The organism is Bartonella sp. SD1336NMGDW (assembly GCF_042193565.1).
GTDB classification, from domain to species: domain Bacteria; phylum Pseudomonadota; class Alphaproteobacteria; order Rhizobiales; family Rhizobiaceae; genus Bartonella; species Bartonella grahamii.
The window spans coordinates 1-56,781 of record NZ_JBHILW010000001.1 but is presented as its reverse complement, the minus strand read 5'-3'; the positions used below and the strand labels follow the sequence as shown (position 1 = coordinate 56,781).

Annotated in this window: 60 protein-coding genes and 2 pseudogenes (1 of these 62 only partly in view); 28 read left to right on the top strand and 34 right to left on the bottom strand. The window is 39.0% G+C overall.

The window, feature by feature from the left end:
- Positions 1 to 1,075: the 3' portion of a hypothetical protein gene (locus tag ACFIKH_RS00310; protein WP_375670696.1), read on the top strand. Its footprint begins 374 nt before the window's first position; 1,075 of the gene's 1,449 nt are visible here — the last part of the coding sequence; its start codon lies off the left edge, out of view; it ends in the stop codon at positions 1,073 to 1,075.
- Between the two features lie 502 nt (positions 1,076 to 1,577).
- Here ACFIKH_RS00310 and ACFIKH_RS00305 read toward each other — a convergent pair.
- The 10 genes and pseudogenes from ACFIKH_RS00305 to ACFIKH_RS00260 form a co-directional block, all read right to left on the bottom strand.
- Entirely contained in the window at positions 1,578 to 1,811 is a 234-nt protein-coding gene (locus ACFIKH_RS00305) for an inositol monophosphatase family protein (RefSeq protein WP_375670694.1), read from the bottom strand.
- A 112-nt stretch (positions 1,812 to 1,923) separates the two neighbouring features.
- Positions 1,924 to 2,715 (bottom strand): inositol monophosphatase family protein, encoded by a 792-nt coding sequence (locus ACFIKH_RS00300; RefSeq protein WP_015856959.1) that lies wholly within the window; start codon positions 2,713 to 2,715, stop codon positions 1,924 to 1,926.
- Positions 2,716 to 2,726: 11 nt separating this feature from the next.
- Positions 2,727 to 3,302 carry an elongation factor P gene (gene efp / locus ACFIKH_RS00295; protein WP_015856958.1) on the bottom strand — a complete coding sequence of 192 codons (576 nt, stop codon included), beginning with the start codon at positions 3,300 to 3,302 and terminating at the stop codon, positions 2,727 to 2,729.
- Between the two features lie 598 nt (positions 3,303 to 3,900).
- Positions 3,901 to 4,202 (bottom strand): annotated as a pseudogene (locus tag ACFIKH_RS00290) (helix-turn-helix domain-containing protein).
- A gap of 386 nt (positions 4,203 to 4,588) precedes the next feature.
- Positions 4,589 to 4,987: a hypothetical protein gene (locus ACFIKH_RS00285; protein ID WP_375637572.1), complete on the bottom strand. Its 399-nt coding sequence runs from the start codon at positions 4,985 to 4,987 to the stop codon at positions 4,589 to 4,591.
- A gap of 178 nt (positions 4,988 to 5,165) precedes the next feature.
- Positions 5,166 to 5,396, bottom strand: a complete 231-nt coding sequence (locus ACFIKH_RS00280; RefSeq protein ID WP_375670692.1) for a hypothetical protein — start codon at positions 5,394 to 5,396, stop codon at positions 5,166 to 5,168.
- 221 nt (positions 5,397 to 5,617) lie between these two features.
- Positions 5,618 to 5,986, bottom strand: coding sequence for a helix-turn-helix domain-containing protein (locus tag ACFIKH_RS00275; RefSeq protein WP_375670690.1), 369 nt, complete (start codon positions 5,984 to 5,986; stop codon positions 5,618 to 5,620).
- A 603-nt stretch (positions 5,987 to 6,589) separates the two neighbouring features.
- Positions 6,590 to 7,633, bottom strand: a complete 1,044-nt coding sequence (locus ACFIKH_RS00270; RefSeq protein WP_375625253.1) for a tetratricopeptide repeat protein — start codon at positions 7,631 to 7,633, stop codon at positions 6,590 to 6,592.
- Between the two features lie 328 nt (positions 7,634 to 7,961).
- Positions 7,962 to 8,354 (bottom strand): helix-turn-helix domain-containing protein, encoded by a 393-nt coding sequence (locus ACFIKH_RS00265; protein WP_375670688.1) that lies wholly within the window; start codon positions 8,352 to 8,354, stop codon positions 7,962 to 7,964.
- 371 nt (positions 8,355 to 8,725) lie between these two features.
- Positions 8,726 to 9,091: a helix-turn-helix domain-containing protein gene (locus tag ACFIKH_RS00260; RefSeq protein ID WP_375625255.1), complete on the bottom strand. Its 366-nt coding sequence runs from the start codon at positions 9,089 to 9,091 to the stop codon at positions 8,726 to 8,728.
- 497 nt (positions 9,092 to 9,588) lie between these two features.
- On the opposite strand from ACFIKH_RS00260, the gene ACFIKH_RS00255 reads away from it, so the two are divergent.
- Positions 9,589 to 9,777 (top strand): antitoxin, encoded by a 189-nt coding sequence (locus ACFIKH_RS00255; RefSeq protein ID WP_375645638.1) that lies wholly within the window; start codon positions 9,589 to 9,591, stop codon positions 9,775 to 9,777.
- Positions 9,777 to 9,998, top strand: coding sequence for a type II toxin-antitoxin system RelE/ParE family toxin (locus ACFIKH_RS00250; protein ID WP_375670686.1), 222 nt, complete (start codon positions 9,777 to 9,779; stop codon positions 9,996 to 9,998). The genes ACFIKH_RS00255 and ACFIKH_RS00250 overlap by 1 nt, the downstream gene beginning before the upstream one ends.
- Before the next feature lie 341 nt (positions 9,999 to 10,339).
- Here ACFIKH_RS00250 and ACFIKH_RS00245 read toward each other — a convergent pair whose 3' ends face one another.
- On the bottom strand, positions 10,340 to 11,071 hold the full coding sequence (locus tag ACFIKH_RS00245) for a TIR domain-containing protein (protein ID WP_375670684.1): 732 nt from the start codon (positions 11,069 to 11,071) through the stop codon (positions 10,340 to 10,342).
- A gap of 310 nt (positions 11,072 to 11,381) precedes the next feature.
- Positions 11,382 to 12,044, bottom strand: coding sequence for a thiamine phosphate synthase (locus ACFIKH_RS00240; protein WP_375670682.1), 663 nt, complete (start codon positions 12,042 to 12,044; stop codon positions 11,382 to 11,384).
- A gap of 348 nt (positions 12,045 to 12,392) precedes the next feature.
- On the opposite strand from ACFIKH_RS00240, the gene ACFIKH_RS00235 reads away from it, so the two are divergent.
- The 7 genes and pseudogenes from ACFIKH_RS00235 to ybgC all read left to right on the top strand — a co-directional run bounded on the left by ACFIKH_RS00235 (position 12,393) and on the right by ybgC (position 18,711).
- Positions 12,393 to 13,535, top strand: a complete 1,143-nt coding sequence (locus ACFIKH_RS00235; RefSeq protein ID WP_375670680.1) for an OpgC family protein — start codon at positions 12,393 to 12,395, stop codon at positions 13,533 to 13,535.
- A 181-nt stretch (positions 13,536 to 13,716) separates the two neighbouring features.
- A complete protein-coding gene (locus tag ACFIKH_RS00230; protein WP_015856950.1) occupies positions 13,717 to 14,235 on the top strand; it encodes a DUF1465 family protein in 519 nt (172 codons plus the stop codon).
- Positions 14,236 to 14,247: 12 nt separating this feature from the next.
- A pseudogene (locus ACFIKH_RS00225) lies at positions 14,248 to 14,570 on the top strand (DUF1465 family protein); the annotation flags it as partial.
- 1,236 nt (positions 14,571 to 15,806) lie between these two features.
- Positions 15,807 to 16,322: a crossover junction endodeoxyribonuclease RuvC gene (gene ruvC / locus ACFIKH_RS00220; protein WP_375670678.1), complete on the top strand. Its 516-nt coding sequence runs from the start codon at positions 15,807 to 15,809 to the stop codon at positions 16,320 to 16,322.
- Between the two features lie 13 nt (positions 16,323 to 16,335).
- On the top strand, positions 16,336 to 16,950 hold the full coding sequence (gene ruvA, locus ACFIKH_RS00215; protein WP_375670676.1) for a Holliday junction branch migration protein RuvA: 615 nt from the start codon (positions 16,336 to 16,338) through the stop codon (positions 16,948 to 16,950).
- A 13-nt stretch (positions 16,951 to 16,963) separates the two neighbouring features.
- Positions 16,964 to 18,058 (top strand): Holliday junction branch migration DNA helicase RuvB, encoded by a 1,095-nt coding sequence (gene ruvB, locus ACFIKH_RS00210; protein ID WP_375648417.1) that lies wholly within the window; start codon positions 16,964 to 16,966, stop codon positions 18,056 to 18,058.
- Positions 18,059 to 18,270: 212 nt separating this feature from the next.
- On the top strand, positions 18,271 to 18,711 hold the full coding sequence (gene ybgC, locus ACFIKH_RS00205) for a tol-pal system-associated acyl-CoA thioesterase (protein ID WP_375635534.1): 441 nt from the start codon (positions 18,271 to 18,273) through the stop codon (positions 18,709 to 18,711).
- Between the two features lie 62 nt (positions 18,712 to 18,773).
- On the opposite strand, the gene ACFIKH_RS00200 is transcribed toward ybgC, so the two are convergent.
- On the bottom strand, positions 18,774 to 18,896 hold the full coding sequence (locus ACFIKH_RS00200; RefSeq protein ID WP_375648418.1) for a hypothetical protein: 123 nt from the start codon (positions 18,894 to 18,896) through the stop codon (positions 18,774 to 18,776).
- A gap of 1,559 nt (positions 18,897 to 20,455) precedes the next feature.
- Here ACFIKH_RS00200 and tolQ point away from each other — a divergent pair.
- From tolQ to tolB, 4 genes are all read left to right on the top strand, one after another.
- Entirely contained in the window at positions 20,456 to 21,169 is a 714-nt protein-coding gene (gene tolQ / locus ACFIKH_RS00195; protein ID WP_375606538.1) for a protein TolQ, read from the top strand.
- Between the two features lie 15 nt (positions 21,170 to 21,184).
- Positions 21,185 to 21,637: a protein TolR gene (tolR, locus tag ACFIKH_RS00190; protein ID WP_375625263.1), complete on the top strand. Its 453-nt coding sequence runs from the start codon at positions 21,185 to 21,187 to the stop codon at positions 21,635 to 21,637.
- A 107-nt stretch (positions 21,638 to 21,744) separates the two neighbouring features.
- Positions 21,745 to 23,205: a cell envelope biogenesis protein TolA gene (locus ACFIKH_RS00185; RefSeq protein WP_375670674.1), complete on the top strand. Its 1,461-nt coding sequence runs from the start codon at positions 21,745 to 21,747 to the stop codon at positions 23,203 to 23,205.
- 43 nt (positions 23,206 to 23,248) lie between these two features.
- Positions 23,249 to 24,574 carry a Tol-Pal system beta propeller repeat protein TolB gene (gene tolB, locus ACFIKH_RS00180; protein WP_375626543.1) on the top strand — a complete coding sequence of 442 codons (1,326 nt, stop codon included), beginning with the start codon at positions 23,249 to 23,251 and terminating at the stop codon, positions 24,572 to 24,574.
- Positions 24,575 to 25,666: 1,092 nt separating this feature from the next.
- On the opposite strand, the gene ACFIKH_RS00175 is transcribed toward tolB, so the two are convergent.
- Positions 25,667 to 26,413, bottom strand: coding sequence for a YebC/PmpR family DNA-binding transcriptional regulator (locus ACFIKH_RS00175; protein ID WP_005774608.1), 747 nt, complete (start codon positions 26,411 to 26,413; stop codon positions 25,667 to 25,669).
- 367 nt (positions 26,414 to 26,780) lie between these two features.
- Between ACFIKH_RS00175 and ACFIKH_RS00170 the strand changes: the two genes are divergently transcribed.
- The 13 genes from ACFIKH_RS00170 to ACFIKH_RS00110 all read left to right on the top strand — a co-directional run bounded on the left by ACFIKH_RS00170 (position 26,781) and on the right by ACFIKH_RS00110 (position 39,221).
- Complete coding sequence (locus ACFIKH_RS00170) at positions 26,781 to 27,476, top strand: DUF1013 domain-containing protein (RefSeq protein ID WP_375625266.1); 696 nt, start codon at positions 26,781 to 26,783, stop codon at positions 27,474 to 27,476.
- Between the two features lie 201 nt (positions 27,477 to 27,677).
- Positions 27,678 to 28,199: a peptidoglycan-associated lipoprotein Pal gene (pal, locus tag ACFIKH_RS00165; protein WP_375626541.1), complete on the top strand. Its 522-nt coding sequence runs from the start codon at positions 27,678 to 27,680 to the stop codon at positions 28,197 to 28,199.
- A gap of 52 nt (positions 28,200 to 28,251) precedes the next feature.
- Positions 28,252 to 30,198, top strand: a complete 1,947-nt coding sequence (locus ACFIKH_RS00160; protein WP_375670672.1) for a tol-pal system protein — start codon at positions 28,252 to 28,254, stop codon at positions 30,196 to 30,198.
- Positions 30,199 to 30,216: 18 nt separating this feature from the next.
- The gene (gene tilS / locus ACFIKH_RS00155) at positions 30,217 to 31,704 is read left to right on the top strand and encodes a tRNA lysidine(34) synthetase TilS (RefSeq protein WP_375648421.1); all 1,488 of its coding nucleotides are present in this window, start codon (positions 30,217 to 30,219) and stop codon (positions 31,702 to 31,704) included.
- A gap of 114 nt (positions 31,705 to 31,818) precedes the next feature.
- The gene (ftsH, locus tag ACFIKH_RS00150) at positions 31,819 to 33,969 is read left to right on the top strand and encodes an ATP-dependent zinc metalloprotease FtsH (RefSeq protein WP_375670670.1); all 2,151 of its coding nucleotides are present in this window, start codon (positions 31,819 to 31,821) and stop codon (positions 33,967 to 33,969) included.
- Positions 33,970 to 34,514: 545 nt separating this feature from the next.
- Positions 34,515 to 35,888 carry a phosphoglucosamine mutase gene (glmM, locus tag ACFIKH_RS00145; protein WP_375670668.1) on the top strand — a complete coding sequence of 458 codons (1,374 nt, stop codon included), beginning with the start codon at positions 34,515 to 34,517 and terminating at the stop codon, positions 35,886 to 35,888.
- A gap of 773 nt (positions 35,889 to 36,661) precedes the next feature.
- Positions 36,662 to 36,823, top strand: a complete 162-nt coding sequence (locus ACFIKH_RS00140; RefSeq protein ID WP_375626656.1) for a type II toxin-antitoxin system RelE/ParE family toxin — start codon at positions 36,662 to 36,664, stop codon at positions 36,821 to 36,823.
- Positions 36,795 to 37,040, top strand: a complete 246-nt coding sequence (locus ACFIKH_RS00135) for a HigA family addiction module antitoxin (RefSeq protein ID WP_375625273.1) — start codon at positions 36,795 to 36,797, stop codon at positions 37,038 to 37,040. Before ACFIKH_RS00140 ends, ACFIKH_RS00135 begins: the two co-directional genes overlap by 29 nt.
- Before the next feature lie 197 nt (positions 37,041 to 37,237).
- Positions 37,238 to 37,426, top strand: a complete 189-nt coding sequence (locus tag ACFIKH_RS00130) for an antitoxin VbhA family protein (protein WP_375670666.1) — start codon at positions 37,238 to 37,240, stop codon at positions 37,424 to 37,426.
- Complete coding sequence (locus tag ACFIKH_RS00125; protein WP_375670223.1) at positions 37,413 to 37,676, top strand: hypothetical protein; 264 nt, start codon at positions 37,413 to 37,415, stop codon at positions 37,674 to 37,676. Before ACFIKH_RS00130 ends, ACFIKH_RS00125 begins: the two co-directional genes overlap by 14 nt.
- Positions 37,627 to 38,202 (top strand): Fic/DOC family protein, encoded by a 576-nt coding sequence (locus tag ACFIKH_RS00120; RefSeq protein ID WP_375670664.1) that lies wholly within the window; start codon positions 37,627 to 37,629, stop codon positions 38,200 to 38,202. Before ACFIKH_RS00125 ends, ACFIKH_RS00120 begins: the two co-directional genes overlap by 50 nt.
- Positions 38,103 to 38,936, top strand: a complete 834-nt coding sequence (locus ACFIKH_RS00115) for a BID domain-containing protein (RefSeq protein WP_375670852.1) — start codon at positions 38,103 to 38,105, stop codon at positions 38,934 to 38,936. The genes ACFIKH_RS00120 and ACFIKH_RS00115 overlap by 100 nt, the downstream gene beginning before the upstream one ends.
- Positions 38,937 to 39,020: 84 nt before the next feature.
- Positions 39,021 to 39,221 carry a type II toxin-antitoxin system RelB/DinJ family antitoxin gene (locus ACFIKH_RS00110; RefSeq protein ID WP_375670662.1) on the top strand — a complete coding sequence of 67 codons (201 nt, stop codon included), beginning with the start codon at positions 39,021 to 39,023 and terminating at the stop codon, positions 39,219 to 39,221.
- An 836-nt stretch (positions 39,222 to 40,057) separates the two neighbouring features.
- On the opposite strand, the gene virB11 is transcribed toward ACFIKH_RS00110, so the two are convergent.
- From virB11 to ACFIKH_RS00015, 19 genes are all read right to left on the bottom strand, one after another.
- Positions 40,058 to 41,110, bottom strand: a complete 1,053-nt coding sequence (gene virB11 / locus ACFIKH_RS00105) for a P-type DNA transfer ATPase VirB11 (RefSeq protein WP_375625278.1) — start codon at positions 41,108 to 41,110, stop codon at positions 40,058 to 40,060.
- A 17-nt stretch (positions 41,111 to 41,127) separates the two neighbouring features.
- A complete protein-coding gene (virB10, locus tag ACFIKH_RS00100) occupies positions 41,128 to 42,297 on the bottom strand; it encodes a type IV secretion system protein VirB10 (protein WP_375625279.1) in 1,170 nt (389 codons plus the stop codon).
- 27 nt (positions 42,298 to 42,324) lie between these two features.
- A complete protein-coding gene (gene virB9 / locus ACFIKH_RS00095; RefSeq protein WP_375620970.1) occupies positions 42,325 to 43,176 on the bottom strand; it encodes a P-type conjugative transfer protein VirB9 in 852 nt (283 codons plus the stop codon).
- A 2-nt stretch (positions 43,177 to 43,178) separates the two neighbouring features.
- Entirely contained in the window at positions 43,179 to 43,850 is a 672-nt protein-coding gene (locus ACFIKH_RS00090) for a virB8 family protein (protein WP_375626519.1), read from the bottom strand.
- Positions 43,847 to 44,134 (bottom strand): type IV secretion protein VblB7, encoded by a 288-nt coding sequence (locus ACFIKH_RS00085; RefSeq protein ID WP_375632018.1) that lies wholly within the window; start codon positions 44,132 to 44,134, stop codon positions 43,847 to 43,849. The genes ACFIKH_RS00090 and ACFIKH_RS00085 overlap by 4 nt, the downstream gene beginning before the upstream one ends.
- 6 nt (positions 44,135 to 44,140) lie before the next feature.
- On the bottom strand, positions 44,141 to 45,091 hold the full coding sequence (locus ACFIKH_RS00080) for a type IV secretion system protein (protein WP_375670659.1): 951 nt from the start codon (positions 45,089 to 45,091) through the stop codon (positions 44,141 to 44,143).
- Between the two features lie 63 nt (positions 45,092 to 45,154).
- Positions 45,155 to 45,454, bottom strand: a complete 300-nt coding sequence (locus ACFIKH_RS00075; protein ID WP_375635551.1) for an EexN family lipoprotein — start codon at positions 45,452 to 45,454, stop codon at positions 45,155 to 45,157.
- A gap of 27 nt (positions 45,455 to 45,481) precedes the next feature.
- On the bottom strand, positions 45,482 to 45,724 hold the full coding sequence (locus ACFIKH_RS00070; RefSeq protein ID WP_375670656.1) for a hypothetical protein: 243 nt from the start codon (positions 45,722 to 45,724) through the stop codon (positions 45,482 to 45,484).
- A 35-nt stretch (positions 45,725 to 45,759) separates the two neighbouring features.
- Positions 45,760 to 46,176, bottom strand: a complete 417-nt coding sequence (locus tag ACFIKH_RS00065; RefSeq protein ID WP_375670654.1) for an EexN family lipoprotein — start codon at positions 46,174 to 46,176, stop codon at positions 45,760 to 45,762.
- A gap of 49 nt (positions 46,177 to 46,225) precedes the next feature.
- On the bottom strand, positions 46,226 to 46,444 hold the full coding sequence (locus ACFIKH_RS00060) for a hypothetical protein (protein WP_375670652.1): 219 nt from the start codon (positions 46,442 to 46,444) through the stop codon (positions 46,226 to 46,228).
- 26 nt (positions 46,445 to 46,470) lie between these two features.
- A complete protein-coding gene (locus ACFIKH_RS00055; RefSeq protein ID WP_375670650.1) occupies positions 46,471 to 46,875 on the bottom strand; it encodes an EexN family lipoprotein in 405 nt (134 codons plus the stop codon).
- A 2-nt stretch (positions 46,876 to 46,877) separates the two neighbouring features.
- A complete protein-coding gene (locus tag ACFIKH_RS00050) occupies positions 46,878 to 47,255 on the bottom strand; it encodes an EexN family lipoprotein (RefSeq protein WP_375670648.1) in 378 nt (125 codons plus the stop codon).
- Between the two features lie 2 nt (positions 47,256 to 47,257).
- A complete protein-coding gene (locus ACFIKH_RS00045) occupies positions 47,258 to 47,692 on the bottom strand; it encodes an EexN family lipoprotein (RefSeq protein ID WP_375626500.1) in 435 nt (144 codons plus the stop codon).
- Positions 47,689 to 47,958 (bottom strand): EexN family lipoprotein, encoded by a 270-nt coding sequence (locus ACFIKH_RS00040; protein WP_375626498.1) that lies wholly within the window; start codon positions 47,956 to 47,958, stop codon positions 47,689 to 47,691. The genes ACFIKH_RS00045 and ACFIKH_RS00040 overlap by 4 nt, the downstream gene beginning before the upstream one ends.
- Positions 47,955 to 48,230 carry an EexN family lipoprotein gene (locus ACFIKH_RS00035; RefSeq protein ID WP_375653622.1) on the bottom strand — a complete coding sequence of 92 codons (276 nt, stop codon included), beginning with the start codon at positions 48,228 to 48,230 and terminating at the stop codon, positions 47,955 to 47,957. The genes ACFIKH_RS00040 and ACFIKH_RS00035 overlap by 4 nt, the downstream gene beginning before the upstream one ends.
- A gap of 24 nt (positions 48,231 to 48,254) precedes the next feature.
- Entirely contained in the window at positions 48,255 to 49,052 is a 798-nt protein-coding gene (locus ACFIKH_RS00030) for a type IV secretion system protein (RefSeq protein WP_375670646.1), read from the bottom strand.
- Positions 49,049 to 51,409 (bottom strand): VirB4 family type IV secretion/conjugal transfer ATPase, encoded by a 2,361-nt coding sequence (locus ACFIKH_RS00025; RefSeq protein ID WP_375625292.1) that lies wholly within the window; start codon positions 51,407 to 51,409, stop codon positions 49,049 to 49,051. Before ACFIKH_RS00025 ends, ACFIKH_RS00030 begins: the two co-directional genes overlap by 4 nt.
- Positions 51,409 to 51,732 (bottom strand): type IV secretion system protein VirB3, encoded by a 324-nt coding sequence (locus ACFIKH_RS00020; RefSeq protein ID WP_015856920.1) that lies wholly within the window; start codon positions 51,730 to 51,732, stop codon positions 51,409 to 51,411. The genes ACFIKH_RS00025 and ACFIKH_RS00020 overlap by 1 nt, the downstream gene beginning before the upstream one ends.
- A gap of 27 nt (positions 51,733 to 51,759) precedes the next feature.
- Complete coding sequence (locus ACFIKH_RS00015; RefSeq protein WP_375626490.1) at positions 51,760 to 52,110, bottom strand: TrbC/VirB2 family protein; 351 nt, start codon at positions 52,108 to 52,110, stop codon at positions 51,760 to 51,762.
- A gap of 158 nt (positions 52,111 to 52,268) precedes the next feature.
- Between ACFIKH_RS00015 and ACFIKH_RS00010 the strand changes: the two genes are divergently transcribed.
- On the top strand, positions 52,269 to 53,012 hold the full coding sequence (locus tag ACFIKH_RS00010; protein ID WP_375648720.1) for a nuclease: 744 nt from the start codon (positions 52,269 to 52,271) through the stop codon (positions 53,010 to 53,012).
- Positions 53,013 to 53,461: 449 nt separating this feature from the next.
- Here the strand turns inward: ACFIKH_RS00010 and ACFIKH_RS00005 are convergent, their stop codons facing one another.
- Positions 53,462 to 55,246 carry an MFS transporter gene (locus ACFIKH_RS00005; RefSeq protein WP_375670644.1) on the bottom strand — a complete coding sequence of 595 codons (1,785 nt, stop codon included), beginning with the start codon at positions 55,244 to 55,246 and terminating at the stop codon, positions 53,462 to 53,464.
- Between the last annotated feature and the right edge of the window lie 1,535 nt (positions 55,247 to 56,781).

The following is a 56,781-nucleotide window of genomic DNA, read 5'->3' as shown; positions in this document are numbered from 1 at the left end:
GGAATGGTTGAAACAATGGGATGAGGGAGTGAAACAATGGGAAAGGAGTGTACTGGAAATAAAAAATCTTGAGTATATTTCTGAACCCAGCGGACAGCAACATCCGATGGTTAAGGATATCTGTGCTCAAGGATATACAGATATACTTCTTCTTTATGAGAAGGCGCTGAAGAAGGAATTTACTTCTGAACAGCATGAAAAAATTAATGATGTAGTAAACACTTTAATGGGCATTGAGACTTTTAAGCAAAATTATCTGAAAACAGTACAGTTAATGAAAGAGAGTGGGATAATTGATGAAGAGTTTGGAGATCCTCTTGCGGTAGATCCCCATACGAAAGAAACAAAATATAAACCTGCGATGTTGGTTTTTCATTGGTGGTTGTATGTGATTGATGAGATGATCATAGATTTGAAAAGACAAAAAAAAGAAGAAAAATCTAAGAGCATGTGTGAAAAGCAAGAAGCTATCGGTAGTTATCAGGACGACATATTTACAAATACAGAATATGAAAAGATAAAAAAAATCGTAGATCGTCTGCCCAGTGAATATGAATGGCTATTGCTGAATAAAAAGGATATCTTGTCGTTATTGCGAAATATTTCCGATGGTTATAACGCGGCAAGAGAAACTTTTCTTTATTATAAGGAGCTTATTGAGACGGTGAAAGAAGGCTATATTGCCTTTGATAAGGATTGTTGTCATTCTACGGTTAAAAGCAAAATTGATGCCTGTAGAGAGCAAGACAAAAACAGGGAAAAAGGTTGTCTCATTGCTGGAAGAACTCTAACATTTGAAGAAGCTTACAAACTAGGTGTCAGAGAGTGGATGAAGGTATCAAATGAAAAATTTGGTAATCAGTTGGTTTTTTGGAAGATGCTTATCGAAATAGAAAATTCAAGAGAAAAGCTACGATACATCATCGGTGATGAGAAAGTAAAGGAACTGGAAGAGACTATTGATACAGAAAAAAACCATTTTGACATCAAATTGCGAGAGGCGATTTTCGAAGATAAAGATTTCTATTACAATAAGTCCTATGCGCATTTCATAGGTTTTCTTCAATCATTATAATATGTGTAACGATCATATTAATCTGTGAGTTTATTGCAATCACGCTAATTGCACGTTTTTGTAAAAAACCTGAGGAGTATTGGGAGTAATATGTAAGCTGTATGGCAAGGTGAAAAGCGGGGGCTATAATAAGATATGGAATGTGCAGTATAAAAATGAAGTTGTCTATGCGTTGTGCTTTTTTATTACCCTTTGTGCGGCTTGATCATAATTGATTATTTTTTGAATCCATTGTTTGAAATTGTTTTTATCTGAATTTAGAGAAACATTCTTATAAACAGTGGGTGGCAAGCTGTTTTTTAAGATTGCTTTTGAAATTATGATATCTTTTTGAGCTTTTTTTCTAAGTTGATGCGAATGTGTTTATTGCTAAGGGTGAGGTTTTGTAGAATATCAAGTATATGTATTATCCTTACTTTATTATCACTATTTTATGGAAGGCGTTAAAGAAGCACTTTGAGAGTGCCTTTCTTTTTCGAATTTCTCTCTTTTGAGGTTTTTTCTAGTTTGATGCGAATGTGTTCATTGCCAGCAATGATATTTTTTTGCAGAATATATCGCTGCCGCCTTCTTTATCGGTGACAAAACCACCGGCTTTGCGAACTATTAGTATGCCGGTAGTTCTATCAAAAAATTGTAGATTGTCTTCCCAAAAGCCATCGGTTTTTTCTGCGGTGACATAAGCTAAATCAAGAGTAGCAGTGCTAAGAAGGCGAAGTCCAGAAACTTCCATCATTACTTGCGCAATTCAATAAGAGATAAGGTTGCGTGATGAGGAATATCCCTATGGGGATGTTGCAAAGTTGAACTTTTAGCATTGCCTTTTAAAATGACACTACTTCTGAGGTCTAAATGCCTTTTTTGAGGGTTTTTTCTAGTTTGATGCGAATGTGTTCATTGCCAGCAATGATATTTTTTTTGCGAAATATATCGCTGCCGCCTTCTTTATCGGTGACAAAACCACCGGCTTCGCGAACCATCAATATTCCAGCAGCCATATCCCAAATTTGCAGATTATCTTCCCAAAAGCCATCGGTTCGGCCAGAAGCAACATAAGCTAAATCAAGAGCAGCAGCGCCAAAACGGCGAAGTCCGGCAACTTCCGCCATCACATTGCGTAATTCAATAAGATAGGTTCCATGATTTGGGCGACCAAAATGAGGCATACCTGTGGCAATGACACAATCTTCTAGTCTGCGTCGAGCAGAAACGCGACAGCGTCGGTCATTGAAAAAAGCACCACACCCGCGTTCTGCGGTAAAGAGTTCATCACTTACGGGATTGTAAATGACACCAGCAACGATTTTCCCTTGACTTTCTAAGGCAATGGAAACAGCAAAAAAAGGAATGCCATGGAGAAAATTTGTGGTGCCATCTAGAGGGTCAATAATGAAACGATGTTGGGAATCTTCGCCAATGATTTCTTCAGACTCTTCCATCAGAAAACCAAATTTGGGGCGCGCTTTGCTTAATTCATTGAAAATAATTTTTTCCGCTTTGCGATCTGCTTGGCTGACATAATCCGCTGGTCCTTTCAAAGATACTTGCAAATTTTGCACTTCACCGTAATCACGCACCAACGAGCGTCCTGCTTTCATTGCAGCTTGCACCATGACATTCATGACTGCAGAATGGGCCATTTTTTATTCCTTTATTTATCTTTTTCATTTGCGCGACGCAAATAAATCAACTCATTGGTGTCTACAATGATACGTTCACCAGCATTCATAAAGGGGGGAACAAGAATACGAATCCCGTTTTCAAGAATGGCGGGTTTATAAGAGGAGGTAACCGTTTGTCCTTTGATGGCAGGATCGGCTTCCGCAATCGTGACAGCAACTTGATCAGGAAGTGAGATGCCAATAGGCTTTTCTTGATAAAGTTCAACTGTGACAGTCATCCCATCTTGGAGAAAAGCAGCACGTTCACCAACAAAATCCTTTTGAAGTTCAAGTTGTTCATAAGATTCTGAATCCATAAAGACCAAAGCATCCCCTTGTTGATAAAGAAATGTGAAATCCTTTTGTTCAAGGCGCACGCGTTCAACCGTCTCAGCAGCACGAAAGCGTTCGTTAAGTTTTGTACCATCAATTAAATTTTTCATTTCAACTTGGTTAAATGCACCACCTTTTCCTGGTTTTACAGCGTTGCATTTAACAGCAACCCATAAGCTTCCTTGATGTTCGATCACATTACCAGGGCGAATTTCATTGCCATTAATTTTCATCGTTTCTATCCAATTCTATTCTTGCAAAAAGAGCTCTCTTGTTGTCGTTATGGCGCTTTTCTTTGCTGCCTTTAACAGTCAAGCTCTTTTGTTATTTTCGGGCTCAAATTCCTTTGATTAGCCTTGCGGCTCTCTCATGGTCCTGTGTGCTCCATAGGTTTTCTCATGTTTTTTGCAAAGAGAAAAGCTTGAGTAAAAAAAGGACCTTGATGTATTTTTGCTTTTCAGTTCTTTGCAAGACCATAAAAAGCGCTCAGACGCAAGCTTTTTAAAAATTTGCACAAAAAATTTTTAGAATTTTTGGGGATTTTATCCCTTTGTGTCGTAAAATATCATCATTAATGGCAATGATATAATTGATGGCAATGATATAAGTTCCGTAAAACCATGAGGTGTTTTTAATTGAGAATATGCGGTGAATATTTGAGGGTGGCTTGTCCGGATAATCTTGTGAAATGAACCGCATAAAATGGGAAGTTAAAAGAGTTCTGTTCTGAGAAGATGGATTGTTTACCAACTGGATAGGGAAAGGACTTCTGTCCTTTGAGGTGTGGGAGGCAAGTTAAGAACAGAGAGTGTAGCGCCCTATATCATAATGTTAAAAGTTTTCATTCTCATCAGAGATGCGCTGTAAAATGGCTCTCTTTTTTACAGTGGTAAGAGTTCTAAATCTTTTTAAAAGCAGGTATTCTTCTGTGCTCGATGCGATTTCATCATGGTGGTATGTGGGCTGTTTTTTTGTTAAGCGGCATAAAAAAAGGAAACCGGAACATTCAATATATCGGAAATTTCTTTTAAACGCCCTGCGCTGACACGATTTAAGCCGTTTTCATATTTCTGGATTTGTTGGAAAGTAACACCCAAATGTTGACCTAATGTTTTTTGAGACATCTTCAACATTTTTCGTCTAAAACGAATTTTTTTGCCAATGAATTTGTCACTGAAAATGTCGTTATAAGGATTTTACCGATACCCTAGAAAATGCTACACGGGATATAGAAAGCTATTCAGCTGCTTCAATCACAGATAAACCAAGTTTTGCATTTACATCTTCGCGTAACAATTCACTAGGGTGTGGGGCATTTTCATTATTTTTAGTATTCTTCTTTTCTTAAATCTCAAAGCTATAATTTACGCTATTTTGTATTGTCACAATCTATAATAAAATTTATCCACTCTGGCTAAAAATGAGGTTTTTTATTGAGGTGCAAATCTCTTTGCCTTTCGCAAGAGCTTTTAAGTCTTTATGTGTAAAATATAGAGAAAATTCACATTAAATAGCGGGTTCATCTGGGCTGAGTACTTATATGAGCACGTGGTTCTCCGTTCACATTATACTGAAGAAGAGACACTATAACTCTACTATTTAATTGTATTCTATAACTCAAATTCACACCCATGTTTTGCTGCTTTTGAGGTTGATCTGTATAGATCACATTATATCCATTCCGTCGCAACAGATTGATAAATAAAGGAGTAAAGCTGTCTGCTGTATTATTTTTCTTTATAAGAAGTGTGGTTGTAGCGGGTGGTAGAGATCTCTTGATATCGCTAATAAATTTGTTAGCGACTAATTGTGCCTGACGCTTTGTAAGACTTTGATCAACATAATTTGATGAATAATTGCCTACAGATGCGCAACCTGCCACCAACACAACCGGTGACAGCAATAAATATTTTAACATCGTTAATTCCCCTTACTTATTGTTGCTCTTTTTTGCGAAGCTCCTATTCCAGAAATAAGAGCAACTTTACTCATCGTTACATTAACAACATATCGGCATCTAATCAATCGGTTAATTAATCAATGAATAATGGTTTCAGCTGTAAAGGCTGCTTGAAGTGCTTCTGGTGGCGTATATTTTAATAAACAGCTGTTTTTGGTAATTGTGATAAAAAAGCAATTTTTTGCGTTTGCATGTTAAGATCATATCCTCTATCACCATTATAAAATGAGGCGTTAGGTGCTGTTCCAGATCGACCAAAAAAATTTTCAAGCATTGCTTTTTGAAGGCTATCTTTTTTAAATACGTATGAATGCTTATTCTGTTTGCTGTAAAATGTTATCGTTTGAGGTGTGGTGCTATAAGACATCAAACTTTGCACATGTGATATTTTTATGAGAATGTGTGGTGAATATATGAGGGGGGCTTGTCCGGATAATCTTGTGAAATGAACCACATGAAATCGGAAGCTAAAAGAGTTCTGTTCTGAGAAGACGGATTGTTTCCCAACTGGATAGGGAAGGGACTTCTGTCCTTTGAGGTGTGGGAGGCAAGTTAAGAACAAAGAGTGTAGCGCCCTATATTATAATGTTAAAAGTTTTCATTCTGATCAGCGATGAGCTGTAAAATGGCTCTCTTTTTTACAGTGGTTAGAACTCTAAATCTTTTGAGCAGCAGGTATTCTTCTGTGCTTGATGCGATTTCATCATGGTGGTATGGGGGCTGTTGTTTTGTTAAGATATCGGCATAGAAAAAGGAAACCGGAACATTCAAGATATCGGAAATCTCTTTTAAACGCCCTGCACTGACACGATTTAAGCCGTTTTCATATTTCTGGATTTGTTGGAAAGTAACACCTAAATGTTGACCTAATGTTTTTTGAGACATCTTCAACATTTTTCGTCTAAAACGAACTTTTTTGCCTACAAAAAGATCAATATTAAGATTTTTACTTTGCATTTTAAAGCCCCCCGCCGGGTGCGAGCGCCCTCGCGTTGGTATTCCGGGAGTCTAAAAACACTGACCTCGAATCAGCATTTTGCTTTTAGTGCTTAAAGCACCTGGACATAGCAAAATCTCCCGGAATTCCGGGACACCCGCAAAGCGGGGTAAATTTATGTACGAGGTTTCGGGTTTTTAGAGCCCTATTGGTCGTTGCGTATGCGACCAAAACATCTTTTAATTCATAAAGTAATTTTAGGAAATTTACAATAAAAAATAGCTTTTTACTGAGAGTCGGCGTGTTTTTCGTCCAAGAAAAAAGAATGAAAAAATAGAGCTTTCGGAATTTTCGCGATAGCCTAGTTCTTTTGCTTATTGGATATTGTTTGTTAAGTAAATGATACCAGTGCGTTTTCTTTACCAATGAAAATGTCGTTATAAAGATCTTTGGTTTGCATTTCCCTCCGACGGGGTGCGAGCGCCCTCGCGTTGGTATTCCGGGAGCTTGAAAATACTGAACTCAAATCAGCCTTTTTGCTTTTAGTGCTTATCGCCCCTGGACAGAGCAAAATCTCCCGGAATTTCTATAAATTTTATCTCTTTGAAGCAGAGAGGAGTATTTTAAAAAACAGGAAGGAGCTTTATTGCTTCTTTGTGCGCTTTTTCTAGTTGTGTTTTGTCCATGCCTTGGAGCATTATTTCAAGATCAGGAGCTTGCATTTTTGCCTCTTTTGCGAGCATATACCATGCCGCTGCCATTATTATATCGCCTTTTGTTCCTGTGCCATCTCGATAAAGCCTTGCAAGGGAAATCTGTGCTGGTGCTATCATGTTGATAGCATTTCTTTGAAGTAAATGAAAAGCACGGGGAAAATCTGTTTCTCCTCCACGCCCCTGTATAAGCCATTGTGCTAAATGAAGTTGAGCTTTTAAGTGGTTGTTTTGAGCCGCTACCTCCATGAGTTTGCGAGCATTGCGATCATCCTTTGGTCGTTTTAACGTGCCTAAGGAAAGAATTTTTGCAGCAGAAAAAGCAGCTTCAGCATCTCCAAGAGCAGCACCTTTTAAGTACAATTTTAAGGCTTGCTCGATTGCTTCATTTTCACGGCTTTGAGAAGAAACACCAGGGAGAGCTTGTTTTTCCTGTGCGGCTTTATAAAGAAGCAGTTGTCCATAATAAAAATAGGCTTCCTTGACGCCTGCATTGACAGATTTTTGAATGAACTGTTCACCAAGTTCTTGATTTTGTTTTATAAAGTTACCATCAAACAACATAAGCCCATAGCGTAGTTGTGCTTGGGGTTCCCCCTGTTTTGCGGCGCGTTCAAACCATAAAGCAGCACGCGCACCGTCAATAGGGACAGCACATCCCTCCATATAAATTCGGGCAAGAAGAGTTTGTGCAAAAGGATCATTTTTTTCAGCACGTCGGAGTGCTTCACGAAAAGCTTTTAAATAATAACCTTGGATGTAATAGTCATAGGCTTGATCATAGTCTCCAGCTTTTAAGGGCTGAAAAGGTTCTTGAGTGTTTGAAGCTTCTTGAATCGTATTGAAAGAGTCTTCAGAACTTGAGAATTCTTCAGTGTTTCCAGCTGAATTGACAGCAGAACTTGCAAGGCCAAGCACGCCTAAGATAAGCAGCTTCACGCTTCTCTTGATCATGGTGTTTTCTCCTCATTACCGATCAGAACTTTCACATTTTTTTTTCATCATTACAAGCCGTATAAGAATTTCATTTCTATATTACTTTTTATCTCTCAGTTTTTCGTCTTAGTTAAGGTAGGGTTGGGGAAGCTAAAAAAATAGCATAAATTTCGACGAGAGCCAGACTGTTAAAAATAGTCCTGTTAAAAATAGTCCTGTTAAAAATAATAATGATAAAGGGTTATTGTGTGTAAAAATGCTTATCGTCTATTATATTAAGGGCATCTCCTCCTAAAATGAAAAAATGCTTACAATGGGGGCTGCTTTTTAAAATACTTATGAATGCTTATGAATAGCGCGCTATCCGTGTGATATTGTTTGCACTCTCATCAGAGATCAGCTGTAAAAAGGCTTTCTTTTTAACCGTTGTTAGAGTTCTAAATCTTTTGAGCAGCAGGTATTCCTCTGTGTTCGATGCGATCTCATCATGATGATATGGGGACTGTTGTTTTGTTAAGATATCCGCGTAAAAAAAGGAAAGTGGAACATTTAAAATATCAGAAATTTCCATTAAACGCCCTGCGCTGACACGATTTAAGCCTTTTTCATATTTCTGGATTTGTTGGAAAGTGACGCCTAGATGTTGACCTAATGTTTTTTGAGACATTTTTAGCATTTTTCGTTTTAAGCGAATTTTTTTGCCAATAAAAAGATCAATATTAAGATTTTGAGATTGCATTTTTCCCCGCCGGTTGCGAGCGCCCTCGCATGAGTATTCCGGGAGCTTGAAAACACTGAATCCGAGTCAGCCTTTTTGCTTTTAGTGCTTAAAGCACCTGGACATAGCAAAAACTCCCGGAATTCCGGGATACCCACAAAGTGGGTTCATTTTTACGCTCGGATCTAGGGTTTTCAAGGCCCCTTTTGGTCGTTGCGTATGCGACCAAAACATCTTTTAATTCATAAAGTAATTTTAGGAAATTTACAATAAAAATTAAAATAGTGTCTCTTAACGTGTCGTTTTTTAAAATAGAGGGGTGGTATGTTTTGCATTCAAGCAATAAAGTGTTACAAAGGGGACTTTGAATAGTGCGTGCTATCCGTGTGATGTTAGTTTGCATTCTCTTCAGAGATCAGTTGTAAAAAGGCTTTCTTTTTTACCGTTGTGAGAGTTCTAAATCTTTTGAGCAGCAGATATTCCTCTGTGCTTGATGCGATTTCATCATGGTGGTATGGGGGCTGTTGTTTTGTAATGATATTGGCATAGAAAAAGGAAAGTGGAACATTCAAAATATCAGAAATTTCCATTAAACGCCCTGCGCTGACACGATTTAAGCCTTTTTCATATTTTTGAATTTGTTGGAAAGTAACACCTAAATGTTGACCTAATGTTTTTTGAGACATTTTTAGCATTTTTCGTTTTAAGCGAATTTTTTTGCCAATAAAAAGATCAATATTAAGATTTTGAGATTGCATGTTTCCCCGCCGGTTGCGAGCGCCCTCGCATGAGTATTCCGGGAGCTTGAAAGTACTGAAATCTAATCAGCTTTTTTTGCTTTTAGTGCTGAGAGCACCTGGACATAGCAAAAACTCCCGGAATTCCGGGATACCCACAAAGTGGGATAAATTCATGTTTAGATTTTCGGGCTTTCAAGACCCTCTTGGTCGTTGCGTATGCGACCAAAACATCTTTTAATTCATAAAGTAATTTTAAGAAATTTACAATAAAAATAGTTTTTTACTTACAAAATTTGTTTTTTAATGAGAGGCTATCCGCTTCTTAAATCTCTCTGGAATGATTGTCAAAATCATGACATTAGCCCCCGTGTTTTTTGAGAGGGTTAAAAAGCCTTAAGTTTTAAGATCAAAAGAACTTTGGACGCTTAAAAGTTAAATATTTTCAATTCGCTAGTATTGACAACATAGCGAAGAGTAATTATCTTCAATATTCAGGAATAGAAAGGACATATATTATGAAGACCACCCTTTCTCCGCTAATTTCAGAGTTCGAAACCGTTGAACAGGAAAGCAGCTACACTGCATGGCTGCGCGATAAGGTAGCGAGCAGTCTTGCAAATCCATATCCTCCTATTCCGCATGATGAGGTTATGGCTGAAATGGAAGTTATAATCAGTCAGCTTGAAGCTGAACAGAAAAAGTGATGCTTCCGGTTGTTTGGTTGTCTTCGGCGCGCGATGATTTGCGTCAGATTTTAACTTATATTGCTCGCGAAAATTCATCTGCTGCGCGCCGAATGAAAAGGTTTTTGGAAGCATCCGTATTGCCATTGGCTGAACATCCATATTTATACAGACAGAGTGAGAAGGTATTAGGATTACGAGAAATTGTAGCGCATCCAAATTACCTTATATTGATCGAGTAGCTGCACATCAAATCGAAATTGTAGCTGTAGTACATGCCCGACGTGAATTTCCTATTTTTCTTTAATCTAATCAGAGGCTATCTGCCTCTTAAACCTTTCTGTAACAATTACCAAAATTATGACATCAGCCCCCGTGTTTATCAAAGAGACTAAAATGATTTCTTCTATGGTAATGAATTTCGGTACCTTCATTAAAATTTGCACAATCGCTTGCTGTTTGAATAAGAGTGGGGGTGATCGTTTCTTTAAGCCTATAGGATGTGTGTGTCTGTGGAATGTGGTGGGGTGCCTTGTGGTTTTGGGCGTGCGCTTTAAAAAATAAACATAAGCATTATTCAAATTTAACGTGATGCTGTAGCAATTTTTTTTGCATCTAAATTGTAGCCGGCTTCACATAGTCGATCACAAAGATCCGGAAGTGTTTCTTTTACGTGTTCATTAAAAGGAATGTATTTAAGCCCACCAAAATCTGAAGGGAGTTCAAGGTCTTGTTTTTTTAGAATAGCGACATTTTTGCGAGAAAGTGCAGCGGTTAACATGCCCATTTCGAAAATAACGTTTTGTCGTGCACGAAATTGTTCTTTTTTTTCCTTGTCAGATCTAGCATAGCCTATATCATCGGGAGTAAATAGCACAATACCAAATCCTATAGAATCGTTACAAGCTTCTTTTTCCAAAATTTCAATGAGGGTTAAACCATTACCACCAGTATTTTTTAAGATGTATGGTTCGAGATCAAGCCTGCGAAGAATAAGTTCAAGTTGCTCTAGAGCAATATGGTCATGGCCATGAACGATAAAGATTTTTTTATTTGAGGGATTGGGGGCAGTTTTTGAAGAAGATGTTTCTTCTAGATGCTTTGCTAAATCTTCTATTAACTTTTGTTTTATGTTTGCGCTGCCTTGAACTTGAAGTTTTCCTGTGCTTTTAAACCAATTAATAGTGCCTCCTTCGTAGGTTTTGATCTGATATCCTTCAGGGGATGGATGTGATAGAGGTTTAGTTTCTTTGATTTGATATCCAGCTTTGCGAATTATGTTTTTAAGATCTTCAAGTGTTCCGCTATATTGCATTTTTATGTCCCCTGCATATTTGTATCATCAGCTATTGGTATTCAGTACCAATATTGAAAATGACCATTTTCCCCAATCATAATGCTTTGTCTTTATAAGACATTGAACGAGAAAGTTTTTATGATCCTTTTTTCTATATATTATATGAAAAAAAGACGCTAGATTTTTCATCAATTTGATTGAATTATTAAGCAATTTTATTGAGTTTCGAGGTATCCTCTTTATCTGTTATTGTGTGTTCTATATAAGTAATATAGTGGTGAGTGTTTGGATTTTTATTAACGCTTTATTTATAAATTCTCCTCCTATATTACAAGGGGGTGTTTTCACATTTTTCTTGCATTGTTTTAAGCAGTATTAAGGGGTTGTCGTTCCCAAAAATCACTTCTTCTACAGCAATGAATTCACATCCAGTCTTTAAGACTTCATCAAAGGTTGAAAAATCGCTTCCTGCTTGGATAATGGCGGGGGTTTGCATAATTTCTGCCCACCATGTTGCTAACTGGAGATTGCGGGGGTGCGCTTGGGTTTTTTTATCAGCACCGAGTTTTCCAAAGAACAGGTAATCAACACCTGTTTCCGCTGCAAGCATAGCACTATGGCGATTGCGTAAATTGCCAAAGCCTATAATTTTTTGTTCCTTTTGCTGATTTTTGAAGCTTTCAAGAGCGTTAAGATCATCTTCTATGTGCAATCCATCAGCCTTTATGCGCCCAGCAATGCGGCTGTCATCAGCGATGAGAAGGGCTGCGTTATGATGTTGAATATCTTCTGCGTAAGTTTGCGCTTGTTGTTGTAAAAAAGAGCTATCATCTTTCAACTTTTCAGAATCATAGAGGATGACGCATGCAAAAGACTTTGTTTGCAAAATTTGCTGCAAAAATGTGTGTGGGGTGTTGCGCCGAACATCAAGTGTTAAAATCAACTGAGGGAAAAGAGGTGGATCAATTGGTTTATTTTTTTGTTGTGTCATGTCAAATCCCTGTTTCTTAGAAAAAATAATGCTTAAAAATTAAAGTTTCATTCTATTATGCTTATTTGTGATAAAAGTGACCACCATTTTCACGTAATTTAAAGGATTTGTGGGTGTGTGGGAGCCTTTTTATGAGAAATGAAAGTGTTTTAAAGCATAATATGTTGCCTTTTTGTTGTGATACACGTATGGACGCTTTTCGTTCTTTTACCTTTTAAAAAATAAACGCTTAAAATGAAACTTGACTCTTAAAAATTAAAATTTCATCCTGTTCATGCTTGTTGGCAATAAGGGTAAGCACCATTTTTATGGGACTTCAAGGGGTTTTTGGCGTGTGGGAGTCCACTGATGAAATACCAAGGTATTCGTGAGCATAATACTCAGCCTTTTCGCCGTGATACACGTATTGATGTTTTTCGTTCTTTAGCTTTATTGACGATTTTCATCAACCATATTCCCAGAACGATCTATGAGTCTTTTACCCATAGAAATTTCGGTTTTTCTGATTGTGCAGAAGTGTTTGTTTTGCTTTCAGGGATTGCGCTTGGATTAAGCTTTCATGGACGGTTACAGCAAAAATCCTTTGCTTTTATCATCCGAAAACTGTGGTACAGAGCTTTGCAGCTCTATGGCGCATATCTTTTTACTACTTTTGTTACGTTAAGCCTTTTTTTTGCTGCCTTTTTATTATGGCGAACAGAGAAACTTTTATCGATGAACAATGTGGGACTCTTTTTTAAAGAGCCTGGTATCGCATTTTTGAGTACCTTAAGTTTTGGGCATCAATTGGGATATAATAATATTCTTCCACTTTATATCGTTTTGATGTTTTTTGCGCCTTTTATCCTTTATTTGAGTTGTAAACAGACAAAATGGCTTCTTTTGGGCTCGTTTACGCTGTATCTTATCTGCGGATTTTATAAAATTGCTCCTCCTTCTTATCCTTTAGAAGGAAAGTGGTTTTTAAACCCTTTGTCTTGGCAATTCTTATTTGTCATAGGATTGACCAGTACTTTAGCGCTTAAACAAGGAAAAAAAATCGCTTTTCAGTCTTTTTGGATTGTTTGTGCGGCAGCGTATCTCTTGTTGGCACTGTTATGGGTTCGCTTAAACTGGTGGGGCATTTTGGGGTGGCTTGGCTGGTCTTCCCCATTGTTGAACTTTAATAAAACCTTTTTAAGCTTGCCACGTTTACTCCATGTTCTTGCATTAGCCTTTTTCATTCTTTCTTTGCCAAGCATCAATAAATGGTTTTATGTCTCTCAGAAACATCCTTTAGCAATCTTAGGAAAACATAGTTTACCGGTCTTTGTAACGGGAACCATTTTTGCGATGTTTGGACAAATTATAAAAACAGTGATGACAGAAACGTTTTTTTCCGATACCCTCTTAATAATAACGGGTATTGCTCTGCAATTTGGAGTCGCCTATTATTGTGAAAAACGGCGATCTTGGCAGTGGTCCTTTTCAAGGAAACTGATCCGTTTATAAGAAAAACGCTCCTATAGTGTTTGTTGGGTGCGTTAACCTTAGTATAAAAAGCGCGTTGCGCAAAAAAATTAAAAGAGGTAGCAGTTTTAAAAAAAGCGTTCTACACAGCAACAAAAGAAACTTTTTAATACTCTGTTCGTTGAGTGGTATAATTTTGTGCTGATACTTGGAGTATAAAAGCGTGAGTGTACATAAACGTCCATATGATGAACCTATTATCATGATTGAGCATAATGCTTTTGAAAATGCTTTTAATCGTCTCTATGAAGAAACAATGGCGCTGATTGAAAAAACCGCAGCGTATATTGATTCAGAAGGGAAATTAGTAGCACGTTCCCTTTCGGCAGAAGTTTCTGCAATCTATGCGAAAGAAGCTATGTATTTAAGTACACGACTTATGCAAATCGCTTCTCAACTCCTTCTTCTTCGCGCAGAGCGTGAAGGGGAAATGTCATCAGAACAAATAAAAAAAGAAATTGTAAAAGTATCACTTCATACACCGACATTGGAACTTGAAACCCCTCATTGGCATGAATTGCCAGAAATTTTTCGCCAATTTGTTTCTCATTCATTGCGTTTAGAAGCGCGCATACAGTATATGCGTGCTGGTTGGGAAACTGCAGCCTCCTGTGCCTTAGAAGATGATAATCCAGTAGGAAAACAAATCGAATTGCTCAAAACAGCCTTTGGGCGTTCTTAGAGGTATTTCCTTGCTTTGCACGAAGGGGAAATGTCATCAGAACAAATAAAAAAAGAAATTGTAAAAGTATCACTTCATACACCGACATTGGAACTTTTCCCTTTTATTGGCATGAATTGCCAGAAGTTTTTCGCCAATTTGTTTCTCATTCATTGCTTTTAAGAGCGTGCATTTTTTCGTTTAGATATGCGGCTGTAGTTTAAGCACTCTGGTAAATAAGGGGCGGTTGTAGTTTAAGCGCTGATAATCCAGTGGGAAAACAAATCGAATTACTGAAAACAGCTTTTGGGCGTTCTGAGAAGAATAGCTCCTTGCTTCTTTCTGGCGATATTTAGAGCAGTATACCCATTTTTTACAACCGAAATTTCACAACTAAAACTAATCTAGAGTGCTTTTTTCTGCCTAATTTCTATTTGAGCGTAGGAAATATCTTGAGCTTATAGCTGAGAGGGGGGTAGAGGGAGGGGGTGTATAGGTATTGATTGCGAATTATGGCATGAGATGTGGGTATGGTTGGTCTTGTGGGAAATCGGCTTTGGTTGATTGCAGCTGGAACACTTTCTGTTGATATATCCTGTGATTTTGTTTTGGCTATGATAATAATCAGGCGCTAGATAGAGCTGGGGCTTGTACATCAATTTATTTATGCTCTATAATTTATGCCTATAAAGTTGCTGTAAAGCGTGTGTTAATGAGGATGATACACATTGTGTCAGTTTTTGGGCTTCTCTTGTTTTGAATGGAAGTTATTTTCTTCGCGTAAAATAAAACATCCAAAATAAAGTGCTCTATAATGAATGCCTCGGGGGTTCTTTGTGCCCCCATGCATAATGTCCCTCTCTATGCAATGTCATTGTGGTGTAATGGGCATATTCAAAAATACCTCTCAGTTCTTGTTTACATCCATTGAGCTCCCTCATCTTTACGCTTGCAAAATATTTGCCAGTCCTCAATGTTGCGACAGCCCTTGGCTCTTGAGACGGTTCATTAGAGGCATTTTAGTTCTTTCTTGCACAGGTTCACTTCACACGGAAATCCCACGTGTGATGTGCAGATAAAAAATTTTGATTGATTCAATATAAAGAGGTTTGTAATGAGAAAATCTTACGATATTCGGGATTCTTATTCAACATACAAAATAATGAATTATCTCTATAAATCAATGTATTGATTTATTATGGTAGCGTCATGCTATAACGTAAAAAGTTTCCGTAAAGTGTATACTATCTATTGCATAGTCTCTTTACACTTAATGAATGTACAATCCAGCACTCTCTATTTGCTCGCTTGCGATGTTTAACTGTTATGGCATTGGACATGATACAGAAAGGGAATTTTTATGTTTTATAAGGTGTTTGATAGGGTGCTTGCTTGTGATGTGTGAATGGTTTTGATTGATTTCAGTTAGGCTTCATAAAGTATGTTTCATAAAGATGCTGTTCGTTGTGTGTTATAATTGGGGGGCATGATCATCTTTTTACTGGTTTTGTCTTGTGCGACTGTTTTCTTTGTGGTCTTGTCTTTATTCACATCTTTATTCACAGGGGGGAAAAGTGTATAGACTGTAGTTTATGGCAGAGACGATTCGTATTATAGGCATTGATCCCGGATTACGGCGTACAGGGTGGGGCGTTATCGATGTTGCGGGTAATCGTCTTCAGTTTATTGCAGCAGGGACGGTTTCTTCTGATGTAAAGTGTGAGCTGGCTTCCAGATTATGTCAGATCCACAAAGGTCTTTCAGAGGTTGTGCATCAATTTATGCCCCATGAAGCCGCTGTAGAACATGTGTTTGTCAACAAAGATGCTACAGCAACTTTAAAACTTGGGCAAGCGCGTGCAATTGCATTGCTGGTTCCTGCGCAAGCCAATCTTCCTGTTTTTGAATATGCGCCCAACAAAGTGAAAAAATCGGTTATTGGTGTTGGACATGGGGCTAAAGAACAAATCCATATGATGGTAAAAGTTTTCCTCCCACGGGCTGAATTTGATAGCAGTGATGCGGCTGATGCTCTTGCTCTTGCTCTTTGTCATAGTATGCACCGTAAGAGTATTGGCCGATCTTATCAGGCAAGGATGGCGGTATGATTGGGGTGGAAGCATGATTGGCAAATTAAAGGGCACCCTTGAACATATCTTTGATGATCATATCCTTCTTGATGTTCACGGTGTGGGTTATGTTGTTTTTGTTTCAAATCGGCTGCGTCCTTCTTTACCCTCTGTTGGGGAGGCGTTAAGCCTTTTTATTGAAACGCATGTTCGTGAAGAAGCAATCCGCCTTTTTGGCTTTGCTACAAGAGCTGAACAGGAGTGGTTTTGTCTTCTACAAAATGTTCCTGGAGTAGGGGCAAAGGTTGCTTTGGCAATCTTGGGTACTTTATCACCAGATGAACTCGCACAGGCTATTGCCTTAAACGATGTTGCGATGATTAGTCGAGCGCCGGGCGTTGGTAAAAAAGTCAGTGAAAGAATTGTGGGTGAGTTGAAAAGTAAAACACTCCCCTTTGAACAAGCGCTCAAGACTGTTTCGGTTCCTCAGCGTGAGATGACCAATCAACCTGCGCATGATGCGCTTTCTGCGTTGATGAAGCTAGGGTTTGAACGGGAGCAAGCATCCCGTGCTCTTGCTCTTGCGATGAACGCTCTTGAGGGGGAAACTGTTTCTTCTGCTCTGCTGATCCGCCATAGTCTCAAATTGCTTTCTTCTCCTACTTAAAATCAAGGTAACAATGCATAAAGATGAAGATAAACGCCTTCTGGGTTCCGCACCCCTTCCTAACGATCCAGATCGTTCCTTAAGACCACAAGTTCTCGATGATTTTATTGGTCAAGAAGCGGCACGGGCTAATTTAAAAATATTTATTGAAGCAGCAAAAACGCGGCAAGAAGCGCTGGATCATGTTTTGTTTGTAGGACCACCGGGACTGGGAAAAACAACGCTTTCACAGATTATGGCAAAAGAATTAGGCGTTAATTTTCGCTCTACTTCAGGACCGGTCATCGCTAAAGCAGGAGATTTAGCCGCTCTCTTGACCAATCTCGAAGAACGTGATGTCTTGTTTATTGATGAAATTCATCGCTTAAATCCGGCGATTGAGGAAATTCTTTATCCAGCCATGGAAGATTATCAACTTGATTTGATCATTGGGGAGGGGCCGGCCGCACGCTCGGTGAAAATTGATCTGGCTAAATTTACTTTGGTAGCGGCAACTACACGTTTGGGGCTTTTGACCACACCGCTGAGAGACCGTTTTGGCATCCCAATTCGTCTCAATTTTTATACGATAGAAGAATTGGAATATATTGTGCAGCGTAATGCACGGCTTTTTGCCGTCAAGATCAGTGATGATGGTGCTCATGAAATTGCACGCCGAGCACGGGGGACTCCTCGTATTGCTGGGCGGCTTTTACGGCGTGTTTGTGATTTTGCTTTGGTTAAACAGGCAAAACAAATTGACCAAAAAATCGCCGATGAAGCGCTTTCGCGCCTTGAGGTCGATCATCTTGGGCTTGATCCGCTTGATCGCCGCTACTTGCTCCTGATTGCGGAAACTTTTTTAGGGGGACCGGTGGGGATTGAAACAATTGCTGCTGCTTTATCAGAACCACGCGATGCCATTGAAGATATTGTTGAACCGTATTTGCTCCAACAAGGTTTTATTCAAAGAACCGCTCGTGGACGCATTCTAACTGAAAAGGCTTGGAGCCATTTAGGGCTTTCTGCTCCTGTCTCTACAACGTCTATACAAAGGCGTTCTCAACTTTCTGATGCTCAAGACAATTCATCACTTCAGACGTCTTTATGGGATGGGGAAGATGACTAAGACATTCTCTTTAATTAAAAGAAACTATGTGAATATTTTATAGTAAGGTCATAAAATACAAGAGACGTGCTTCTTTTAGCATATTCTGACCAAAAAGGTCTTGCACGATTAAGGGGGCTTTTGCTTTTCACAACTTCAACACAAAAATGTGTTCAATCTTTTGATTGATAAACAATTTGCTATATTAGATGATTTTATGGGACATGAAGCCAATGACAGAAATAACTCCTTTTAAGAGCAATCATACAAATGCTTTTCATAATTTTCAGGTCCGCGTTTATGTTGCGGATACAGATTTTTCCGGTGTGGTTTATCATGCGCGTTATCTTGAGTTTTTTGAACGAGGACGTTCAGAGTTTTTACGGGATACCGGTTTTAATAATAAGATGTTAGCAGCAGGGGTTGAGGGGGAAAAACTGTTTTTTGTTGTGCGTCATATGGAAATTAATTTTTCAAGACCAGCTAAAATTGATAATCTTTTAGTTGTTAAAACACGTGTTACTCATATCCAAGGGGCACGCTTTTTTATGGAGCAATCTATTTTGCATGAGGCGACCACGTTGGTAACAGCCAAAGTTGAAATTGCTCTGATTAATGAGGAGGCAAAACCGCGACGTTTACCCAAAGAACTTTTTGCAAAAATGCTTGGTTAAAAGTGTTATTCATTGAACGAGCAGCTTTAGGAGAGATCAGGGGATATAAAGTAATCTATAATCTAAGACATACATTTATCATAGCCTAAATGTTTTCCAACAAGGTCACGCGATACATCAAAAGAAAGCGCCTCTACTACAGTAGCTACAATAAATTGAAGATGATATCCCACAAAATTAAACACGCTTCATCTATGTTATGATTCAAAATCAATGTCTTATTATCCATTTTCTGCTATAAACTGAAAATACTTTTCTTTCTTTTGAAGAAAGGTTCGTTGGCATAGGAAAACAGCAGAAAAGGACAAAACAAAAAAAGAAATAAAAAATGGATTAAGATTTATTTTTATAAAAATGCACATACCCAGCAAAATATTGCAATGTTGCAATAAAGTGATAATAAGCTATTAGGTCAAAAATTTTCTCAAAACACTTAAAGGGTGTTTTAAGCAATTTGATTTGTTTTTTACTGGATTGTCATTTGGCATCACAAGAGCGCATGTCCGATCCATTTTCATCCATAATACATGGCTTTATCTGTGCTTCTAAACGCAGTGAATGAGTGAGAGGTCAATGTATACAAAGCAGAAATGCATTTTTGATTTAAAGTTTTAAAAGCATATTATTTTATATGATAGATCGACTCAGAAAGGTAAATTATCACTTCTCACGGGCACAAATTCCAATAGAGTAATGAGAGTAAAATACTTTCATTTCAAATCTGTACATGTTGAAACAATTAAAATCATTTGCTTACATATCATAAGATGAGCAATATAAATCATTGAAAAATTGTAAAAATATTTTTTATAGATCATTCTCAATGCAATAACGATCAAATATCGCAAGTGAGAAAAGAGAACGAAGAAGCCTGTTTTCATGAAGTAAAGATGTGAAAAGGCTTTTTTCATGTTACAGAAGCTTTTACGTTATACCATGCCATGGTGTCAGAGAGATGATGGGCATTGAAAGGGATTAATTCACAACACAATGAGACTATATGAGACTTACACTAGATTTATGGGACTTACATTAGGGTGCATGGGTGAGGCACATTGTTGTGAGGCATTTTATGGTGGTTTATTGTCGTTTTTTTGTGTTCGAGGGTGTCCCCGTATTAAATTTGATGCAAAATGAGAGAAAAAATAGTCTGAGGTAAAGCGTAATCTTTCATGATTATAACATATTTATTTATAATGATAATTTATTGCGTTGTCATTTTCAGATAACTCTGAAACTTGTAAGATTTTTTCTTTTCAAGCTCTATTGCTGCCAATTAATAAAAAACATTTTCTTACATGTCACAAGCGGGCTTGGTGAGTGGGGACAAAAACACTTAAGATAAGGAATAAAAATGCCTCTTATGAATGTTTTCAAGTGCTAAGACTTATCACTGCATTTTAAGTTTAAAACGTGTATGAGGGTTTAGCTTTCTTTTCATGAGCGTAAAGATGGTGGTGCATAATAGATTTGATATCACGCATTTTTATATCTTTTATTTTTATAGCATTTATGGGGAAGGCTTTATCGTTATATTTTTCATAAATGCTGTTGTGAAATGAGGGGTGTGTGTGTTGAGGGATGTCTCTCGTCATCACTTTTTAAGGAAATTTAAAAAACAAGTCTTGTTTTAGCGCATGGATTTATGTGAGACTAAAGTTTTTTACTTAAATTTAGAAACTATAAAATAATCTGTTTTATAGAATTTTAAAAAATACACCTTTTATTTAGAGGGACAAAAATTATGCCGCATGGTGAACTAACGAATCCGGAAACAATTGGAATGTTGCATTTGTTTATGCAAGCGAGTTGGATCGTGAAAGGTGTTATGATCGGGTTGCTGCTCGCTTCCATTTGGAGTTGGGCAATTATTTTTGATAAAATTTTTACGTATCGGAGAATACGGCGTGAAATAAAGCAGTTTGAACGTACATTTTGGTCAGGCAAAGCGCTAGAAGATCTTTATGCATCATGTAAAAGTCAACGCACCAATAGTATATCCGCAGTTTTTATGGCGGCAATGGTTGAATGGAAAAAATCTCTTGAAAAAGGGACCCATACATCGAAAAGTTTGCAGAGCAGAATTGATAAGGCTATGGATTTGACGCTGGGGCGTGAAAGTGAAAAAATAGAATCAAAATTAAGTTTTCTTGCGACATTGGGATCTGCGGGACCCTTTATCGGACTTTTTGGAACAGTTATTGGTATTATGGAGTCTTTTCTTTCTATTTCAGCTTCTCAAAATACATCACTTGCCATTGTCGCGCCAGGGATTGCAGAAGCGCTTTTGGCAACCGCTATTGGTTTGTTTGCAGCAATTCCAGCCGTTATTGCTTATAACAAGTTGACTCATGAAAGTGCGCGCATCATTGCACAAATAGAAAATTTTGCCGATGAATTTTCAACAATTGTATCGCGGCGTATTGATGAAACACGCACAGCACCTTCCTCTTTATAAAAAGGAGCTTATCCCATGGGAATTTCTGTTGCTTCTTCTTCTCGGAAAAATAAACGTAGGCGCCATCATTCACGAAGCCAACTGATGAGTGAGATCAATGTTACTCCTTTTGTGGATGTCATGCTGGTCTTGTTGATTATCTTTATGGTCTCTGCTCCCCTTTTAGTGAACGGTGTTCCTCTAGATTTGCCTCGTAGTCAAGCGGGTCCTGTACGAGCTCAAAAAACGCCCCTTACGGTTTCACTTGACGCGCAAGGGCGTTTTGCCATTAATCAAGATTATTATGAAACGTCACAAGCACTGATTGCACACCTTAAAACTCTTCTGGAAGAAGATGCTACACAAAAAGATCAACGGGTTTTTGTGCGGGTTGCTAAAACTGTTGAATATCAACAAGTATTAAAACTGCTGGCAGATATTCAAAAAGCGGGGTTTTCTCAAGTTGCGTTAGCAAGTCTAGCACAATAAATAATAAGTGATAAAATTTCGCATACCCTGTTGTTTTTAAAATGTTTTTAAGAGAGCATAGAGTGATTAAAAATGAAAAAATATAAGTCATAAATAAGGCATAAAGAATGAACAAAGACTCCTATCATAGCATGAAACGAGGCTTGGCTTTATCCCTTGTGGTCCATGTCATTTTTCTCAGTTGGGGAGCCGTTCAGTTTACAAGCTCTGTCTCTTTACCACAACCATTGGAAGCAATTCCTATCACTCTTGCTCCTTTAGTGGACGAGTTGTCCTCTCAACAAGGATCCGTGAAGGCTCCCATCCGTGCAATTCCTGCCGTTAAACCAACTATGCAACCACCAGAGAAAGAAGATGCACGCCATATTGGAGAGGGACAAATAGATAGTCTAGCACCTTTTCAACCAAAGGAAAAACTGCGTTCTGTTGAAACAGCATCGCTACCACCAAGCAAGAACACGTCAGAAACATTTGCACCCGAACTTACAAAACCAGAATTATTAGAAGCAAAAACAGAGGATACTCCTAAGGTTGCGCCTGAGATGCCTTTGAGCACGCCGGAGGATACTCCCAAGGTTGCACCTGAGATGCCTTTGAGCACGCCGGAGGATACTCCTAAGGTTGCGCCTGAGATGCCTTTGAGCACACCGGAGGATACTCCCAAGGTTGCGCCTGAGATGCCTTTGAGCACACCACCGGAGGATACTCCTAAGGTTGCACCTGAGATGCCTTTGGAGGCACCACCGGAGGATACTCCCAAGGTTGCACCTGAGATGCCTTTGGAGGCACCACCGGAGGATACTCCCAAGGTTGCACCTGAGATGCCTTTGAGCGCGCCGGAGGATACCTCTAAGGTTGCACCTGAGATGCCTTTGAAGGCTCCGGAAGATGCGCTCAAGCCTGCGCACAAAAATGAAGAGATGATATCGCCAAAAGAATTGGCTCCAATGGTACAGAAGGTACCAGCAGAGCAGATTGTTCATCAAGCACCCAAAATTACACTTCCAGAAAAATTTTTTCTTCCACAGTTTAAACCAAAATTTGACGAAGAATTTCCAAGGAAGAAAGGGGCTGCATTGAATCAAAAGAAGCCAAAGCTTAACAAGAAAAACCAAGAGAAACAGACCATTGAAGATATTTTAGCACTGGAGGAAAATAATTTGCTCAATCGTGCGCGGTCACAAGGAGGGGGAGCAAAACGTTCTCATACACCAGAAGCTTTGGGTGCAAGAAAAAACATTGATGATACCACAAAAATGGCACAAACATTGGTCAATATTGCGGGGGGATGTATTCAACAGAAGCTTAAACTTGTGGCGCTTGGTGGCGATTTAAAAAACCGTCCGGTTGTGCGGTTGCGATTTTATTTAGATCGTGAAGGGATGGTTATGGGCGATCCTATCATTGATCCCGTAAGTGGTCTTGAGAGTCAACAAGCTATTATGATGAGGCAGGTGTATGCCGCTGTCTTTTCATGCCAACCTTATGCAGATCTCCCACGTGATCAATATGATCTATGGGGGCAAGGTTTTGACTTTAATGTTGATCCCCTCCAAGAAATAAGATGATGAATGAGAAAAAATAAATTGGCTTAACGAAAGGACACATTCCATGATGACTATAACGAGACATAAAGTTTTAGCTTGGTTTATTGTCACTTGTGGGTTGTGGCTTTCAAGTATTTCATCGGGCTATGCGCAATTGAAAGGGACTATTTCGAGCGCTGATTTTAATCCCATTCCCATTGCAATTACAGACTTTATTTCCAATGATTCGATTGGGTTGAAAATATCTGCTGTGGTGACCGCTGATCTTGAGCGGTCGGGGCTTTTTTTACCGCTTAATAAAGAAAATTTTCTTGAAAATATTTCTAATCCTAATAAACAACCGCATTTTGCGTCTTGGCAGAAAATAAAAGCGCAAGGTTTAGTTACGGGGCAAGTCATGAGAGAAATCGATGGACGTTTGAGGGTCGATTTTCGTTTATGGGATGTTTTTGGACAAAGACAATTGAAAGGACGGCGTTTTTATACCGCGACAGAACGTTGGCGGCGTGTGGCACATATGATCGCAGATGAGATCTATAGTGAGATGACAGGAGAAAGTGGTTATTTTGATACACGAATTGTTTTTATCGATGAAACAGGCCCCCAAAATGCACGCATTAAACGCTTAGCAATGATGGATCAAGATGGCGCAAATTTGATTTATATGTCTGATGGAAGTGAATTGGTGCTTACACCGCGGTTTTCCCCAAAAAGACAAGAAATGACCTATATGGCTTATGAGGACAATCAAGTACCTCATGTTTATCTTCAACAAATTGAAATGGGACAAAGAGAGTTGATCGGAACGTTTAATAACATGACAATTGCTCCGCGTTTTTCTTCTGATGGACAAAAGGTCATCATGAGTTTGTTACAAAATGATGGCAGTGCAAATCTTTACACCATGGATTTACGAACCCGTACAATGACGCGACTTACTACAACTTCTGCTATCGATACTTCTGCTTCTTATTCACCGGATGGAAAACAAATCGTCTTTTCCTCAGATCGTAGTGGAAAGCCGCAAATCTATAAAATGAATGCGGATGGGAGTGATATTCAGCGTATTTCTTCAAACGATGGGAGTTATTCGACACCTATTTGGTCACCACGGGGTGACTATATCGCCTTTACAAAACAATTAAGCGGACAATTTTCTATTGGTGTTATGCGCCCTGATGGACAAGGAGAACGAATTTTAACCACAGGGTTTCACAATGAAGGACCAACTTGGGCCCCTAATGGTCGTGTGCTGATGTTCTTTCGCAAAAATCCCGGTATGGGACCAAAAATTTATACGATTGATATTACGGGTCGCAATGAACGACAACTCCCTACACCCAATGATGCTTCGGATCCAGCATGGTCGCCTTTGCTCAATATACAGTAAAACAAAATGCTTAAAAACAGAACATAGAAGGAATATGGTCTATACAGTCTCAAGGTTACACAATATCAGTTTACACAATCTCAATTGTCTTTAATGATTTAAAAGAAGAAATTGATTATAGTGGGCATGGGGAGTTATGTAGATTTCATCCATTATCTACGGTTGTTTATTGATAATGGAATTTCCTTGGGGGAAAATGCTTAAAAAAATTCAAAACAATACCTTGAAAAAATAGAGTCGAAAATTCTGAGGTCTCTAGATTTCAACTTTTTATTCAAAGTGTCGCTATATATTTTTGACTTCCTCTTCGATCTAGTTTGCGAAGAGTCTGGACTCTTGTCAAGGGTGTTTTTCTGCTGCTCTCTGAAGTGTTTTATTTAAGTACGCTGTTGTTTTAGGTCTGAATATTGACTGATCGGTAATAGCAAAAGGACAGATTTTTAAAATAAATGACGTTATTTTATGAAACATACGACGCCATAAAGTTAATACTATAAAGTCAAAAATTTATCCGCAACGGATTAGAGAAATATAACGGCTTTTTGTACAATACTTTGCTAAACAATCAGCTCTGGCTTTCCATTTGCTTATTTTTATTCTGTGTTTTTGTCAAAACACTGTCATTTGAGGTGTGGCGATATAGGGCATATAAACCTCCTTGAGATATTTAAGTATTTTTTTAAGTGCGTGGCGAATATTTAGGGGAGTGTGTATTTTTTGAGCCGTAAGTTTCAAGTGAATTCCATGGGTGATTCGTCATAGAAATACGTCAAGAAAATCCGAATTGTTTATAGACCGGATCATCTTCATTACTTGAGGGTGGGGAGGTTAATCTTAAAGAACAAAAAGATCAAATAGAGAGGGGCTATAGGGATAATCTTTGGGGTATGTAAGAAAGGCCTGAGACTAAAGAGTTTTTTATGTTTTATTTTTTGGTGATGTTTTCTGGAATTAATGGCGGTTTTCTTGTTGCACCAACGGTTAGTCCCCGCTATTGACGCGGGGTTTTTATATGTGCGGATAAAGAGGAGAGCTGACAGATGCTTTTGAAGCCCTCATGAATGAAGAGAGGGCTTATGCAAATGGTGGGAATTATACAGATAATTTTGCCAAAATCTCATCGCTGACATCAAAATTGGCATAAACATTTTGTACATCATCATCTTCTTCTAATGTTGAAATCAGCCGTAAAACGGACAAAGCTTTTTCTTCATCTATTGGTGCAAGGGTGGTGGCTTTCCAAATCGTTTTAATCGATTCTGCTTCACCAAGTTTTGCCTCAAGAGTTTTGGAAACTTCACCAATATCTTCAAATGCGCAGGTAATATGATGTCCGGTTTCTTCTGATTGCACATCTTCGGCACCGGCTTCAATCGCTGCATCCATGATGTTATCGGCTGTTCCTGCTTCTGGCTTATAGATGATTTCACCAATCCGATTAAACATGAAACTGACCGATCCTGTTTCTCCTAGGGCTCCTCCTGATTTTGTGAAGGCGGCGCGCACATTTGAAGCGGTGCGGTTGCGGTTATCAGTTAAAGCTTCAACAATGACGGCAACGCCGCCTGGTCCATAGCCTTCATAGCGTACTTCATCATAATTTTCGACATCGGTGCCTGAAGCTTTTTTAATCGCGCGTTCAATATTATCTTTCGGCATCGATTGTGCTTTGGCATTTTGAACAGCCAGCCTTAAACGGGGATTCATGGCTGGATCAGGAGCACCTTGTTTTGCTGCTACGGTAATTTCGCGCGCAAGCTTAGAAAATATTTTCGAGCGCATTGCATCTTGACGCCCTTTACGGTGCATAATATTTTTAAATTGTGAATGGCCTGCCATAGTTTTCCTTCCTATTTGAGGGCTTTCTTTCTAGTTGGATACTCTTTAGAATTTAAGACAATAAAATACGCATCCCACCAGAATAAATGTGCCACAGCATGAGGTGAAATAATCGAATAAACCCTTTATAAGAAAATTCATCTTAAAGGTAAAGACACCTTAGTTGAGGATCATTACAAGAGAGATCTCTTGTCGTTGGGAAAAAATAACGCTATAACAGAATGTAATCTCATGGCAAAATGGTTTATTCCATGCCTCGCTTTGTTTTAGGAGTGGTTGGAGAGACCTAACGTATAAAAAGTTCTAGTGCTCTTGAGTGGGCGGTAACCGGCCTCATAGGAAGAGGCGCAGAAGAGGATTTATAAAAATGGCAACGCAACTTTTGATGCCCAAAGCAACAGCTGTTTGGTTGGTTGATAATACAGCTCTTTCTTTTGATCAGATTGCAGAATTTTGTAAATTGCATGTCTTGGAAGTAAAAGCTATTGCTGATGGTGATGCGGCTTATGGTATTAAAGGTTTAGATCCGATTAGTTCTGGACAATTGACGCGCAGTGAAATTGCACGGGTGGAGGCTGATCAAAACGCACGCTTGAAAATTTCTCAATCTAGGGTGCATATTCCTGAAAAAAAACGAAAAGGGGCGCGCTATATCCCTCTTTCTCGACGCCAAGATCGTCCCAATGGTATCCTATGGTTGGTCACGAACCATCCGGAGTTGAAAGATGCACAAATTGCACGGTTGATTGGGACAACAAAAGCGACAATTGAACAAATCCGCCTTAGAACCCACTGGAATAGTGCAAATTTGGTTCCTCTTGATCCTGTAGGACTTGGTTTGTGTTCGCAAATCGATTTAGATTTTGAGCTCCAGCGTGCAGCGAAAAATCGTCCTGTTGCTGCAGAAGAAGATAGGTCGTTGCTTCCCGCTTCTGTGACGGAAAACGCTGACCTAGAGGAAAATGAGAGTGAAGACAATCTGCATAAGACTTTTGATGCTGATAAAGTTTTTGCAAAGCTGAACGCGCTGCAAAAAAATCGTCAAGATCAAGATGATGCATAAAAAGCCATGACGTATAAGGAAAACATTTCTTATGGAAATGTTAGAGGAATGGCTGGAGAGAGAAAATTTGGCAGAGACTCAAAAATAAAAATGATGACCAAAAAAATAGAAAAATTTCGTCTTCATTAGGAATTAACGGTTATTCTTGGAAATCTTTTTAAGAATTTACCTTTCTTTATGACACTCAAGGAGAAACGGACTATGCGCTCTACCAAAAAAAAACTCTCTCATTCTTTAGCTATCCTCTTTCTTTTCTCACTATGCCTGGGTGGGTGTGGCAAAAAAAATGTCGGTGCACTTAACGGTATGAATGGCGCTTATATGAATGATGCTGGTTTGAACCAGGTGTCACCAGGCTCAGGACAAGAATTTACGGTTAATGTGGGTGATCGCGTGTTTTTTGGTCTCGATTCTTCTTCACTTGATGCTGATGCTGAACGTATTTTAACGCGCCAAGCAGAATGGTTGCTTCATTATCCTTATTATTCTATTATGATCGAAGGTCATGCTGATGAGAGGGGAACACGTGAATATAACTTGGCACTTGGACAGCGCCGCGCTGTTGCTGTGCGAAACTATTTGGTATCTCTAGGTGTGTCTGAACAACGGATTCAAACAATTTCTTACGGAAAAGAAAGACCTGTAGCAGTATGTGATGATATTTCCTGTTGGAATCAAAATCGACGTGCAGTAACAACGTTGAGTGACATGAATAGTCATTAAAAAGAAGATTGTTTGTTTCAACTATTCAATGAGCTCTTAAGGGGAAAAAGGAATGTATCGTAAAATCAATTGGAAAACACTCTTTTATATGGCGGTTTTCATAGCTTGTTCTACTTCACTTGTTCAAAGTGCGGCACGAAAGGCTTCCGAATATCCTGCACATGATACAGATAAAGTTGATGCAGTTGATAAGGCATCTGATGCGGAGGAAAAAGCCACTGACACTGTTGATAAGGCTATTGATGCTGTGAAGACAGCACCTGAAGCAGCAGATAAAGCGGCATCTAGCGCGGAGGAAAAAGCTACTGACGCTGTTGATAAGGCTATTGATGCTGTGAAGAAAGCACCTGAAGCAGCTGATAAAGCGGCATCTAGCGTGGAGGAAAAAGCCACTGACGCTGTTGATAAGGCTATTGATGCTGTGAAGACAGCACCTGAAGCAGCTGATAAAGCAGCATCTAGTGCGGTGGAAAAAGCCACTGACACTGTTAATAAGGCTATCGATGCTGTGAAGACAGCACCTGAAGCAGCTGATAAAGCAGCATCTAGCGTGGAGGAAAAAGCTACTGACGCCGTTAATAAGGCTATCGATGCTGTGAAGAAAGCACCTGAAGCAGCTGATAAAGCAGCGTCTAGTGCGGTGGAAAAAGCTACTGACGCTGTTGATAAGGCTGTCGATGCTGTGAAGAAAGCACCTGAAGCAGCTGATAAAGCAGCATCTAGCGTGGAGGAAAAAGCTACTGACGCTGTTGATAAGGCTATCGATGCAGTGAAGAAAGCACCTGAAGCAGCTGATAAAGCAGCATCTAGCGTGGTGGAAAAAGCCACTGACACTGTTAATAAGGCTATTGATGCAGTGAAGACAGCACCTGAAGCAGCTGATAAAGCAGCGTCTAGTGCGGTGGAAAAAGCTACTGACGCTGTTGATAAGGCTGTCGATGCTGTGAAGAAAGCACCTGAAGCAGCTGATAAAGCAGCATCTAGCGTGGAGGAAAAAGCTACTGACGCTGTTGATAAGGCTATCGATGCTGTGAAGACAGCACCTGAAGCAGCTGATAAAGCGGCGTCTAGTGTAGTGGAAAAAGCCACTGACGCTGTTGATAAGGCTATTGATGCAGTGAAGAAAGCGCCTGAAGCAGCTGATAAAGCAGCATCTAGCGCGGTGGAAAAAGCCACTGACGCTGTTGATAAGGCTATTGATGCAGTGAAGAAAGCGCCTGAAGCAGCTGATAAAGCAGCATCTAGCGCGGTGGAAAAAGCCGCTAGTGTTGTGGAGCACCAAGGGATTATTTTAGAGAATCAACAGGCTTTATTTAAAGATTATGATTTAGATAAGCTTTTGCATAAAATACGAATGGTGCTTGAGCATAACAATCTAAAAAATGTTAACAAGCAGTTTCATGGACTTTTTGATCAAAAAGCCTCTTCTGTTTATTCTTGTTCTTTTGAAAAGTCCGCTGTGGATGAAAAATCTCAGACTGTAAAAGAAGAGATGGAGCAGGACCATAGTGCAGGTGATCAGACACAGGTTGCTGCTGTGGAAGCTAAGGTGGAGAGCCATGATCATGAAAACACTAAACATTTTAAAAAAGCGCATGAAGTAAGTGCTCCAATTGAAGCATATCAGAGTGACAATCTTTCTTCTTCTAAAGCTTTGTATAAGGAAGGGTATGATTTTATTCGTTCTGCCAACTATGTTGATGCTGAAAAAAGCTTTTGCGCTTTTCAAAATCGTTACAAAAAAGATTCTTTGAGTGATGATGCTTTATTTTGGTTGGCTGAATCTTTGTTGGGACAAAAACGCTATCATGAAGCAGCGCAAGTTTATCTTACCGCATGGTATGCAGATAAAAAGAAGCTCTATACCTCTGAGATTTTGCTGAAATTAGCAAGAAGTATGGTCGCTCTTGAGCCAAATAAAGACGATTGTGCTCATTTTGTGAAAAAATCAAAACGTCAAAACACACTAGAGTCTATTTTTTGTAAACCTGCAGAATAAATAGCGAGGTCGTTTTCGGTGTGCGTTAGACTGGCAAGAAATCTCTTTAAAACATCGGATTTTATTCAATGTCAGAAGTTGATTCTTGCCGTCTCAGGGGGGAGTGATTCTTTGGCTTTGATGCTTTTGGTCAAAGAGCATTTGGAAACTCTCTCAGTTCCTCCAGAAATGATTGTTGTCACGGTTGATCATCAATTGCGTAAAGAATCGACGCGTGAAGCAGAAACTGTTGCGAAAATTTGTCGCGTTTATCACATTAAACATATCGCTGTGCGGTGGGAAGGCGAAAAACCAAAGACGCATATTGCTTCCAGTGCTCGTGTTGCACGCTATGATCTTTTGGTTAAAGAAGCACAAAAACAAGGTGCATCAGTTATTATGACGGGCCATACACTCAATGATCAGGTTGAAACCTATCAAATGCGTTATCAACGTCTCCAAAAAAATAGAGGTGCGTTGCACGGTGAAGTTGGTGCCATGCGTGATGAGGTTTATTCCAGTGGTTTTGCCGGTTCTTTGCGCGGTGAAGCCGAGGGTATACATGATGAGGATCATGCCAGAGAAACGAGAAAAAATATTGCCGAAAAAAACTATGGTCTCCTCTATGAGCGTGGTTTATCCTGTATTCCGCGTGAAGCGTTGTTGCATAGAAAAGTACGTTTGATTCGTCCACTCCTTGGTGTAAAACGCCAAACATTACGGAATTATTTACGCTTACAAGGACAAACATGGATTGATGATCCAACCAATGAAGATCGCAAATTTGAGCGTGTGCGCGTGCGTCAATCTCTTCATCCTGAAAAATTGGCTTATATTGCTCAAAAAATAAATGAAGCCGCATTGCAGCGTCGTCAACAAGCGAAAAATATCGCTGATTTGATCTTAGCGCTGGATATTACTGTTCAACATGGGCGTTGTTTCATAGCAAAGCCTGCGCTATTTTTACAGAAACATTCCAGTTTTCCTTTTGTGGTGGGGCTCTTTGCGGTGCTGATGGGAGGGGGATTTTATTTACTTCCCAATCAGAAATTAAGCATGCTTGTTCAAAAACTCTGTCTCGATTCTCCAGAAAAGAAGCGTTTTACTTATGCGGGCTCTGTTATTGAATATAACAAGCACGGAATTTCTTTGTGGCGTGAAGGGCGAAATATGAAAGAGGCTATCGTTGAGCCAGATAAAACTTTTATATGGGATGGGCGTTATCAGATCACAAATCATGGATCTGAGGCTATAAAGGTTGGAGCCGCAAATTTAGAACAGCTGAAATTTTTATTAAAAAATAGCGATTTTGAGCTTGAAAAGCCTCATTTTCCCTCTTTACAATCGCTGCTGATGATCTCAAATCACAAAGGGTATGATATTCCAGAGTTGATTTCTCAAGCAGTTGTTCATAAACATGTTATAATCAAGCGTATTATGGCACCTTTCGATTGGCTTTCTTCACGAGAAGATGCTGCCTTGGTAAATGTTGTGGAACCTTTTTTTAATATTAAGGTGAAAAGATAAAGGAAAATTACTCTAAAAGAAAATAAACAGCTTCTCATCTCTTGGCAAGGGGCTGACAAGGTTATATGTTAAGGGGAACTGTTTGAAATCTATATTTGATTAAGTGGGCTGAATATGAATTCCAATTACCGCTCTCTCCTTATTTGGGGAGTTATTGCCTTCATTTTGATTGTGTCGTTTTCTCTCTTTAATGGAGATAGTCAGCGTTCTGGTGGTGGAGAAGTCTCCTATTCTGAATTTTTGCAAAAAGTTGAGAATAATGAGTTGAAATCTGTGACCATTCAAGGTCAAAAATTAACAGGACAAACCATTGAACATAGAACTATCTCAACCTATGCTCCTCGCGATCCAGGTTTGATACAAAAATTGGAAAGCAAAAACGTTAATGTTAAAGCTGTTCCGGAAAGCTCTGGAAATAGCATTTTCCTCAATCTCCTCTTTTCCTTATTGCCTGTTATTATTATCGTGGGGGCGTGGGTCTTTTTTATGCGGCAAATGCAAAATGGATCACGCGGTGCAATGGGATTTGGGAAATCAAAAGCAAAATTGCTTAATGAAGCGCAAGGACGTGTTACCTTTAAAGATGTTGCTGGCGTTGAAGAAGCAAAGCAAGATCTTCAAGAAATTGTTGAATTTTTACGCGAACCACAAAAATTTCAACGCTTAGGGGGACGTATTCCACGCGGTGTTTTGCTTGTTGGTCCTCCTGGAACCGGTAAAACTTTGCTAGCACGTTCTGTGGCAGGTGAAGCCAATGTGCCATTCTTTACCATTTCAGGATCTGATTTTGTTGAAATGTTTGTTGGTGTTGGGGCGAGCCGTGTGCGCGATATGTTCGAACAGGCTAAAAAAAATGCACCTTGTATTATTTTTATCGATGAAATCGATGCTGTTGGACGTCATCGGGGGGCTGGACTTGGTGGTGGAAACGATGAACGTGAACAGACCTTAAATCAGTTGCTTGTCGAGATGGATGGGTTTGAGCCCAATGAAAGTATTATTCTTATTGCCGCAACAAACCGTCCCGATGTGCTTGATCCCGCTTTGTTAAGACCAGGGCGTTTCGACCGACAAGTTGTTGTGCCAAATCCTGATGTTTCTGGGCGTGAACAAATCTTGAAAGTGCATGTGCGCAACGTGCCTTTAGCACCTAACGTTGATTTGAAAATTTTGGCAAGGGGAACACCAGGATTTTCCGGTGCAGACCTGATGAATTTGGTCAATGAAGCTGCTCTTATGGCTGCGAGCCGTAATAAAAGAGTTGTCACGATGCAAGAATTCGAAGATGCCAAAGATAAGGTGATGATGGGGGCTGAACGTCGTTCAACTGCTATGACACAAGAGGAAAAAGAACTCACTGCTTATCACGAAGCAGGGCATGCTATTGTGGCTCTTAATGTGCCAGTTGCTGATCCTGTCCACAAAGCAACAATCGTTCCAAGGGGAAGAGCATTAGGAATGGTGATGCAATTGCCTGAAGGCGACCGCTATTCCATGAGTTATCGGTGGATGATTTCTCGTTTGGCTATTATGATGGGTGGACGTGTGGCTGAAGAATTAAAGTTTGGAAAGGAAAATATCACATCCGGTGCTTCTTCTGATATTGAGCAAGCAACTAAACTAGCACGCGCAATGATCACACGGTGGGGATTTTCTGATCTGCTTGGAAATGTAGCTTATGGCGATAACCAAGATGAAGTCTTTTTGGGTCATTCTGTTGCGCGAACACAAAATGTCTCTGAAGAAACAGCGCGCATGATTGATATGGAAGTGCGTAAGCTTATTGATGATGCCTATAAAAATGCGACCAACATTTTGAAAACAAAAAGAAAAGAATGGTTTGCTTTGGCACAAGGTTTGTTGGAATATGAGACTTTAACGGGAGCTGAAATTAACGAAGTTATTGCAGGAAAGCCTCCTTCACGCACACAGAAAGATGAGAATGCTACGCCACGGGGATCTTCTGTTCCAAAAACTGGAAAAATGAAGACAGAGACAACAGTGGAAGATGAAAAAAACGCTAACACAGCGCCTCATAAAGTAGAGATCAGTAAACTAGAGGCAGACAAAGCAGAGGGAGTTGTTGGGAAAAAAACAGCAAAATCCGGTAATGTTGAGCCTAAGGAGGCTCAGTCTAATGAAGTCCGATCGGATGAGACTGAGAAAAAAGCGCAAAGCACAAAAGGTACCACAAAATCAGTCAACCGCTCTAAAAGTAATGCTGAAAAGAAGTCCAATACTGCGGGAGATGATAAAGAAAAATAAGAACTGCTTAATAACGCTTGAGTAACGATGTTTTAGGAAAACTTCTAAATTCTTTGAGAAAGGCGCAAGCAAAGCTTGCGCCTTTAATGTAATATTTGCAAAAATATGGAAGCAAAAAATTAAGCAAAGCTGTTGTATGATGACAGTTTTAGCAGGCGATAAGGCGAGGTGGTATTTTCCTTTACTGATTTAGCAAGGTGTGAGGTTGGTGATAGATTTCCTTACGGATTTGATAAGGTTAGAGGTTAGGTGCTGGGGTTTTTTACGGGTTTAGCAAATGTGTGAGATTATCCTTTGGTTGTGTTCAGGAGATGTGTAAAGCATTTTGAGGAGATACTATTGCTTTTATGTGTGAGGGTGTGAACATAATGGGTTGAGAGGGGTTTAGATGTGTAGATGATGAATAGGATTCTTGATTGTCTAAATGCATGAAGGTTTAGATCAATGATCTGATTTTATATGGGGAGGGGACTATTGTACCAAGGGGGCTTGTTAGGGTTTTAAAGAAAAGCCAAGGGAAGAATTATATATTAAAGGAAAGAGGCATGGTGCAAAAATATTTTGGTACAGATGGAATTCGGGGGAAAGCCAATACATTTCCTATGACACCCGATTTTGCCATGAAGGTGGGGATGGCTGTAGGGGTTTTATTCCGCTCACAACATCAATCACGTCGTGTGGTGATTGGTAAGGATACACGATTATCTGGCTATATGTTGGAAAATGCTTTGGTTTCAGGGTTGACTTCTGCGGGGATGGAAGCTTTTTTATTGGGTCCAGTGCCAACACCTGCTGTTGCAATGCTTTGCCGCTCTTTGCGAGCGGATCTTGGGGTGATGATTTCTGCTTCTCATAATCCGTTCTATGATAATGGCATTAAACTTTTTGGTCCTGATGGTTTTAAACTTTCAGATGATATGGAAGCTAAAATTGAACAATTGATCGATACAGATCTTTCAAAGTCTTTAGCAAGTTCTGCTGAAATTGGTTATGCAAAGCGGGTTGAGGGGGATATTTATCGTTATATTGAATATGCCAAACGAACCTTGCCGCGTGATGTTCGCTTAGATGCTTTGCGTATTGTTGTGGATTGTGCCAATGGGGCTGCTTATAAAGCTGCTCCCCGTGCTTTATGGGAATTGGGGGCTGAGGTTTTTGCTATTCATGATGAGCCCAATGGTACCAATATTAATCAAAAATGTGGATCAACCGATTTAAGCTCTTTAAAACGAAAAGTGCATGAAGTGCGTGCTGATGTGGGGATTGCTCTTGATGGAGATGGAGATCGTGTTCTTATTGTTGATGAAAAAGCACAAACGGTTGATGGAGATCAGTTGATTGCTGTAATTGCTGAAAATTGGCATAAAATGGGACGATTACGGCGCAATGGTGTTGTCACAACGATTATGTCAAATCTTGGACTGGAGCGTTTCTTGCACAGTAAAGGATTGCACCTTGTAAGGACAAATGTTGGAGATCGTTATGTTGTCGATGCCATGCGCCAAAAGGGATATAATGTGGGTGGTGAGGCTTCTGGGCATATTGTGCTCAGTGATTTTGGTACAACGGGTGATGGCTTGGTGGCTGCATTGCAGATTTTAGCCTGTATGAAGGAAAGTCAAAGTCCTATGAGCCAATTGTGTAAACGGTTTGAACCTGTACCGCAAATTTTAAAAAATGTAACGATTAAAAATAAAAATGTTTTGAAAAAAAATCCGGTCAAAGCGGCCATTGATCAAGCAGAGAAGCGGTTGGGAAAAGAGGCACGGCTGGTGATCCGTGCTTCTGGAACTGAGCCGGTTATCCGCCTTATGGCTGAAGGTGATGCACGAGAAGTATTGGACACAGTCGTGACAGAGTTGATGGATGTTATTATTCATCATGATGTACGCATGGGTACTGCACTTGAGGAATCTTGAATTTTTTGAGAAAATTATCAGATTATCTTTTGATAAAGATCTTATTGTAATGTGGGATTTTGGCAATTACAAAAGTTGTGATTATTAACTATGTGAGTGATGTAATAACGGTAATGGATATTCTATCTACTAATCAATTAAATAAAAAAGAGAAAAATAGAGTTCTAATAAATATAACGCGTAGAGTGTTCTATAGTTCGTAAGATATTTAAAATATACCTTTTTTGATTTTCCTTTTTCTTTTACTTATTCGTAAACCAGTTATTATTTTAACAGAGTTTATAGCAGGGGGGATTTATTAGTCTTATTCATTCTTTTTACTGGATATACAGCGGGGGCAGATCCTTATGAACATCAAACAGCAATGGTCATTGGTTATATCGTCGTTATGTTTCTAAGTGCAGCTGCCAATTGGGGATATGATGCGCTCCTATTACGTTTAGCTCCCCTAATTATGAATGTATACTTTTCTAATAATGAGTAGAATAATGAGAGAGATGAGAATGAGCAATTTTTTCACGACAGTTCTAATGTTTATAAAGTAAAAAAACGTGTGATATAAAATAATGAACGTTTTTTGTATCTTGTAGTGTTATACGCTATATTAATTTATGATCTTAGGATTTAAACATAAAAGGATTGAAGCTTTTTGTAATACTGGTACGACTAAAGGGGTTAGAACCGCCCATGCTCAAAAATTAAAGCGTATTCTAGGTGCTCTTGAAGTAGATGTATCGCCAAAAGATTTGAGTTATCCGTCTTTTTGATTACATCTGCTAAAAGGCGATTTCAAGGATTATTGGTCAATTACTGTAAATGGAAATTGTCGTGTAATATTTCGCTTTGATAGCATAGATGTCGAAATGGTTGATTATCTAAATTATCATCAAAAAGGAGATCTAAATAATGATGAAGAATCCTTCACATCCTGGTGAGTTATTGCGTGAAGATGTGATCAAAGAGCTTGGTTTATCCGTTAATGAAGCAGCAGAGTGGCTTGGTATATCTCGTGGAGCACTTTCTAGAGTTTTAAATGGAAAAGCCGCTATGAGTGCTAATCTTGCTATTAGGCTTGAAATGTCTGGTGTAAGCACAGCACGTGCTTGGCTTGCTATGCAAACAAACTATGATTTATCAAAAGCAATTTTTTAACAACAGTCTCATGATAAAGAACGCATAAAAGAGCTTCAAATGGTTGTTAAATTTTTGCAACAAAGACATGTGGAAGAGCAAAATAACGCGATAGTGCGGATAAAGGCAAAAGATGTGACACGGTAAGATAAGGCAATAAAATCTTGTTTCTATAGTCTGCTTGGCTATAATAAATATAAGCAAAGGAAGGGGTTTATATGTTGAGTGAAGAGGAAATTAAGCTGCGTCGCTTTTATGCTGAAAATGCATTGGCAAGCCAACGTTTAGAGGGATTAGAGCCAGATCCGCTGGTTGTTGCTCAAGTAGAGCGTTATATTATAGGTGAGCTTGAAACAAGTGATATCATCAAAGATTATATGGAGCGGGTAAAACGTGGGGAAGTATAAGGGGAGCGGTGATCCTTATACTGATCCTGAAACTGGTGTGATGTATAATCGGCTTGGTATTAAAGACAAAGCCACACTGCAGCGTGTAGAATCTACGATTTCTTATGTAAAATCTTTCGAATTTGTACATACTCCTATTGGTGGTAAGTTTGATCTGAATTACATGAAAGAGATTCATAGAAGACTGTTTGGTGACATATATGAATGGCGCGGGACAAGTTCGTTTAGTGGATATTGCCAAAGGCAATAGTATGTTTGCTAGTTATAATCAGATTGAAAGTTATGCACCGAAGATTACACAAAAGCTTGCAAAAGAACAGTATCTGCGTGGTCTTGGCGCTTATGACTTTAGCCAAAGGGCTGGGTATTACATGGGCGAGTTGAATGCGTTGCATCCGTTTCGAGAGGGGAATGGGCGCACTCAGCGCGAATTTATGGTGCAACTTGCTTGTGAAGCTGGTTATCATATCAACTGGAAGGGTATTGAGCGACAAGAAATGACACGTGCGTCAATTGAAGCACATTTTGGTAATTCAGAATATCTGTCTGCACTCATCTATAAGAACCTTACCAAGTTTACAGAAATAAAAGGGATGATGTTTCTCAAGGTATTGGCAAAAATATTGCTTTTTACGTTGATCTTAATAAAGAGTGCTTGGAACAACAAAAAGAGAAGATTGAAACCCTTTGGGATAGAGAAAAGACAGCTTTTAGCAGACTTCAAAAAGAAGAACTTGAAGTTGAGCAATCGCAAAGGGATGTTAATGCTACGTTAAAAGCAACAGAAAAAGCTCCATACCTTGCTGCTTATACGGATAACTCTAATCTAGAACAGAAGGTGCTCAGCGCTCTTAGGAATGAAAAATCTTATGTTAATATGTTTAAGGAGTTAAACAGTCGTTTAGCATTTATTTATAGAGATCCACAAGAGGCTGCGCTTAGGATTGAGCAAACAATTTTAGCAGGTAAAGGCGATAAATTATCTGATATTTTGGAAAGGGAACCTGATAGAGCAGGAGAACTGCGTGGATCAGATCGTTTTATCGATAAACTCAAATCTACAGGAAAAGAACGAAAAGAAGCGCTTTCTCATGTTCCTCGTACACTTTCTTCTATTGAAAAGCTTCAATCCTTTTATAAGAATTCTTATGAGAGACATATAAATAGGCTTACACGGGAGCGTGAGCGATTGAAAGTTGAAGTCCCCTCACTTTCACAAGAAGCAGTGACTTTTATGAAAAATGTTGAAGCTGGTCGTGATAGTTATTCAAAGATACCAGAGCAGATCAATCAAGAGTTTTTAAAGCTACAAAGTGCTTTAGATAAACGTTTTGGACAGGATGCCATTCATAAATATGGTTTTGATTTATCAAAAGTGGTCCCCAAAGAACAGTCTCATGATAAAGATTGCATAAAAGAGTTTCAAATGGCGGTTAAATTTTTGCAACAGAGACAACAGGAGAAAATCAACGCAATAGCGCGTGCAAGATCAATAGATATGATACGGTGAGGGCAAGGATAAAGCCTTATGCTGTATAAGCCCTATTAAGCGATATGACAAAAGAGAGGTACTCAAAAGGTGTTTAATATAGGTGTGACAAAAGATGTTGTACGTGCCTGCGTAGATAGGGCGTTAAAAAAATCCGGTGAAATATTAGCAAATTTAGGACTTACGGTGTCTGATTTCATCCGTATTGCTTTGACAAAAGTTGTTTATGAAAAGGGATTGCCATTTGATATGTATGTTCCTAATGCGGAAACGCTTAAAACTTTTGAGAAAAGTGATAAGGGTTAAGAGATATGTATTGCTAAAGATAGGTAAGATTTGTTTCATCATTTGGATATTTGATATTTCTGATCATTCACTTCAAATTAGCTTTTCATTTACATCATTATCGTTATGGGTGTTTTCCGTATATTGAATGATGTATGCAAACCGTGATTGAAACGGCAGCTTATTGAATTTCTGCAAAAGAAGAAGGCATATCGCTTGAAGAATTATTTGATATTGTTTCTTTTATTGCTACTCATCCAGATGCTGGTGATTTTATGGAAGGTACGGGAGGGGGAAGCCAAGGAAAGTTAGGTTTTAAAGCATAAGGGGTAAAAGTGGGAGATATAGGGTTATACCCTTTTTTGGTGGTCAAAATATTTCGGTGTTGATCGAAGATGTGTACAGTCAATTATCTTGAGGCAATTTGATAAAATCAGAGAGGAATGCGTGGAAGAAAAATTTAACTGCGCTTCTCGATGAATATCGAAAAGAATAATAATGGATAAGGCAAATAAAGCAGGACCTCTTATATTAAAAGGTGTTTGTGAAGCTTTTGTCTGAAGCTAAAGGTGAAGTGGATACGAAATTTGGTATCTATATTCCTGCAAATGTTGATGTCAAAAAAATCAGAAAAAATATTGGGTTATAGATATCATTTTCGGCACGTTTTGGTTTTTTTGTGGGGCGCATGCGTGATTGGGAATGGGGATGATATTTTTACTTCTTTTTGCTTTCAATTCATTGAAAATGAACTTGAAGCTATGGTGGTAATTTAGCACGCGATGATATCCGCGGCTTATAATCGTGTTTTTAAGAAAGCTCTATTGGTATAAAAGGGGTGTGAGGGTCGTGTTTTTTTAGAAAGCATCACGGCGTTTGAAAGGGTCGTAATAGATTTCTGTTACACGAAATTTTCCTTCGAGGCGTTTGCATTGGATGATGACATCTATCATCGAGATTAATAAGCCGCGGATATCATCGCGTGCTAAATTACCACCACCGTCACTTTCTTTGACAAGAAGGGTCATTTGTTCGAAGGCTGCAAGTGCTGTTGAGGCGTGGACGGTTGTAATGGAGCCTGGGTGACCAGAGTTGACATTACGGATATAGTAAAAGGCTGTACCATCACGCAGCTCTTGTAGAAGGATTCTGTCGGGGCGCATGCGTAATCCTGATTCAAGCAGTTCTTTTGCGCCTGCTTTTGCTAAGCCTTGGTTATCTTTTGAATAAAAAAGTTGGACTTTGTTGGCGTGCGGAACGACAAGTTCTGGCGTGTCTTCAATGGTGAGAATTCGTTCATAGTCAGGGATTTTTGCAATTAAAGCTTTGGAGAGGGTTGTTTTACCAGAACCGGTTTTGCCCGATATTAAGATATTTTGTTGTGTAATAACGGCTCTTTCTAAAAAGGTGCAAAAATCTTTAGCGATAAAGAGATCTGTTAGCTCTTTGTCTGTATCAGAGAGTTCAGATAACCGTTCTGTCATTTGTTGCGTGGGTGTGAAACTGGTGTTTTGGGCAACAGAAAACAGATTGTTTTCATGTAAACTTTCAAGAGAAAAAGTGCGTGATGAAGGTTTACGAATGGTCATGCTAATGGTATTGGCAGCAACTGCTGGAGGCATAACAATTTGTATGCGTTCGTTGTTTGGCAGTGTTGCGGAGAGAACGGGGTTTTCTACACTGATTTTTTGTGTTGTGTAGGCAGCAACAACTTTTGCAATCCCTTCTAGTTCGCTGTAGGTTAGTTCTTTTACGATGTGGGTTTGCCAACCATTGGGACCCTCAACGATTACTTCGCCGGGGCGATTGATGACAATTTCAAATAAATTTTCATCATTAAGGAAGTCATCTAAGATCTTTAATTTTGTTAAAACGATAGAGGCGCGTTCTGCATTTTTTGCTGAGGGCATAATGTGACTTTATTGGCTTAATGAAAAAAGGAATAGCTGGTAGTAGAGCGGTTTCTTTTGCTCTTTACGACTAGTTTATAGACAGATGAAAAATCGAGATCTCTTGCTACAAAGATGTTGACGAGTTCGCCTTGAAATTTTTCTAGGGTAGGGGGGATGTTGATTTGATTTTCAAGGGCAATATTGGCGGCTTCTTTTCCAGTGTTGTTTGCGCCTTCAAAACCACCGCCTCCAGCATTGTTGGCACCTGCGTTGGAATTGTTTTTTGTTTTATTTGTTAGGGCGGTTGTGGCACCATCAATAACGGTGAGTAAAAGGGAAGAGCCAAAGCGTTCCCACCAATGGGTGTTGATGTTGCCATCAAAACCGGCTCTGCCTAAACTGTCGGTTGCTGGAGAGGCAAGGGGAATGATAACGCCGGTTGGGGTTTTTGCTCTTGTCCAGAGCACAAAGAGGCGAGATTGACCTTGTTTTATCCCACCGCGGTATTCTCCAACGACTTGGGTTCCTTTATCAAGCAAAACAACGCGCCCATTGTCAGAGAGGATATCACGGTTGATGATGCAGCTTGCAAAGCCTGGTTGGTCGCTGTTTAATGCCGTTTCTAAGATACAGGGGATAGAGGTTCCCATGGCGATGATAAAGTTTCTATTGCCGATGAGTTTTGCTTTTGTTTCTTCTGTTGTGGTGGGTTTTAAGAGGGTTGCAAAATTTTGTGTGTTTTGAAGGGCAGGAGAATTTTGCGCATTCGCGAGATTTTCAAGGGCATGGAATTTTTCAAGGGGGTTGAGAGTGGTGTTGACGATGTCTTTTAATTGCGATTTAGAGCCTTTGGCAAAAGCGAGAACAGGGGCGCGTCTTGCGGCATCAAGTAGTGGGTCATCTTTTTTGGGTTCTTGTGCGAGTGGTTGTGGGGGTGGTAAGGTTATTGGTGCTATGTTGGCGCGCGGGTCAGAGGGCGCGAGCTCTAAAGGGGCGAGGGAATTGTGAAAGTTTTGTGCTTGTTTTTTATGAGCTTTTGCGGTGTCTTTTTGTTCTGTGGGGGTGGATAAGATGTTCCAGAGCACATAGCCGCAGATTCCTATACAGGCGATTGCGACAACTATTTTTTTGCCGGCGGTTTTGGCGCTATTGTTTTTGCCATCCCCAATAGATCCGCGATCTTCGATGATTGGTTTATCACTCATGTGTTGTCCCCTTCAATTCCCGCTTATTTAAAGATCTGATGCAACTTTACGTTCAACAGATGGTGAGGTTGTTCCGGTATTTGGATTGGTGCCTTTTGGTTGATAGGCTTCGTTAAAGACGCATAGGACGTTTTTTCCCTGTCTTAGGGTGAAGCGTGCGCTAATGGCATGGACTATCACCATGTTGCCTCTCGTGGTTTTGGGAACCAGCGATTCTGTACCGTCATTGCTGACAATGTAAATGGCAGGGATTTCTTGGTTGTCGGGAAATGTAAATGTTGTGGTTTTGCCATTGTCATAAACGGAGGAGGGTTCGAGCACGCTCGATCCTTGAGCGGTGTAAGCCCAATTGCGTGGTCCGTAGGTTTCAGAAGCGTTGAAGACATTATCGATACGCTGGGCTTGTTGTTTTTCTTGTCGCATAAGGGCTGCGAGTCTTCTTTGTTCTGCTTCTTCTTGTGGGTAGCGAAATTTCACAAGGAAATATGTTTCTTGTCCAGATGAAATTTCTCCATCTTTGACCATCAGTTCAAATTGATAGGAGCGCTTTGAGCCATCAAGCTTTGTGGTGACGACTTGGAGATTGGTAATGGGTTGGACTTCCCGCGCTTTTAGGAAAAGAATATTGCCAGCGGGGGCGACTTCCCATGCAACGCTGTTGCCAATTGCCACATGGGCAATTTCTTCATTGGGAGAAAATTCTATTTGTACCGATGAGCGTATGGAGCCAATAATTTTTGTGACATTATAGGCATCATAGTTGATAAAGCGAATGCGGCTATCGCTTGGCGCGCGGGTGGGAAAAATACTGGCATGGCTAGGCGTTAAAGAAAGTGTAATAGCGATGTTAAGAATGAGAAAAAGAATTTTTTTTGTCATGATCAGTTGACCACTTCCGGATCGGTTCTATATTCATTAACAATAAACCCTAGAGGATTTATCAAACGGTTTTGGACAGAGATAGGGGCATTGATGTATTCAAAGGTAAGTGTTGCAACCCAGTGGGTGATGAATTCTTTGTTGTTGTCTTTGTCGTGAATGGTTTTGTAGTAACGCACTTGGGCGACATCGTCATTGATAAAGGAGATTGATTTTATTGTTATTGTAACGGCGGCGTGTTTATAGAGAATTTGAGGACTTTGGGGATTTCTTGCTCCATACCAGCTGGCAAATCTTTCCTGTTCTTCTGAAGAAGAGAGGAGGGAGACGGTTTGGAAATTGTGTTGTGTTTCTTCTGTGGTGAAGCCTTCACGGGAGCGGACATATTTTGCAGCAAAGTAGCGTGTGATTGCTTCGTCGACATTGGTGGGACCTTCTTTTAAGGCTTCCACAACTTCAACAATGCCGGTTGAGTTGTCCACACGGATGACAAAAGGTTCCACGGTTTTAAGGGGTGTGAGGGTGATGACCGCGAGAGAAGACATTATTGCAACCGCAACGGCGATGCCGGCAATGGCAAGCGAGGCGCGCGTGGTGCGGCGTGAGGCGAGCATGCGATCTTGATCGAACGAGCGCGCTTCAGCAATGTATTGTTCTATGTCTTTTTCTTTCATGCTTTTTGCCCGCAATTTTTGTAAGATTTGATTTCTTCATCCGTTAATTTTTGTGCCAGAAGCATTTCCAGCTTCCCTTCTTTTAGGGGTGAAGGGGTGTTGTTACTGATGATAATGGGCGTGGGCGTGGGTTTTTTCCCTTCCCAATTCCACATCGATCTGTTGAGTGGACGTTTAGAATATCCATCACATTTTGGGAGTGACTTCAGTGTGTTTGGTGAAGACACACAGCCACTGAGAAAGAGAAATGGTAAGATAATCCCAATTTTTTTAAATTCCCGCATTTGAACTTAGTGCTCCCTTATTTTCGAGATGAGTTTTTGTAGACCATGAAGAGCGGCTTTACCACCTACATTAGCAAGGTGACCAGCTTCTTTAGCGGCACGGAAAGCTCCTTTTCCAGCAATTTGTCCTGCACCTACACCTAATTTTGTTGAGCCTGTGAGGGAAGCTCCACCAGAAGCTAAAGCTGATGCTATATCAGGTAATTTGAGGAAAATCAAAATGCCGCAACTGGCAATAGAGAAGAATTGGACTAAGGAAATTATCATATCTAGAACACTATCTGAAAGGATGGTTGTTGAAAGATCAACATATAGACCGCCAACTATAACTACTAATACCTGCAAAATGATGAAGTTTGCTGTTTGATTTAACCATGCCTCTGTAAACCTTCTTGTTGAGGAAAACATATAAAGGCTTATAAAGAGGGGCCCCACTGATATAACGAGAAATAAACCAATTTTAGCAAATATTGAGACGAAAAAACCAATAGCACAAAAGAAAGCAGAAATTACTAAGCAGACAAGGCCAGCAAGCCAGTAAACAACAAACGTAAATCCATTTTCGTTGTTTGCTGCATCAAAAACGTGTCCAGCAGCAGTTTGTATCATATTATCCCATACATTTTTATCCGAGTGTGCTCCTTGGGTGACATTTGCAATGGCATTCGGCAGATCATTGAAAAATATATCCCTAACCCACGCATTATAAAGAGCGGCGTTTGTGGCGAGTGAAACAATGATGCCAAGTTTGAAAATTGTTGCTATAAAGTCCCACAAAGGCATGGAAGAACGCCCATAGATAATATTGTACCCTATAAATATAATGTAGATTGTACAAGATGCTTTAAGCGGAGTAGATAAAGACGATGAGAGATTTCCAATGGTGTTATCCATTACCCTTGTAAGGGGCTCCATCAATCCGTTGTCTATCTTGGTAAATATATCATACGCTGCCATTGTCTTTCCTCCGCTCCTTATCATATGGGGTTCGTGTTCCATACGGAGTCAAATTTTTATGATTTAATTACTGTCCTCTTTCTTTTCAGATTGTTCTTTCATTTTTTTCTTATCGTCATTTTTACGATATTTATTTAGATAGTTTTGAAAGGATTCTTCACGAAGTTCGTCTAGTGCTTTTCCTAAGTTTTCACAATTTTGAGGAGATTCTGTTTTAGAAGGCTTTTTCCACATACATTTAGGTGTCCACTCATTACGTAATTTTTCGTCTTTTTTAAATTCTGCTACGCTATAGGTTTTTTCACATCCAGCCGTGATGAGTCCTGTGCAAAGTAGCAATGTTGTTATGAGAACTTTATTCATAGATATTTCCCCTTCTTTCTTTCAGTTTTACAAGGTTTGAGCACAATCTTTAAATTCTGCTTGTGTTATCGGCTTTTTATAACCAGTGATGATAAATCTAGAGCACAGACATAATCTTGCCATAAATATATTATAGGGTGTACAAAGCTCTTTAAGTTGAGCAGCTAAAGCGCAATAGCGATGTGTAATGGTGCTATCCATTATTTTTGTAAGGGAACACATTACAGTATCATCTATCCAAGTAAATATACCTCTGGTTTCTATTGCCATTTAGATGCTCCGCTATTTGTTGTGTATTTTATAATTTAATTATTATCTTGGTTTTGTTTAGCGCGCTCTTCTGCTTCTCTTTCGGCTTGTTCTTTTGCTTTTTCTTCAGCCTTTCTTTTTTCCATTTCAGCTTTTAGTTTTTTTATTTCAGCTTGCCTTGCTTGATGTTGAGCTTCCATTGCGGCGTCAAATCTTTCCATCGCTTTACGGTTTTCTTCTTCGCGTTCACGCGCTCTTTCTTCAGCTTTTGCTTCATATTCCTTTTCAAGTTCAAGTTGTGCTAATCTTAAGTTTTCACAATTTTTTGCAGTTCCTGCGAATCCACATTTAGCATTCCACTCTTCCATCAATTTTTTATCTTTTTTAAATTCTGCGACGCTGTAGGTTTTTTCACATCCAGCAGCGATAATTCCAGTGCAAAGCAGCAATGTTGTTATGAGAACTTTATTCATAGATATTTCCCCTTTTTCCTTTCAGTTTTACAAGTTTTGAGCACAATCTTTAAATTCTGCTATGTTCTGGTTTTTTATAACCAGTGATGATAAATCTAGGGCAGCGACATAATCTTGCCATAAATCTATTGTATAGTCTGTAAGGTTCTTTAAGTTGAGCAGCTAAAGTGCAATAGCGATGTGTAATGGTGCTATCCATTGTCCCTGTAATGGGATTCATCAACATATTATCTATATCAGTAAAGATGCCTTTGCTTTCTACTGCCATTGAGATGCTCCGCTCTTCATTATGTCTTAATGGTTATTTTGTTGTTCTTCTGCCGCGCGCTCTTTTGCTCTTCGTTCTTCTTCAGCGCGTGTTTCCGCTCTTTGTTTTTCGAGTATTTTTTGAGTATTAGCTCTCATTTTTTCAATCCAAGCTTTTTGTTCAGCTTGAAACTTTTCATCTATTTTGCGATTTTCTTCTTCAATTTTACGGCTTCTTTCTGCTGCTTTTGCTTCATATTCTTTCTGAAGTTCTAAAAATGCTAACCGCATGTTTTCACAATTTTTTGAAGTTCCTGCAAATCCACATTTAGCATCCCACTCTAGGCGTAATTTTTCATCTTTTTTAAATTCTGCGACGCTATGGGTTTTTTCACATCCAGCGGTGATAATTCCAGTGCAAAGCAGCAATGTTGTTATGAGAACTTTATTCATGATTAATGACTGTCCTGTTGTTTAGCTTTAGTGCGCTCTTCTGCTTCTCGTTCGGCTTGTTCTTTTGCTTTTTGTTCAGCTTTCCATTTTTCATGTTCAGCTTTTTGTTTAGCCATAAGTTCATCCATCGCTTTGTTGAAGCTCTCTGCCGCTTTCCGGCTTCTTTCTTCAGCTTTTGCTTCATATTCTTTTTGAAGTTCTAAAAATGCTAACCGCATGTTTTCACAATTTTTTGAAGTTCCTGCGAATCCACATTTAGCATCCCATTCTAAGCGTAAATTTTTATCTTTTTTAAATTCTGCGACACTGTAAGTTTTTTCACAGCCAGCGGTGATGAGTCCTGTGCAAAGTAGCAATGTTGTTATGAGAACTTTATTCATGATTAATGACTGTCCTGTTGTTGTTTAGCGCGCTCTTCTGCTTCTCGTTCGGCTTGTTCTTTTGCTTTTTGTTCTTCTTCCGCGCGCTCTTTTGCTTCTTGTTGTTCTTCAGCGCGTCGCTTTGCTTCTTGTTCGGCTCGGAATTTTTCATTCTCAGCTCTCATTTTTTCAATCCAAGCTTTGTGTTCAGCTTTAAATTTTTCATCTAGTTTACGGTTTTCTTCTTCAGCTTTTTTCCGACGTTCCTTTTCAAGTTCTAAAGCTGCTACTCTTAGGTTTTCACAATTTTTTGAAGTTCCTGACCATCCACATCTTGCTCCCCATTCTTCCATCAATTTTTCATTTTTTTTAAATTCTGCGACGCTGTAAGTTTTTTCACAGCCAGCTGTGATGAGCCCTGTGCAAAGCAGCAATGTTGTTACGAGAACTTTATTCATGATTTATTGTCCTGTTTCTTTTCAGATTCTTGTTTATCGTCATTTGTTGAGCCAAAGCCTCTCCATTTTTTACGGGTTTCAAATTCAGCTTGCTCTGCATTTTTACAATTTTTCGAATTCAAATCCCCTGACGTCAAACATTTCACTAATACTTCTTCCATCAGTTTTTTATTTTTTTTAAGTTCTTCTACGCTGTAGGTTTTTTCACATCCAGCTGTGATGAGCCCTGTGCAAAGTAGCAATGTTGTTATGAGAACTTTATTCATGATTTATTGTCCTGTTTCTTTTCAGATTCTTGTTTATTGTCATTTGTTGAGCCAGTTCTCCCCCATCCCCATGTTGGAAGACTCTCACGATAAGCTTGCTCTGCGTTTTTACAATTTTGCGAATCGAGATCCCCTGATGTCATACATTTCATTTTCCATTTTTCGTATAATTTGTGATCTTTCTTAAATTCTTCTACGCTATGGGTTTTTTCACATCCAGTGGTGATTAGCCCTGTGCAAAGTAGCAATGTTGTTATGATGATCTTGTTCATATTCAAGCCCCTCTTTTTTTTCGTTTATTGACCACGCAGTTTTTTGGCATAGTCCTTGTATCGCGCTGCAAATTCTTCGTAAGATCGTTGTTCAGCAGCTTTGTATTCCGCTTGTTGAATCATCGCAGCGGCTTGCATTTGGAGAACTTGTGTTTGGAGTTTTGCTTGTATTGCTGATAATTGTGCTTGAATGCCTTGAATTTTACCCGCATCTTCAGTACTTCCAAGTTCGTCAAGGAGCTTGTTAATGGTTTTTTGTGTTTCACTGGCTTCTTCGTAGACGTCTTGGCCTTTTGCTGCTTGTCCTACCGTGTTCTGTTCGGCTTTTTTCACTTCCTCTGCGTAAAAAGCATCTACTGCCTCTTTTGATCCTGCGCCCCCCGCGGGCTCTTTGTATAAGAGCTCTTCTTGCCATTTTTGCGCGTTTTTGCTGCCACCACCGCCGCCGCCGCCACCACCGCCGCCGCCGCCACCGCCACCGCCACTGCCCATCGATTGTTGAAAGTGGTTGAAATCTGAAGGGAGGGCGCCACTGCTCCCTTGCTTGTTAAACATGTCTTTCAATCCCGAAATGTCAGGCTTGACATTTAAGGAGTTATATAATTGTTTCGCTTGATCGAGTTGGCTCTTTAATTGCTCAAGCTGTTGTTTGCCTTGTTGAACTTGCTGTTTTGCTTTATCAACTTGTTGCTTCAATTGTTCAAGTTGCTTTCCCCCTTGCGTAAAAGATTGTAAATCGAATGTAGGCATTTGTGCGAAGGCATTTGTTTGAAAGCCAAATGAAGCTGCATAGACGGCTGTTGCCAATAAAAGTTTTTTCATTGTTTTGACCTTTCTTGAAAAATAGGAAGCCATTTTTCTGGAGATTGTCCAACTTCATCCATAATGGTCTCTAGGAGTTCAATATTCTTGGTGGTGCCACTTAAAATGGCTATTTCATCATCAAAGCCGCGTAAATTCAGCTCTGCTACAACTGAACTTTGCCCTTGTTTGATGAGAAAACGCCGTGACTCACGGCTTAATTCTGATTGTATCAGGTTAAATTCTCTGTCCGATAATTTAAAACCTTCTACATAATCCCCATGATTGCCCTTTTGATTGGGAAAATAAATCTGTGTTGGACATTGCTCTATAATGGTGTGAGCAATGGTCGAATTGATCGCATCTTTGGGAGATTGTGTTGCAAACAACATCAAACCATTTTGTTTACGGATAGTTTTCAGCCTGTCTTGCGCAAAGGCTTTAAAGGAATCATCCTCTAAGGCTTTCCAAAACTCATCAATGACAATGATAATACGACGCCCATCAATCAGAGATAAAATCCTATGAAAAAGATACATCATCAAGGGTGGACGAATTTCATTATTGTCTAAAAAATCCGTCATGTCATAACCAATAAATTTTGCATCAATGCCAATGTCGTCATCAGGATTGTCAAAAACCCACCCTAAGGCATTGCCTTTACACCATCTTTCTAAACGACCCGATATCCCCTCCCTGTGCGTGGTGTCAAAAAACATTTGTAAGGCCGAGATTGTCCGTTGTTCTTTTGGCAACAAGGCAAGCTGCTCAACAGCTGCCGTGATGTCTTGTCTTTCTGATTCACTGATCTTTTGATCTTCAGACGAAACAAGCTTTATAATCCATTGGCGTAAAAAAACTCTATCTGCTGGATTGTTATAGTCTAAGCCTTTTAGCGGTGCTATGCCTGTCGGTCTACCATTCTTCAAGGGCATATAAGTGCCGCCACCCGCTCTGACAAAAAGTTCTGCACCCCGATCTTTGTCAAAAAAGACCATATTGGGATCATGCTTTTGAAGTTGTGCTAAAAGAAAATTGACAATAACCGTTTTCCCAGAACCAGAGGGACCACAAACAAACGTATTGCCTAAATCACCAAAGTGAAAGTTAAAATAAAACGGTGAACCAGCAGAGGTTTTCATCAAGGCTACCGCTGGTCCCCACACATTGCCATCTATTTTCCCAACCGGAAAAGAATGAAATGGAGAAAGCGCTGCATAATTGCGGCTTGTTATTGCACCAGAGCGGGTGCGATAAGCATAATTGCCAGGCAATTGTGCCCACCAAGCTGCTGCTAACCCTAAATCTTCCCGCGCAATCACAGCCCCACCATCTGTGAGACGAGAACGCGCTTTGGCAAGATTATCCGCTAACTCTTGCGGCGTATCAGCAAAAACTGCCAATGATAAATGATGCTCCCCTAAAACAAAACGATTGGATTCAAGATCATCAAGCGCATCATCTAGCTCCATAATTTGTGAGCCCGCACGGTCTCCTGCATTGACCATTTGGTTTTGTTTGCGCCCCATAATTTGCTTGGCAATGTTTTTGCTCTTGAAAACAAAAGATTGGGTGAAAATAAACTCAAAGGGAAGGGTGAGTAAACCATCCGCCATGCCTACCCTGGTTTTTGCTGGATATTCTTTCCAACCAAACATGCCCGCAAACCGCTGTTCCGCCTCGGTGCGTATTTCTATGATCTCTTTTCCAAAAATGAGACGGTCTGAATAAACAGTCGATGCTATCGTCCCCCATGTGAGAGGGATACGTTCACGACGACCTCCCACCAATTGGTGGATAAACTCACTTTGCTGCGAATAAATATTACCTTCATGTTCATAAAGGCTCAGTCTTTTTGCACCATAACGCTCTAAATTTTGAATAAGATCTGTGGTAATATCTTCAAGCTTGCGAATGGACTCTGCATCAACTTCTGTCTTTTCTTGCTTGGCTTTGCCTAAACGTTTGAAAAACTCCACTAATTTATCCGTTTGATCAACGTGTGGATTCCACAAAATTGAAAGATAAAGATCATTGCGATAAAGCTCCTGTGAAACCATCCGCTCGCGATATTTATCATCTAATTGCTTGGCAAATGCCGATCTGAAAGTCCCATCCGGATAAACGGTTTCACGCTTTCTGATAATATGGCTATAAAGCGCTATCCGTTCATCCGCTATGTTTTTAAACAGATTATTGAGCTGTTCGTGAAGCACATTCAGATCAATAATATCCGCTGTCTCAAAGTTAATGCCTTCAAGTTTAATAACGGACATGAGAGCGCGTGAATCCAGCGCAATGATGTGTTTATTGACATGGCGCACATAAGGAATGATCGCTTCTGGCTGCTTTTCACGTTTGCGCTCTGTTCTATTCATTATAATTCCTCATAATTACGAATTAATCGTAATGGAGAAATACTTCCCCCACCCCATAGACTCGAATTTCTGGCAAAAATAGATGTCTTTTGCCATGTCAGAAGAATACGAAATTTGTTATGGTCATGCTTTAGGATTTCCTTGAATATGAAATGTAGCATCACACCAAAGGTGATAAGAAAAATATTGCCTGTCATAATGAACAACATCATCGTTCCTATCGCATTTAATCCCATAGCTTCCACCGTCACGCCCGCAATCATTGCAGGGCGTGTGCAAGCAAGAAATAACGTATCTTCTGTTAGCTTGTCGTGCTCTTTCATGGCTTTGAAAGGCTAGAGTTAAGCGAATTAAGACATAAACATTGCTGCGATTTGTGGTGCACCAAAAACAATGCCGATGCCAACACAAACAAAGAAAGCTTTACGCATTTCAACATAACCAGCAATCCATGCAAGCCCAATACCAGCAACCGCAATGGTTGCAATCGATTTTGCAATGTTTCCTGTTAAAGCTTTGACTAATTGATCAAGAGCAGTTTCAACTTTTCCAAAGTCACCTGCGGCAAATGCTGGTTCACTCAGTGCCATGAAGGCAATAAAAAGCATCAATGCTGCTGTTAACCATTTCTTTTGGGTGTTGGATAGAGTAGTTTTTTGTAAGGTATGTTCACAACTGAACAAATTATTCATGTTTTTCATGAAAAATTCCCCGCTTTATGTTTAAGTTGATCGTAAAATTAATATTCAAAATATTAATCATGAATCATATAAATGAAAAAAATAAATTTTTCTATCGATAAATTAACAATATTTAATCTTTTATTATTTAATGAACAAAAAATATAGTAATATTCAAAATGATACTTTTAAAATCTCTTAGAGCAGCGCCTAAATATATTGTCTTAATTTGTATTATTATTTGGGGATACTTTTATTTAAGTAAAAATAATGAAGAACTTACTCAAAATTCTTTTTTAAAAGGATCAGAAAAGACAATAGAAAATCCCGTTCAAAATCCGAAGTCACAATTGATAGATTATGCAAACCAACAAGATGTAAACCAACAAAATGTGGTATTGCATCCAGAACCATTGTCATCACAATTTTATGAAGAAAATGTGCCGGTTTATTCAGGTGCTATACAGGTTACAAGTGGTGTGACCTTTAAAATGATTACGCTTGTGGACGATGGATGGAGAAAAAAGATTATCCGTGATATCCGCTTATATGGTGTGGAAAGCTGTGAAATGAGGCAATTTGCCTCACGCAACGGAGTTAAGTGGCCATGTGGTGCTTTTGTTACTGCTTGGCTTGTCTCAAAAACAATCGATAAAAATGTTACTTGTCGGCAAGCACGTGTCATTCAACAGGTTCATTATGCACAATGTTTTGTGGACGGGGTTGATCTGGCACGTTTGGGGCTTGCAGAAGGGTTGATGGTGTTAACACAAGATCAGCATAATTTTCCATCTCCAGCAGACTATAAAACTCTACAATCTGCTGCTCAAAAAGCACAAAATGGCTTATGGTCGAGCAAATTTCAACAACCAGAAGATTGGCGAAGAGATCACGGGAGCTATAATCCCATTGACCATAATTAATATTGACCATTATTGATAAAGCGTCTTTTCAAGCGCTATTTAAAAATCAAGACAATATTCCATTACAAACTTTATTAGGTAAAAGTTAATCATAGTCCACACAGTCCTTGGTGGACAACTCTCATGATGAAAAATTATTGTGTTTAAAGCTCGCGTATGCATATAGGTTGCTCACTACAGCGCTATGTAAGAGCGCGTTCCCTTGGCTATACGTCATTTCGTTTTGCTTTTTAAATGAAAGGCTTTCTGCCTCTCAAACTCTTATATATTTATGAAGTAAATCATAATCGAGCTCAAAAGGCTCTCCACCAGAAAGAATAATAAAATCAGATTTTATGTCATTTATTGGATATAAAGATTCAGGCAACGCGTCATCTCTCACCATACATTCTATCGAATACGGACAATGATTGCAGCCCGCACTGCAATTTTCATTACAAATTACAATATTATCGCCCATGAAATTTCTTATTCAAGTTTATATAATCCAATACTAATTGTTTCATGAAAATATTTTGGTATAGACAAAGATCAGAAATTTTTTTAGCCACAAACGCTTTTATCATTGGTAAAGCTTCATCCTTTGATATAGACAGCAAATGAGAAATATAGTCTATCCGTTCTTCTAAATTGAGAGATAATCTTGGACTGGTGAAAAATGTTAAGATATCCAATTCCGGACTGGCTTCTTGACATAAATCCCAATCCACTACCATAAAAGAACTATCAGGAGTAACAATGATATTATCAGGATGTAAATCTCCATGTGATAAGATTATATTCTTGCTTAATCGATCTTGAAAGATCTTATTGATTTGATCAATAATCGCCTTTTGATGTAGCAAATCCATTTGGCTCAATACAGTACCCCGGATAAACTCCCATTCGACTACTTCATCGCAAAGTGTTATCAAATTTGGTGCAGGATAGAGACTTTGTCGAAAAGAGCCATCCTTGATGTTTTCATTAATGCACGATGCTTCCGGATAAATTTGCCCATAGCAAAACTCTTGATGCTTGCGTTTCAAGAAATGTTGTTTTGACGATTGTGCATTTTCAGGCTGTAACCAAATGATTTCTTGTTTTTTGACAAAAATAATTAAAGCAGACCCCCCAAAAATCACAGCCATAATCACTGCTAACCACAAATTAGCTTGCCAGAATGTTGAAAAAACATGACCGTATAAAAAACTGAATGCAAAGGATACAACAGCTGTAATAATGGCTGTAAATGATAAAACAGTCGCGATAGCTTTGGGATCAATCAGTGAATTTATAAGAAGAGACGACAGATAAGATCGATAAGCAGATTTAAAAACACATAGCAGTAAAAATCCTAATATAAGAGCCGCAATGATTTGAAATGACATGAGAAAAAAAGCAATGGTTACCATACAACCAATCATTAAGACAGGAAAAATAGGATTTTGAAACTTTGAAAAATACTTCTGAAACAATATATTGGAACTTGCTGAAAAAAAATTCCCAATGATAAAAATAATCGAAACCAAAATAGCAGGTTGAAATGGCAAAAAATCAGAAAATGCGATAGAAACAGTTCGATTATTAACCAAAATAGCAAAAGCTGAAACTGCACTTAAAAAAATAAGAGTGAAGCGATAAGGATTTTTGACTTCTTTACCGCTGGCGCACATAACTGTGAAAATATTCGGATGAGCGTTGATATGAAAACTATCTAATCCCTTCGTCAGTTTTGAAAACATAAAAATAGCAAAAATTAATGAAAGGACTTGAAAAATCACAGGCAATGCAGGATGCACATAATAAAGTATTCCCCCTAAAAAAATAAGTACCGTTGTCACACTATAGGTAACAGCAGCCACTTCGGACTTAACGGAAAACAGTGTGCGATGCTTTGGTACTACAGAAAAGAGTAAACTATCTTCCGCACCTGAGAAACAAGCGGCTGCTGATGTAATACACAACAAATAAGTGGCATAAGCAAAATATGCATAATTCATAAAAAGAGCTAAAAAACCGCAAAGAAAGAAAAACAGACCAGTATAAATAACGCGCTTACTTCCATAAACATCTGATAATAAACCCAAGGGGACTTCTAAGATCAAAGGAAGCAATAAAAAATAACTACCGATTAAAACAATTTCCGCTTGCGACAAATGCAATTTTTCCGACAAAAAAAGTGGTAAAACAGCAACCACTAGAGCAGTAGACTTGCTAACACTATAAATCTTAAATTGCTTAACCTTATCCACAAAATACCTTCCCACGACATCCGCTACATGCGCCAGATTCTTTCAAAGATTTTAAAACGCTTTGAGCAGACCAATCTATTGCCTCATAATTTTGTAGATTCCCAAAAGCTTCTGAATAAAAGCGATTTTTTAAATCTCCATTATAGTCCAATACCAAGGATGAAAATGGAAATAAACACATTAACGGCGACGAAACGTACGTAGAATTTTCGTCTAAGTAATAATTAATACAATTTACAAAATTTTGTGACGTCCATGAGATTTTCCTTTCTTGGAACTTTTTATCTATATAAATCTGGAGGGGGGATTCTTTCCTTGATAATTCATCTCTCAAATGAAAAAGTGAGGCGTTTGGCGGAAGAGTTTTGTTTCTTAAAGCCTTAGATCGATCCTTTGTATTATTTTTTCTAGAAAAACTAAATGACGACGTATCGAGCGGCCTGAATCCGATATAATGGACATCTTTGCTTATACAAAAATCGATAAAATTAATAATATTTTCTAGAATCTCTTTGGTAACTGTCGCTCTTATTCCTATACTTTGCAGAGGTTGAAGATTCTTAACTGTTTCAATGTTTTTCCACACGCGATCAAATTTATTTGTCCCCCGTATATCATAATATCCTCCTCATATTGTTATTATGTGCCTTATTTATATTCAAGACAATTAGTATTTTGTAAAAAGTCTGAAGACTTATAACTTTATAATTGTAAAGTCAATTTAACTGTATTACGCAATATTCAGTTTGGAAACAAATTGGCCTATACTGGTATAAATCGAAAAACTCTTTTGATCAGCTAATTTCCATTTTAATTATTAAGTTCATTCAAAAAGTATTATTCTTGATTTCAATGGTTATTTCACTTCAATCGCAATAAGAAATATGCAATGCTCTGCTTTATCAAGTAATTTTAAAAAGGTTTTTTTGGGCTGAAATAAAGAATAGTTGTTGCGTAAATCAGCTTCTCAGAAGAAAAATTTTTCAATTATTTTTCTGTTTTAATTGTAATTTTGTGAAATACTACTTGCGGTAAAATTACCTTTAAAAGAGGTTCTATTCGACGCTAAAATACAAACTTTTATTTCTTATTAAAGATACAATCATATTGATTTATAATGATAATCTAGCGTTATTCATATTGAATTAGACCCTCGAATAACGCAAGATTCTCTCATTCCAAACCTGTTTATGTTGAATCAATCAAAACCACTCGCTTGCACATAACAAGCGGGATGAGTGTGTGGATCAAATTTGTATAAGAAAGAACTAAAAATGGTTCTTATGTTTTTATCTAGAATTTGTTTTGGTAGCTTGTTTGTAAAATCTTTACCATATTGAAAATCTTTTTTTTAATATAGCTTTGGCCTTGACACGCTTTTTTCGAGCTATGAGTCGTCGCAATAAAAGGAGACACAATGGCAAAAAAATAAAAACCCAACTGCGTTAACAGAAGGGTTTTAACAGCTTACTTGTAATCTATTTATATCTGTGTAATCATATACATTATGGATAGATTTGTTGGGATAGGTAAGG

Excerpts from the sequence above, each read along its gene's own strand:
- ACFIKH_RS00130 (WP_375670666.1), top strand. The coding sequence starts at position 37,238 with ATGTTGAGTGAAGAGGAAATTAAGCTGCGTCGCTTTTATGCTGAAAAT.
- virB9 (WP_375620970.1), bottom strand. The coding sequence starts at position 43,176 with ATGACAAAAAAAATTCTTTTTCTCATTCTTAACATCGCTATTACACTT.
- tolB (WP_375626543.1), top strand. The coding sequence starts at position 23,249 with ATGATGACTATAACGAGACATAAAGTTTTAGCTTGGTTTATTGTCACT.
- ACFIKH_RS00050 (WP_375670648.1), bottom strand. The coding sequence starts at position 47,255 with ATGAATAAAGTTCTCATAACAACATTGCTACTTTGCACAGGACTCATC.
- ACFIKH_RS00025 (WP_375625292.1), bottom strand. The coding sequence starts at position 51,409 with ATGAATAGAACAGAGCGCAAACGTGAAAAGCAGCCAGAAGCGATCATT.
- ACFIKH_RS00175 (WP_005774608.1), bottom strand. The coding sequence starts at position 26,413 with ATGGCAGGCCATTCACAATTTAAAAATATTATGCACCGTAAAGGGCGT.
- ACFIKH_RS00280 (WP_375670692.1), bottom strand. The coding sequence starts at position 5,396 with ATGTCTTATAGCACCACACCTCAAACGATAACATTTTACAGCAAACAG.
- ACFIKH_RS00055 (WP_375670650.1), bottom strand. The coding sequence starts at position 46,875 with ATGAATAAAGTTCTCATAACAACATTGCTGCTTTGCACTGGAATTATC.
- virB11 (WP_375625278.1), bottom strand. The coding sequence starts at position 41,110 with ATGCCCTCAGCAAAAAATGCAGAACGCGCCTCTATCGTTTTAACAAAA.
- ACFIKH_RS00300 (WP_015856959.1), bottom strand. The coding sequence starts at position 2,715 with ATGGCCCATTCTGCAGTCATGAATGTCATGGTGCAAGCTGCAATGAAA.
- pal (WP_375626541.1), top strand. The coding sequence starts at position 27,678 with ATGCGCTCTACCAAAAAAAAACTCTCTCATTCTTTAGCTATCCTCTTT.
- ACFIKH_RS00135 (WP_375625273.1), top strand. The coding sequence starts at position 36,795 with ATGATGAAGAATCCTTCACATCCTGGTGAGTTATTGCGTGAAGATGTG.
- ACFIKH_RS00255 (WP_375645638.1), top strand. The coding sequence starts at position 9,589 with ATGAAGACCACCCTTTCTCCGCTAATTTCAGAGTTCGAAACCGTTGAA.
- ACFIKH_RS00070 (WP_375670656.1), bottom strand. The coding sequence starts at position 45,724 with ATGGCAATAGAAACCAGAGGTATATTTACTTGGATAGATGATACTGTA.
- ACFIKH_RS00090 (WP_375626519.1), bottom strand. The coding sequence starts at position 43,850 with ATGAAAGAAAAAGACATAGAACAATACATTGCTGAAGCGCGCTCGTTC.
- ACFIKH_RS00080 (WP_375670659.1), bottom strand. The coding sequence starts at position 45,091 with ATGGCAGCGTATGATATATTTACCAAGATAGACAACGGATTGATGGAG.
- glmM (WP_375670668.1), top strand. The coding sequence starts at position 34,515 with ATGGTGCAAAAATATTTTGGTACAGATGGAATTCGGGGGAAAGCCAAT.
- ACFIKH_RS00020 (WP_015856920.1), bottom strand. The coding sequence starts at position 51,732 with ATGAAAGAGCACGACAAGCTAACAGAAGATACGTTATTTCTTGCTTGC.
- ACFIKH_RS00120 (WP_375670664.1), top strand. The coding sequence starts at position 37,627 with ATGAATGGCGCGGGACAAGTTCGTTTAGTGGATATTGCCAAAGGCAAT.
- ACFIKH_RS00270 (WP_375625253.1), bottom strand. The coding sequence starts at position 7,633 with ATGATCAAGAGAAGCGTGAAGCTGCTTATCTTAGGCGTGCTTGGCCTT.
- efp (WP_015856958.1), bottom strand. The coding sequence starts at position 3,302 with ATGAAAATTAATGGCAATGAAATTCGCCCTGGTAATGTGATCGAACAT.
- ACFIKH_RS00185 (WP_375670674.1), top strand. The coding sequence starts at position 21,745 with ATGAACAAAGACTCCTATCATAGCATGAAACGAGGCTTGGCTTTATCC.
- ACFIKH_RS00160 (WP_375670672.1), top strand. The coding sequence starts at position 28,252 with ATGTATCGTAAAATCAATTGGAAAACACTCTTTTATATGGCGGTTTTC.
- ACFIKH_RS00305 (WP_375670694.1), bottom strand. The coding sequence starts at position 1,811 with ATGATGGAAGTTTCTGGACTTCGCCTTCTTAGCACTGCTACTCTTGAT.
- ACFIKH_RS00015 (WP_375626490.1), bottom strand. The coding sequence starts at position 52,110 with ATGAAAAACATGAATAATTTGTTCAGTTGTGAACATACCTTACAAAAA.
- ACFIKH_RS00040 (WP_375626498.1), bottom strand. The coding sequence starts at position 47,958 with ATGAATAAAGTTCTCATAACAACATTGCTACTTTGCACAGGGCTCATC.
- ruvC (WP_375670678.1), top strand. The coding sequence starts at position 15,807 with ATGGCAGAGACGATTCGTATTATAGGCATTGATCCCGGATTACGGCGT.
- ACFIKH_RS00075 (WP_375635551.1), bottom strand. The coding sequence starts at position 45,454 with ATGAATAAAGTTCTCATAACAACATTGCTACTTTGCACAGGACTCATC.
- ruvA (WP_375670676.1), top strand. The coding sequence starts at position 16,336 with ATGATTGGCAAATTAAAGGGCACCCTTGAACATATCTTTGATGATCAT.
- ACFIKH_RS00060 (WP_375670652.1), bottom strand. The coding sequence starts at position 46,444 with ATGGCAGTAGAAAGCAAAGGCATCTTTACTGATATAGATAATATGTTG.
- virB10 (WP_375625279.1), bottom strand. The coding sequence starts at position 42,297 with ATGAGTGATAAACCAATCATCGAAGATCGCGGATCTATTGGGGATGGC.
- ACFIKH_RS00275 (WP_375670690.1), bottom strand. The coding sequence starts at position 5,986 with ATGCAAAGTAAAAATCTTAATATTGATCTTTTTGTAGGCAAAAAAGTT.
- ftsH (WP_375670670.1), top strand. The coding sequence starts at position 31,819 with ATGAATTCCAATTACCGCTCTCTCCTTATTTGGGGAGTTATTGCCTTC.
- ACFIKH_RS00250 (WP_375670686.1), top strand. The coding sequence starts at position 9,777 with ATGCTTCCGGTTGTTTGGTTGTCTTCGGCGCGCGATGATTTGCGTCAG.
- ACFIKH_RS00260 (WP_375625255.1), bottom strand. The coding sequence starts at position 9,091 with ATGCAATCTCAAAATCTTAATATTGATCTTTTTATTGGCAAAAAAATT.
- ACFIKH_RS00240 (WP_375670682.1), bottom strand. The coding sequence starts at position 12,044 with ATGACACAACAAAAAAATAAACCAATTGATCCACCTCTTTTCCCTCAG.
- ACFIKH_RS00030 (WP_375670646.1), bottom strand. The coding sequence starts at position 49,052 with ATGAAAAAACTTTTATTGGCAACAGCCGTCTATGCAGCTTCATTTGGC.
- ACFIKH_RS00010 (WP_375648720.1), top strand. The coding sequence starts at position 52,269 with ATGATACTTTTAAAATCTCTTAGAGCAGCGCCTAAATATATTGTCTTA.
- tolQ (WP_375606538.1), top strand. The coding sequence starts at position 20,456 with ATGCCGCATGGTGAACTAACGAATCCGGAAACAATTGGAATGTTGCAT.
- ACFIKH_RS00170 (WP_375625266.1), top strand. The coding sequence starts at position 26,781 with ATGGCAACGCAACTTTTGATGCCCAAAGCAACAGCTGTTTGGTTGGTT.
- ACFIKH_RS00285 (WP_375637572.1), bottom strand. The coding sequence starts at position 4,987 with ATGTTAAAATATTTATTGCTGTCACCGGTTGTGTTGGTGGCAGGTTGC.
- ybgC (WP_375635534.1), top strand. The coding sequence starts at position 18,271 with ATGACAGAAATAACTCCTTTTAAGAGCAATCATACAAATGCTTTTCAT.
- ACFIKH_RS00045 (WP_375626500.1), bottom strand. The coding sequence starts at position 47,692 with ATGAATAAAGTTCTCGTAACAACATTGCTGCTTTGCACAGGGCTCATC.
- ACFIKH_RS00265 (WP_375670688.1), bottom strand. The coding sequence starts at position 8,354 with ATGCAATCTCAAAATCTTAATATTGATCTTTTTATTGGCAAAAAAATT.
- ACFIKH_RS00245 (WP_375670684.1), bottom strand. The coding sequence starts at position 11,071 with ATGCAATATAGCGGAACACTTGAAGATCTTAAAAACATAATTCGCAAA.
- ACFIKH_RS00235 (WP_375670680.1), top strand. The coding sequence starts at position 12,393 with ATGAAATACCAAGGTATTCGTGAGCATAATACTCAGCCTTTTCGCCGT.
- ACFIKH_RS00085 (WP_375632018.1), bottom strand. The coding sequence starts at position 44,134 with ATGCGGGAATTTAAAAAAATTGGGATTATCTTACCATTTCTCTTTCTC.
- ACFIKH_RS00035 (WP_375653622.1), bottom strand. The coding sequence starts at position 48,230 with ATGAACAAGATCATCATAACAACATTGCTACTTTGCACAGGGCTAATC.
- tolR (WP_375625263.1), top strand. The coding sequence starts at position 21,185 with ATGGGAATTTCTGTTGCTTCTTCTTCTCGGAAAAATAAACGTAGGCGC.
- ruvB (WP_375648417.1), top strand. The coding sequence starts at position 16,964 with ATGCATAAAGATGAAGATAAACGCCTTCTGGGTTCCGCACCCCTTCCT.
- ACFIKH_RS00065 (WP_375670654.1), bottom strand. The coding sequence starts at position 46,176 with ATGAATAAAGTTCTCATAACAACATTGCTGCTTTGCACTGGAATTATC.